Source organism: Pseudarthrobacter sp. S9 (assembly GCF_050156545.1).
Classification (GTDB): domain Bacteria; phylum Actinomycetota; class Actinomycetes; order Actinomycetales; family Micrococcaceae; genus Arthrobacter.
In genome coordinates, this window is record NZ_CP189576.1 from 343111 (window position 1) to 400781 (window position 57671).

The window sequence follows — 57671 nt, forward strand, 5'->3', positions numbered from 1 at the left end:
CCGTCGGCGCCGTGCCGTCCAAGGACTTCCTTCGCGGCGACAACGAGACCGTGAACATCTCCGTCATGGAGACCGCCGGCGTGGCCACCTTCACGATTGGTGCAAATGTGGCCGCCGAGTCCGTCAAGTGACCCTCGCTGAACAGCTGCGCCTCGAGCAGGCGGCCTACGTGGCCGCCGTCGCCGGCAAGCTCACGGATTTCCTGACCAGCCGCCAGGCCGTCATGTCCTCCATATCCCAGGACATTGACCCCCTCATGGGATCGATCTCGAACCTGGTCACGGGCGGCAAACGCCTCCGTGCGCTCATGTGCTACTGGGGCTGGCGGGGAGCCGGCGGGGAAGCCGGCGCCGGCGAGGTGGTCACCGCAGGCTCGGCCCTGGAGCTCTTCCAGGCGGCCGCCCTCATCCACGACGACATCATTGACCGCTCGGACACCCGCAGGGGCGGCCCCAGCGTCCACCGGCGGTTCAGCGAACTGCACGAGACCCAGGGCTGGGCGCTGGACAGCGAACGATTCGGCCACGCGGCCGCCATCCTGACCGGCGATCTCTGCCTGTCCTTCAGCGAGGAATCCTTCACGGAAATCGGCCACCGGGCCGCCTCCGGAAGCCAGGCCCGGCTGATCTTCAACCTAATGCGCGCCGAAGTCATGGCCGGCCAGTACCTGGACATCCTGGAAGAGGTCGCCGGGCCGCGGCGGGACCGCGCCGGGGCGGTCAGCCGGGCCCAGTCCATCATCCGTTTCAAATCGGCCAAGTACTCCACCGAGCATCCGCTGGCGCTGGGCGGCGCGCTGGCGGGCGCTGGCGACGAGCTGTTGCGCGGCTATTCGGCCTTCGCCCTGCCCCTCGGCGAGGCGTTCCAGCTGCGCGACGACGTCCTCGGCGTCTTCGGAGATCCCGTCACCACAGGAAAGCCTGCCGGGGACGATCTGCGCGAAGGCAAGCGGACCGTCCTGGTGGCGTTCGCCCTGGACCAGGCCTCGCCGGCCGAATCCGCATTCATCGACGCCAAGCTTGGCAGCCCCGAGCTCAGCGAGGCGGACGTGGAGGAGATCCGGCGGATCATCGTGGACTGCGGCGCGCTGCAGGCCACGGAAGTACTCATTGAGGAGTTCGGACGGGCCGCCTTCGCCGCCCTGGACCTCCTGCCGCTGGAGGAGCTGCCCAAAACAGCGCTCCGGAAGCTGGCCGAGGTCACGGTCAGCCGCGCCGCCTAAGCTGATAGATCAGCTGGTTCGTCGCGGGCCGTGCACAGCGACATGCGCCGTGCACGGCCCGCGACGGCACCGGCTCGGAAGTATTACCAGGCCAGGGACTGTGCCCGGCGGCGGATCTCCGTCTTGCGTCCCTCGCGGAGGGCATCGATCGGGCGCCCGCGCAGGGATTCATCCGGCGTGAACAGCCAATTGATCAGTTCCTCGTCCGAATAGCCGGCGTCCGAGAGGACAACGATGGTCCCCTTCAGGCTCTCCACGGCGTGACCGTCCTGAATGAAAGCCGCCGGCACGGACCGAATTCGCCGGTCGCCGATTCTCACAGCAGCCAGCGCGCGTTCATCCAGGAGCGCGTGAACCTTTGTAATTGAAACGTTCAGAAGCTGTGCGACATCGGGCAGGGGCAGCCATTCGCCCACAAGGCTTTCTACATTACTCACGGATAAAGATTGCCACGGCCCATGCCCCGTCGCCTAGTCGGCTCCTGCCACGGGACGGCCAGGCTCCCGCCGGCGGCACCTCGGTGGCTATCCGCCCGACACTCCGGCCGACACGCGAGCCGACACTCCGTGAGTGGTTGTTTGCGGAATCTCTAACAGTTCTTGTGCTAATTCCCAATTCATGAGAGATTCACATAGATCACATTTGCAACAGCAATAACTTTTGTCACACTGGTAACACCAGTATCACCGGCCTGACCCGCAGCGTTGCCGCTGAGAAGAGGATTCCCATGACGACGTCACGTTCGCCAAAGCCCCACCCGAGGCCCAGCCTGCCGCTGATTGCTGCGACGACGGCGGCTCTTCCCGCCGTCGTTCTTTCCTCCCTCGCGATCGCCCAGCCGGCGGCGGCCGAATCCCGCCCCCGTGCCATCCCTGCGATGCTGGCTGCAGCCATGCGCGCGCAGGCGCAGGCCGGAACGGCGTTGAAATCCGCCGTGATCCCCGCCAGCTCCGTCTCGGCAGCCATTCCCAGCGCGTTCAGGCCCGCGCTGGCCCCGGCCCCGGCGGAATACACGATCGCCCGCGGCGACACCATCAGCGCCATTGCCGGCAGGTTTGGCCTGGACACCTACGCCGTGCTGAAGCTCAACAACCTGCAGGCCAACACCATCATTTTCCCCGGCCAGACGATCAAGCTCACCGGCTCCGCGCCTGCCCCGGCATCACAGCCGGCCGCACCGGTTGTTGAAAGCGCCACCGGCGGCAGTGTCTACACCGTGAAGTCGGGCGACACCCTCAGCGCCATCGCAGCCCGCCACGGCGTCAAGCTGTCCGAGGTCTTCGGCTGGAACGGGCTCAACATGGGATCGATCATCTACCCGGGCCAGAAGGTCAGGATCGGCGGCGGCTCGACCGCCCCCGCCCCCGCGCCCGCCGCTCCGGCGCCGGCGGCACCCGCTCCGGCGGCTCCGGCGGCCACTCCCGCGGCCCCGGCCGGCTCCGGTTCCTACACGATCAAGTCCGGTGACACCCTCTCCGGGATCGCGGCACGGAACGGCGTCAGGCTCTCCGACGTCCTGTCCGCCAACCGGCTCACCATGAGCAGCATCATCTACCCCGGCCAGAAGCTCGTCATCCCCGGCGTGTCCATCGCACCGGCGTCGAGCCAGCCCACCGCCACGGTGACGCCGCTCGTGCCCAGCACCTTCCTTGGGTTCAGCTACCCGGCTGCCGTGGTCACCTCGGCCAACCAGAACAAGGCGTTGCTCAATGCCTCGCCCGTTCCCAGCCGCGAGCAGATGAAGTCGATCGTTGCGGACACGGCACGCCGCATGGGCGTCGACCCTTCCCTGGCATTGGCCTTCGCCGTGCAGGAATCCGGCTTCAACCAGCGCGCCGTTTCGCCGGCCAACGCGATCGGCACCATGCAGGTCATCCCGTCCTCGGGCGAGTGGGCCTCGGAGCTCGTGGGGCGCAAGCTCAACCTGCTGGATCCCTATGACAACGCCACGGCCGGCGTCGCCATCATCCGCCAGCTGGTCCGCACCAGCAAGGACCTGGACAACGCCATTGCCGGTTACTACCAGGGTCAGTACTCGGTCAGCAAGTACGGCATGTACGACGACACCAAGGACTATGTGGCCTCCATCAAGGCCCTCCAGAAGAACTTCAGCTAAGTCCCGAACCGCAGCGGCGGACGTGCCCAGGCACGGCCGCCGAACCTGCCCAGCTTCACGCTACGGGCCCGGATCGCATGTCGATCCGGGCCCGTTTCCGTGCAGCGACTAGGATTGTAAGGTGCAGGAATACGCGTCGGATGCTCTCGTTGGGAACCTGGTGGATAACCGCTACCTGGTTCAATCCAGGCTCGCCCGCGGCGGAATGTCCACGGTTTACCTGGCCACGGACCAGCGCCTGGAGCGCGACGTGGCGCTGAAGGTGCTGCACCCCCACATGGCCGATGACCCGCAGTTCCTGGACCGGCTGGGACGCGAAGCCAAGGCCGCCGCCCGGCTGTCCCACCCCCACGTGGTGGGGGTCCTGGACCAGGGCGAGGACGGCCGGATCGCCTACCTGGTGATGGAGTACATCAAGGGCCACACGCTGCGGGACGTCATCAACGACAAGGGTGGCCTCTCTCCGCGCCTGGCCCTGGCGCTGATCGATCCCGTCGTCGAGGGGCTGGGCGCCGCGCACGCCGCCGGCCTCATCCACCGGGACATCAAGCCGGAAAACGTGCTCATTGCCGACGACGGCCGGATCAAGCTCGGCGATTTCGGGCTCGCACGCGCCATCTCGACGTCGACCAGCACCGGGGCCCTGATCGGGACGGTCGCCTATCTCTCCCCCGAACTGGTTCTGGGCAAGCAGGCCGACGCCCGCAGCGACATCTACTCGGTCGGGATCATGCTCTACGAGATGATCACGGGCCGGCAGCCGTTCGACGGCGAGGTCCCCATCCAGGTCGCCTACCAGCACGTCAACTCGACCGTGGACGCCCCGTCGGTACTGGTACCGGGGCTCGCCGCCGAGGTGGACGAGCTGGTGCAGTGGTGCACTGCCAACGACCCCGACAAGCGTCCCGTGGACGGGAACGCACTGCTGTCCGAGCTCCGGCACATCCGGACCAACCTCAGCGACGCCGAACTCGATATCCAGCCCCCGGCGGCCATCCTCAGCGCCCTGCCGGCCGTGGCCGCACCGCCGGGCCGGCCCCCGGGCAACCCGGGCCAGGCATCCGACCCGCGAGGGAGCGCGTACGCACAGGCCCCCACCGAAATGCTCGGCGGCCTCCAGCAGCCGACCGAGGTGATCTCCCACGGCAGCGGCAACCCGACCACTGTCATGGCCAATCCGCCGCGGCGTCCTGCCTACGGCCCTCTGTCCGCCCCGGAAGAGGTGCCGTTCCGCGGCGCTCCCGAGGAGGACGGGGCGGGAGCCCTCCCGACTGTGGCCAGCAACCGGGCCCAGCGCAAGCAGGACCGTGACGAGGAGAAGGCGCGCCAGCGTGCGGCAGCCACGCCCATCAAGACTCTGCGCGAGGGCAACGGCCGACGCCGCGGGCTGCTGTGGATCCTCCTGCTCGTGGTCGCGGCGCTCCTGGCCGCCGGTGCCGGCTGGTTCTTCGGCATGGGCCCCGGCTCCCCCGGGACCATCCCGGAACTGGCCAACAAGACTGTTGCAGAGGCCCAGCAGCTGCTCCGGACCGCCGGCTTCCAGTCCACCACCAAGGACGTGTTCGACGACAACGTCTCGCCGGGTCTTGTGGTCGGCTCCGAACCCGAAGCCGGCCACGTCATCCGGAAGTTCCAGCCGGTGGCCCTCGCCGTCTCCAAAGGCCCCGAGCTGTTCCCGCTGCCGGAACTCACCGGTAAGCCCCTGGACCAGGCCAAGACCGCCCTCAACGGCGCAGGAATGGCACTGGGGCCTATCACCGAGACCTACGACGAGTCGGCTGCCGCAGGGACCGTCCTGGCCCAGGCTCCACGCGGCGGCAACCCGGTGAAGCACGGCACACCCGTGAGCCTCACGGTGTCCAAGGGCCCGCAGCCCATTCCGGTGCCGGACCTTCGGGGCCAGGAGCAGGGTGCCGCGGTCAAAGCGCTCGAAGCCGCCGGGCTGAAGGCCGTCATCTCGCCCGAGACAGTCAATGACCGCAAGGTCCCCAAGGGCTCCGTGGTGGCGCAGGATCCTTCGTCCGGCAACCTCACCAAGGGCGGCTCGGTGACGCTGACGATCTCCAAGGGTCCGAAACTCGTGGACGTTCCCAGCTTCATCGGCAAGCAGGCCAAGGAAGCGCAAGAGGCCCTTGAAGGGCTCGGCTTCAGGGTCCAGGTCGAAAATATCCTCGGCGGCTTCTTCGGCACGGTCCGGGACCAGGATCCGGTGAACACCACGGCCCCGGAGGGTTCCGTTGTCACCCTGAAGGTGGTCTGACCAGCGCCGGTATAGCAGTTAACGAGCTCCACCCGGCTGAAACCAGCCGGGTGGAGCTTTCTGCTGCTTTGGAGCTGTTCCCTAGCGCTTGGCGAGGGCGCCGGCCACCAGGAACGCCATCTCGAGCGACTGCATATGGTTCAGGCGCGGATCACACACGGATTCGTAGCGGTCCAGGAAGGCTTCCTGGTCGATCGGGTCGGCTCCGCCAAGGCATTCGGCCACGTCGTCGCCGGTCATTTCCACGTGCAGGCCGCCGGGGACGGTTCCGAGCGCATGGTGCACCTCGAAGAATCCGCGCACCTCGTCGATCACGTCGTCGAAGTTGCGCGTCTTGTAGCCGTTGGGCGACGTGACCGTGTTGCCGTGCATGGGGTCGGTGACCCAGAGGACCTGGGCCCCGGAGGCGGTGACCCTCTCGACGATGGAGGGCAGCTTCTCGCGGATGTTGGTGGCGCCCATCCTGGTGATGAAGGTCAGGCGGCCGGGCTCCCGGTCCGGATCCAGCTTGTCGATCAGGCGCAGGGCGTCGTCGCCGCTCGTTGACGGGCCCAGCTTCACACCGATGGGGTTGCGGACGCGGGAGAGGAAGTCGACATGCGCGCGGTCCAGTTCGCGGGTGCGCTCCCCGATCCACAGGAAGTGCGCGGAGGTGTCGTAGGGCAGGCCGGTGCGCGAATCGATGCGGGTCAGGGCGCGTTCGTAATCGAGCAGCAGAGCCTCATGGCTGGCGTAGAACTCCACGCGCTTGAGCGCCTCGAAGTCAGCGCCGCAGGAGGCCATGAACTTGATGGCGCGGTCGATGTCCCGGGCCAACGACTCGTAGCGTGCGTGGGCCGGGTTTTCCGTGAAGCCCTTGTTCCATTGGTGCACGAGGCGCAGGTCGGCGAATCCGCCCTGGGTGAAGGCCCGGATCAGGTTCAGGGTCGAGGCCGAGGTGTGGTAGGCCTTCAGCATCCGGCTGGCGTCGTGGGCCCGGGATTCCGGCGTGAAGTCGTAGCCGTTCACGATATCGCCGCGGTAGGCCGGAAGCGTGATGCCGTCGCGCGTTTCGTCGTTGGAGGAGCGGGGCTTGGCGAACTGGCCTGCCATGCGGCCCATCTTGATAACGGGCATGGCCGCGCCGTAAGTGAGGACCACGGCCATCTGAAGAATTGTCCGGACACGGGCGCTGATCCTGTCCGCCGTGGCGGCCTCGAACGTCTCCGCGCAGTCGCCGCCCTGGAGCAGGAACGCCTTACCCTGGGCGGCCGCTGCCAGCCGTTCGCGCAGGATGTCCACTTCACCCGCGAACACGAGGGGCGGAAGGACGGAGAGTTCCTTGACGGAGGCTTCGAAGACGGCATTGTCCGACCATGTGGGCTGCTGCGAGGCCTGGAGGTCCCGCCAGTTGTCCAGTCCTGGATAGTTGGCGGCACCGCTCTGGGCAGTACTGGTCAGCGGGGAAACAGGTTTCTCAGATAGCTCGGTCACCCTCTAAGGATAGTTGCCCGGCAGTGATCGTCGGCACAACCACGTCATTGACAGTTCAGGTGCCGTCACACGGAATGCCGTCACTCGCTTCCGGGGGTCACCGGGCCGTCATCGGCCGCTGCCGGCGGCGGACCCTGCTCCTGCGCTGAATCCTGGGCTTTGCCCGCCAGGCGGAGTTTGACGACGGCGGCGTATTCGTCGACGTATTCCTGGCCGGACAGCCGCATCAGTTCGTACATGATCTCGTCGGTCACGGAACGCTGGATGTGGCGGTCGTCTTCCATGCCGTAGTAGCGGCTGAAGTCGAGCGGTTCCCCGAAGATCATCCCGATGCGCCGGATGTTGGGCATCCGCTTGCCGATCGGCTGGACCTTGTCCGTTCCGATCATCGCCACCGGGATCACCGGGACGCGGGCCTGCAGGGCGAGCTTGGCCACGCCCACTTTCCCCCGGTAGAGCCGGGCGTCCGGGCTGCGGGTCCCCTCGGGGTAGATCCCCAGGAGCGAGCCGTTCTTCAGCACGTTCATGCCGGCATCCAAGGACCGGGCGGAGGCTGCTCCACCGGACCTGTCCATCGGCAGCTGGTTGGTGAGCCGGAAGAAGGCGGCCGTCAGTTTGCCCTTGAGCCCGGTGCCGGTGAAGTATTCCAATTTCGCCAGGAACACCACGGGACGGGGCACCGTGAGAGGCATGAAGATGGAGTCCGAGAAGGACAAATGGTTGGAGGCCAGGATGGCCGCTCCCTCGGAGGGGACGTTGTCCAGGCCCTTGACCCAGGGCCGGAACAGGAGCTTCAGCACCGGCCCAAGAACAAACGTCTTCATGACCCAATAAAACACGCGATGAACCTCTCCGGAAGACGTCTGGACGGCCCGCTGTCGGGGGCGGCCAGCACTTCAATGACACCTTACTCTAGTGAGTTTCGGGCCTAAGGTGACACGATGGGTTCATGACTGGAAGCAGCACTCCCCTGGCGCCTGCCGCTTTCAGCTACCCCGGCCACGGCGCCAACGCAGGCATCGGTGTGGCCATCTGCCATGGCTTCACGGGCAGCCCCCTGAGCGTCCTCCCCTGGGCCAGGCACCTCGCCGCCCGGGGCTTCGCGGTTTCGGTTCCGCTGCTGCCGGGACACGGCACCGACTGGCGCGACCTCGCCCGCCACGGATGGCAGGACTGGTACGCGTGCTTCGAAAGGGCCTATCTGGAGCTCGCCGCCGAGACCCGTGACTGCTACGTCGCCGGACTTTCCATGGGTGGGACCATCGCCCTTCGCGCCGCGGCCCGGCATGACGTCACCGGCGTGTCGGTGGTCAACCCCGGGCTCAGCTTCTACGACCGCCGGGTCAGGATCATCGGGCTGCTGAAGCTTTTCCAGCGGACCACCGTGCCGGTCCAGGAGGAGAACCCCACGGCGTCGCCCACGGACGACGGCGACTACTCCCTGACGCCGCTGGCAGCCGTCCACCAGCTGCGCCGGCTGTTCACTGCGGCACTCCGGGAACTGCCCGCCGTCCAGGCCCCGGCCCTGGTTTTCAAATCGGACACCGACGTGGTGGTCCCGCCGTCGTCCCTTGAACTGCTCAGGAAACGCCTGGGATCCCGCGAACTCGAGGTGGTCCGTCTTCCGGGCAGCGGGCACGTCGCCACGCTCGACGTCGACGCGCCGCTAATCTTTGAACAATCAGTCCGCTTCTTCCTGCAGCACGCATCCTCCCGATCATCGTCCACAGCACCCTCGGAGACCCCATGAGCATCGCCCCGGACCACTCACCGTTCAGCAGCCCGTTCACCGGAACCGGCCCCCGGACCGGCGTCGTGGTATCCCATGGCTTTACCGGGAGCCCCCACGGCGTCCGGGACTGGGCCCGGTCGCTGGCCGACGCCGGGTACGCTGTGCGGATGCCGCTGCTGCCCGGCCACGGCACCAGCTGGCAGGAACTGGGAGCGGCTCGCTGGCAGGACTGGCACGCGGCCCTGGACGCCGCCTACCTTGAGCTCGCGGAGGAGTGCGAGTACGTCTTCGTGGCTGGCCTGTCCATGGGCGGGGCGCTGGCGCTCCGGATTGCCGCCACCCGCCCGGTGTCGGGGACCGTGGTGGTCAACCCGGGCCTCGTCATCGACGACCGCCGCGCACCGCTGGCCGGCATCCTCAAGTACGTCCTCAAGAGCACCCCCGCGATTGCCAATGACATCCTCAAGCCGGGCATGGATGAGGGCGCCTACCCGCGGACACCCGTCGCGGCGGCCCACGAGGTGAACAAGATGTTCAAGGACACGGTGCGGCTGCTGCCCCGGATCACGGCGCCCGTCCGGGTGTACCGTTCCGCCGTGGACCATGTGGTGTCCGATTCGAGCATGGCGGCCCTGCGCCGCGGGCTGACCCACGCCCCGCTGGAGGTGATCCGGCTGGAAAACAGTTACCACGTGGCTACCATGGACAACGACGCGCCTGAGATTTTCCATGGCACGGCCGAATTCATCCGGTCCGTGGTTGCCACGGGCACACCTGGCGTCGCCCACGCGATCCGGAAGGACACGGCAGATGAATAGACCGGACCCCAACTCCCCGGACCCCGGAGCCAACCAGGACGACGCCGTCTGGCTGGACCTCGTCGCCCGGCTGGAAGGGGTCTCAGGGCCGGACGAGGACACCCAACCGGAGGTGAAGAACCCGGAGGTGAAGAACCAGGAGGTGAAGAACCAGGAGGTGAAGAACCCGGAGGGGAAGAAGCCGGACGGGCCCGGCGACGGGGCCGCACCCGCGAGGACTTTCAAGGATTTCGATCCGCTGGGCCTCTCCGTCACCGCGCCGATCGAGCTCTCCGCCAAGGAACGGCTCGCCTCCGCCGCGGGGACGCCGGCCACCGCCGGCGGCGAAGATGGTCCGGACACCACGCCGGGCCCCCGCGACTACGAGCCCGACGACGACGGCGGCTTTGTGCCGGAGGAGCCTCCCAGCCTGGCCGGAGCCGATCCGATGACGGTGCTTGCCTGGATCGGAGCCGTCGGCGGCCCGATTGCGCTCGTGTTGTCCGCCATGTTCTGGCGCTCCGCTCCGCTGGTGGCCATCCTGGGCATGGTCGCCGCGTTCGCGGCCTCGGTGGTCTTCCTGATCATGAAGCTGCCGGGTGAGAAGGACGAGCACGACGACGGGGCACGCGTCTAGCACAGCGCACCCCGGCGCTGAAACTCCGGGGACCTAGCTGCGCAACCGGCTGCTGACCCGGGACAGGTCCGCCGCGCCGATCAGACCGGCGCTGGGCCCGAGGGCGGCGAGTGCGATCTCCGCCGCCGGGCGGAACCCGCGCCCGGTCAGGTTCCTGGCGAAGGCCTTGCGTGCGGGTGCGACGAGCAGTTCGCCGGCGTCGCAGAGTCCGCCGCCTATGACGAATTTGCCCGGATCGAGGGCGGCGGCAAGGTTGGCGAGTCCAAGTCCGAGCCACTCCCCGACGTCCTCGATGAGTTCGCGGGCGGTGGGATCGCCGGCCTCAGCCAATTCAGTGACGATCACCCCCGTGATGCGGTCCACCTGGCCGTCCACGGCCTTCAGCAGTTCCTGGGCGACCGGGGAGTTGGCTGCGGCCAGCTCCCGGGCCTCGCGGCCGAGCGCGTTCCCGGACGCGTACTGCTCCCAGCAGCCCCGGTTGCCGCACTCGCAGCGGTGGCCGCCCGGCATGATGATCTGGTGGCCGAATTCACCGGCCACTCCGAAGCGGCCGCGTTCCAGCCGTCCGTCCATCACCATGGCGCCCCCGATCCCGGTGCCCAGGGTGATGCAGACCAGGCGGTCCTGGCCCTGCCCGGCGCCAAAGCGCCATTCGGCCCAGCCCGCGGCGTCGGCGTCGTTGGTCAGCAGCACGGGCCGGCGCAGCAGCCGCTGCAGGTTGTCCCGGAGCGGTTCATTGCGCCAGGCCAGGTGCGGGCTGAACAGGACGGTCCCGCCGTCGAGGTCCATCCAGCCGGCGGCCCCGATTCCGACAGACCAGATCCGGTGCCCCCGGCCCAGCTCCTCGACCAGCTCGACAATGACCTGTTCCACCGCGCGGGGGTCATTTCCCGGCGTGGACCGCTTCGCCTGGCTGAGGATGCGGCCCTCCGCGTCGACGACGCCGGCGGCCACCTTCGTGCCTCCGATGTCGACGCCGATGGCCAGGCCCTTGCGGCCCAGCCGCAGATGCGAACGGAAGCCCCGGCCGGCCGTTCCGGTACCCGCACCCGCCACTTTTCGGCCCCGCCAGGCGGCCGTCCTGCGGTGCGGGCCGGGCTGCTGGCCAGGTGGTGGTGTGTGCATGATTCCCCATTCTATTCGCCGGGCGTTTCTGTTCCGCGAGCGGGGCCCGCGGGGCCGCCGAAGGACGCCCGTGCTGGTGCTGCGAGGGTCCTTGGGTGGCGGAACGCGGGGCATGACCGTAAAGTTACTCACCAGTAGGTGTTATTCAACACACCTGTTGGGGACCGCATACTAGTGTTGGCCGTACCCCCTGCGGGTCTATGGAGATCAAAGGAGCTATCGTGCGAGAAATGCGTGTCCCGCCCCAGGTGTTCGTCGCCCCGGAATCGAATGTCACCGAGCTGGTGCTCCGCCAGGCGGCCAAGGCCTCCAACCCGGCACTGTTCTCGCGACTCGATGCGGCGGGGCAGTGGCAGGACGTCCGGGCCACCGATTTCCTGGCGGATGTTTCCCTGCTCGCCAAGGGCCTCATGGCGAGCGGCGTGGCGGCGGGCGACCGGGTGGGCATCATGTCCCGCACCCGGTACGAATGGGCTCTCATCGACTTCGCCATCTGGTTCGCCGGCGCCGTCTCGGTTCCCATCTACGAAACGTCCTCCCCCTCGCAGGTCGCCTGGAACCTCGGGGACTCCGGCGCCGTGGCAGCGTTCGGCGAGTCCGCCCACCACGAGGACACCATCCGGCAGGCGGCGAGCTCCGAGGGTCTGGCGGCCCTGCAGCATGTCTGGCAGCTCGAGGGCAAGGGCCTCGACGAGGTCCGCGCCGCCGGCGCCGGCATCAGCGACGAGGAACTGGAGGCACGGCGGAGCGAGGCCTCCCTCACGGACACCGCCACGATCATCTACACCTCCGGCACCACCGGCCGGCCCAAGGGCTGCGAGCTGACCCACGGCAACTTCGTGGAACTCTCCGAAAACGCGCTGGCGACCTCGCTGGGCAGCATCGTCCACGAAGAGGCCCGGACCATCATGTTCCTGCCCCTCGCCCACGTCTTCGCGCGGTTCATCTCCGTGCTGGCGGTTGCCGCCGGCGTCACGGTCGCGCACACGCCGGATATCAAGAACCTGCTGCCGGATCTGCAGAGCTACAGGCCCACGTTCATCCTCGCGGTGCCGCGGGTGTTCGAGAAGGTCTACAACTCGGCGCTGACCAAGGCCGAGGACGGCGGCAAGGGTGCCATCTTCCACCGTGCCGCGGACACCGCCATCGCCTATTCCCGCGCCCGGCAGGCCGGCAAGGTGGGGCTGGGCCTCAGGCTCAAGCACTCATTGTTCGACAAACTCGTCTACAGCAAGCTCCGGGCCGCCATGGGCGGCCAGGTCTCGCACGCCGTCTCCGGCGGCGGCCCGCTCGGCGAGAGGCTTGGACACTTTTTCCAGGGCATCGGAATGCAGATCCTGGAAGGCTACGGACTGACCGAAACCACGGCGCCCATCACCGTGAACACGCCGCAGCTGATCAAGATCGGCACCGTCGGCGCTCCGCTGCCCGGCAACGCCGTCAGGATTGCCGACGACGGCGAGATCCTCGCCAAGGGCGTGTGCGTCATGCACGGCTACTACAATCGCGATGACCTGTCCGCCGACGCCTTCGACGACGGCTGGCTGCGCACCGGGGACATCGGCCAGCTGGATGAGGAGGGTTTCCTGACCATCACCGGCCGCAAGAAGGAAATCATTGTGACGGCCGGCGGCAAGAACGTGGTGCCCGCCCTGCTGGAGGACCAGATCCGTGCCGACGCCCTCGTCTCCCAGGTGTTGGTGGTGGGCGACAACCGCCCGTTCATCGGCGCCCTCGTCACGCTCGACGAGGAGGCGCTCCCCGGCTGGCTGAGCCGCCACGGACTGCCGGCCTCGACGTCGCTGGCTCAGGCGGCCGAGAACCCGGCGGTCAAGGCCGCGGTCCAGGAGCTTATCAACCACGCCAACCAGTCGGTCTCGCAGGCCGAAGCCATCAAATCCTTCCGCATTGTGCCGGCCGACTTCACCGAGGCGTCCGGCCATCTCACCCCCTCGATGAAGGTCAAGCGCGGCCAGGTCCTGAAGGACTTCGAGAACGTGATCGAGGAGATGTACGGCGCGAAGCGGCCCACCCACGCCTAATCTGGGAGCGCGCTGAATTTGGGGGATGCGCCAGGGTCGGATCGGGGTTATCTGGAGGCACTCAGTGCCACGTGCTGCGTTTGGCCATCAACGATGGTTGCCAATACGTTGCCCTCCGCCAGCACATCGGGAGCGGCGGTCAGCGGGTCCAGATCGAACACGGTGAAGTCAGCGCGCTTGCCGACGGTGATGGATCCGGAGGTTGCCCACTCCCCTGCGGTCCTGGCGGCATGGGACGTGTATCCCTCCAGCGCCTGCAGGGCCGTCAGCGCCTGGCCCGGAAGGATTGGCTGTTCACCGCGGTGGCCTGCCCGCCTGCGCAATTGCGCGTCGGCCATGATGGGCAGTGGCTCAAAGGGGGCGATCGGCCAGTCCGAGCCCAGCCCCAACGTCACCCCGGCCGCCCTGAGGTCGGCGCAGCGCCAGCCATGATTCGCCCGTTCGGTTCCCAGCCGGGTGGACCAGTTGTCGGTGTGGTCGGCGCGCGAGTAGTGGGTGCAGTGGGTCGGCTGCATGCTGGCGATCACCCCGGACCGTGAGAAACGCTCGATCAGGGCGTCGGGGACGGTTTCAATGTGCTCGATCCTGTGGGCCGCTCCCGGCGTCCCCGGCGGCAGTGCCTCCAATGCGTCCAAGACGGCGGCCACTCCGGCGTCACCTATCGCGTGGGTGGCCGTGGGAATGCCGCGGCCTGCGAAGAATTTCACGGCGTCGGCGTACTCGGCCGGGCGCGGCCAAAAGGGGGCCGTTGACTGTCCGTAGGCGTCCGGCTCGTCCAGCCACGCCGTCCCGTTGTCTACGGTTCCGTCAACAAAGAGCTTGATCCCCGAGACAGCCCAGCGTTGGCCGCACGTGTGGATCAAGTCCGCCAGACGGCCCCATTCCTCTTCCCCGGTGCCGGGCATGCACCATGGTGAGATGCGCAGCCGCAGCGGCAATCCGCCGTCGTCCTCCACCGCGCGGTAGAGCTCCAGCGACCCTTCACTGAGGTCCATGACGTGCGCCGCTGTCAGTCCGGCCCGTGAGAACCGCGAAAGCAAGGAGGCAAGCCGTTCCTTCCGCTCGGCAAACGACTCGGCGGGCATGACCTTTGTGACGAGCCCGACGGCGGCTTCCTCGAGCAACAGCCCCGTGGGGAGGCCGCGCTCATCGCAGACTACTTCCGCGGCCTGATCAAAGGTCCGGGCCCCGCTGACGCCCGCGAGCTCAAGGGCGCGGGAACTGGCCAGGGCTGAATGCCCGTCGAACAAGCGGAGCAGGCAGGGCCTGCCCGCGACAACATCATCGAACGATTCCCGGTGGGCGGCTGCGGATCCGAACACGTTCGGGTCCAGGCCCCATCCCCTCACCCAGTCATCCGGTCCGACAACTTCCGCTTCGCACCGGAGCCGCGCCCGCACTTCGGCGAGGTCCCGGGCACCGGAGAGGTCGCAGCCCCTGGTCATGTCGAGGCCAAAGACGGGGTGGACATTGCAGTCGACCAGGCCCGGGGTCAGCACCGCGGCACCGAAGTCGATGACCTCCGCCGCTGCGGGCCACGCCGCCGCATCCGCGGCTGCCGACGGCGGCGATGACGCCGTTCTGAACCGCCACGGCCTGGACTGCCGCCGACGTCCCGTCCATCGTGTGCACGGCGTCGGCAAGAACTATCAGATCAGGATTCATGGTTTTCAAAGCTTCCAATCCGGGCGAAGCTGCGGGCCGGCGAAGGCGCACCCAGCGGGCGGCAACCAGCCCGAGGACAAACACCGCGGGGGTGACGAGGATGAGGATGGTGTTGGTCAGGGCATCGGCAAATGTGAGCAGCTCGATGTTCAGCCCGATCAGCAGGACGACGCCGAACAGCAGTACGGCCGATACCAGGCTCAAAGGAACCATCAGCCGGTTGGTGACCGCGTCCGGGTTCCGGCGCAGATAGATGAAGGCGGCAACGGAGACGAGTCCCTGCAGGCCCACGATGCCGAAGATCCCGGGCGTGTTCACCCAGATCAGGAGCTGCTGGTACGGGTCGGCGTTGAGCATGGCGCAGATCGCGATGACAGCTGCGGCCAGGGCAGTCTGCAGCTGGCCTGCCCGGTGCGGGGACTTGTACTTGGGGTGGGTTTTGCCCATGAACGCAGGCAGCACGCCGTCGCGGGCGAGCATGTAGACGTAGCGGTTGATCGCATTGTGGAATGCGAGCTGGGAGGCGTAGACGCTCGTGACGATGAGGACGTACATGACAGTCTCGGCCCACGGCCCGACGAAGTGGTTGATGGTCGGGAAGAACATGCCGTTGGCCATCTGCCCGGCAGCCTCCACCGCCTGGTCCTCTCCGTAGGCCTGAACCATGGTCCAGACGATGAAGGCGTAGAACACCGACATGAACCCGACGGCGATGAACGTCGCCCGCGGTACGGACTTGTCCGGATTGCGGGCCTCGCCCCTGTACAGGACCGTAGACTCGAACCCCATGAACGCTGCGAAGCAGATGCCCAGGATCGCCAGTACCCCCGGGCTGAACGCCTGGTCCGGGCTGAACGAACCGGCGCTGATCCCGTGGGCTCCGCCGCTGGACAGAATGCCCACGCCCATCACCGCCAGGATGGCGGTTTCCGCAACCAGGAGCACGCCTGGGACCTTTGCCCCGACGTCGATGCCACGGTAGCCGAGGAACCATACAGCGGCCACGGCCGTGAAGCCGATGACCGGCCACGGCACGTCGAGGCCAAAGAGCACTTGAAGCATGTCCCGTGTCTGCACGGCAAAGAGTCCGTACACCCCGATCTGCAGGCAGTTGTAGGAAACTATCGCCAGGATGGCCGAAGCCAGGCCCGCCGTCTTGCCCATGGCGAGGGAGATGTAGGTGTAGAAGCCGCCCGACGCTTTGACGTGACGGGTCATCGCCATGAACCCGACGGCAAAGACGGTCAGGACAATGCCGGCCACGAGATAGCCGGCAGGCGCTCCGATGCCCCCGACATTGAGGGCCACGGGAGCCACCCCCGCCATCACGGTCAGCGGTGCCGCTGCGGAAATGACGAGGAATGCTATACCCCCGGTCCCGAGCGCGTTCCGCTTGAGCACGCCCTCTCCGGCCGACGTCGGCGGTCTGGTTTGTGTGTCCGGCATGAACCCGTCCCTTCGTAGGAGCCTCTCCAAACGAAAGGCTTTCGTTTATTATGGGGTCATGTGGCCGAGAGCACAATACCCGGCCGGAAACGGCATTGGCGGGGCTTCCCACTAGGCTGAATCTCACTACCGAAGACTGCAGTCAGGAGAACCCATGGGGCGCCCGCTCCTGCCATTGATATCCGTGGAGGCAATCACCACAGCCGCACTTGACCTTGTTGACGAAAGCGGCGATTTCAGCCTTCCCAAACTGGCACGGAGAATCGGCGTCAGCCAGTCCTCGATCTACAACCACGTCAGCGGCCGGGAGGAAATCCTGGAGCTGCTGCGCCACCGGATCATCGCCGAGGAACCCCACGCGCCCGTTGACCACGGGCAGTGGGAAGAAGCGCTGCGGGTCCTGATCAGGGCTTACCGGGATGCCTTTGCCAGGCATCCGAGGCTCGCTCCATTGCTGGTACTGCAGTCCATCAAGGATCCGGACGTCATCGGCATGTATGAAGACCTCGCACGCGCGCTCGAAGCCGCCGGATTCGGCGGGCGCGACGTCGTTTCTGCAATCTCCACGATCGACAGTTTTGCCTTGGGCGCGGCGCTCGATCTGGCCGCTCCGGACGTCGTCTGGGATCCTCCCGCCGACGGTTATCCAGCACTGAAACGCGCCCTCAGCGATGCCGGGCCGGCACAGGAGCGTGGCAGGCACGCCTTCGACTTTGGCCTGGACGTCATCATTGGCGGCCTGCGGGACAGGCTGCGGACGAAGCAGGGACATCTGGCATAGGCGACCACGCAAAACGCTCGGCTGGGATACCCCCAGCCGAGCGCCTTGGTGATTTACTACTGACCACCTAATCCGCAGGTGGTGCAACGACCGCTAGAACCCCAGGCTTCCGCCGGAAGGATCCTTCTTTCGTTGTCGGCAGGGCCGCTACTCAACCACGAGCAGCAGGTCACCGCCCTGGACCTGTTCCACCGCGCCGACGGCGAGGCGCGACACGGTGCCGGCCACCGGCGTCGTGATGGAGGCTTCCATCTTCATGGCCTCGATGGTGGCGACGGTGTCGCCGGCCTTGACCGTGTCCCCGGCCTTGACCGTCAGGGTGACGGCGCCGGCGAACGGTGCCGCCACCTGGCCGGGCTGGGAGGTGTCGGCGCGCTCGGCGGCCTTGACGTTGCTGACCACGGAGCGGTCGCGGACCACCACGGGACGGGACTGTCCGTTGAGCGTGCACATCACGGTGCGCATGCCTTTCTCGTCCGGCTCGGAGACCGCTTCGAGGGAGGCAATAAGGCGGACGCCCTTCTCCAGCTCGATCTCGTGCTCCGCGCCGCGCTGCAGCCCGAAGAGGTAGTCACGGGTATCCAGCACCGAGAGGTTTCCGTAGGACTCCACGCTCTTCAGGTAGTCCTTCGTGGGGCCGGCGAAGAGCAGGCGGTTGAGGGTCTGCTGACGGGTCTTGGAATCTGCCTTGAGGGCGGCGCTGTCCTCGGCGCTGAGCTCGACGTCACGGACCTTGATGGTGCGGCCCTGCAGTGCCTTGGTCCGGAACGGCTCGGGCCAGCCGCCGGGAGGATCGCCCAGCTCACCGGAGAGGAAGCCGATCACGGAATCCGGGACGTCGTACTTCTGCGGGTTCTCGTTGAAGTCCGCGGGGTCGGCGTTGAGTCCCACGAGATGCAGGGCGAGGTCGCCCACCACCTTGGAGGACGGCGTCACCTTCACGAGCCGGCCGAGGATGCGGTCGGCCGCGGTGTACATGTCCTCGATCGCCTCGAAACGCTCGCCGAGGCCCAGCGCGATCGCCTGCTGCCGCAGGTTGGAGAGCTGGCCGCCCGGGATCTCGTGCTGGTAGACACGGCCGGTGGGGCCCGGCAGCCCGGATTCGAACGGCGCGTACATGCGGCGGACGGCTTCCCAGTACGGCTCCAAGGCGCAGACGTTTGCCAGGCTCAGCCCGGTGTCGCGGGGTGTGTGTGCCAGTGCGGCCACGAGCGCCGAGGCCGACGGCTGGCTCGTCGTTCCGGCCAGGGAGGCCGAGGCCACATCCACGGCGTCCACGCCGGCATCCACGGCCGCCAGGAGGGTGGCCAGCTGGCCGCCTGCGGTGTCGTGCGTGTGCAGGTGGACTGGAAGGTCGAACCGCTCCCGCAGAGCCGACACAAGGCGCGCGGCAGCCGCGGGGCGCAGCAGCCCTGCCATGTCCTTGATCGCGAGGATGTGCGCACCGGCGTCGACGATCTTCTGCGCCAGCTCCAGGTAGTAGTCCAGGGTGTAGAGCGTCTCGTCCGGATCCAGCATGTCCGCGGTGTAGCAGAGGGCGACTTCGGCGACGGCGGTGCCGGTCTCGCGGACGGCGCGAATGGCCGGGGCCATCTGGTTGACGTCGTTGAGCGCGTCGAAGATGCGGAAGATGTCGATGCCCGTGGCCGCGGCCTCGTTGACGAACGCCACCGTGACCTCTTCCGGGTAGGGCGTGTAGCCGACCGTGTTGCGGCCGCGGAGCAGCATCTGCAGGCAGACGTTCGGCAGTGCCTTCCGCAGGGACGCGAGCCGGTCCCAGGGGTCCTCGCCGAGGAAGCGCAGTGCGACGTCGTAGGTGGCCCCGCCCCAGGCTTCGACGGACAGCAGTTCGGGCAGCAGCTGGGAGACGGCCGGGCCGGCCGCGACGAGGTCGCGGGTGCGCACTCGGGTGGCGAGCAGCGACTGGTGGGCGTCGCGGAAGGTGGTGTCCGTCACCGCGACGGCATCCTGCGCGCGCAGGGCTTTCGCGAAGGCTTCCGGGCCCAGGTCCCGCAGCCGCTGGCGGGAGCCCGGCCGGGCTGCGGCGTCTGCCAGGGCGGGAAGCTTGGCGGCCGGGTCCGTGTGGACAGTGAGCTCGCCGTTGGGCTTGTTCACGGTGACATCGGCAAGCCAGGTCAGCAGCTTGGTGCCGCGGTCCGCGGAGACCCGGGCCTTCAGCAGCTCGGGGCGCTCGTCGATGAACGAGGTGGCCACATTTCCTGCCACGAAGTCCGGGTCGTCCAGGACGGCCTGCAGGAAGGAAATGTTGGTGGACACGCCGCGGATGCGGAACTCGGCGAGGGCGCGCCGGGCCCGGGCCACGGCGGCCGGGTAGTCGCGGCCGCGGCAGGTCAGCTTGACCAGCATCGAGTCGAAGTGCGGGCTGATCTCCGCGCCGGAGTACACGGTGCCGCCGTCGAGCCGGACACCCGCGCCGCCGGCCGAACGGTAGCCGGTGATCTTGCCGACGTCGGGCCGGAAGCCGTTGGACGGGTCCTCGGTGGTGATGCGGCACTGCAGGGCTGCGCCCTTGAGCTGGACGGTCTCCTGCGAGAGGCCCAGGTCCGCGAGGGTCTCGCCGGCGGCAATGCGCAGCTGCGCCTGGACGAGGTCGACGTCGGTCACTTCTTCGGTGACGGTGTGCTCGACCTGGATGCGCGGGTTCATCTCGATGAACACGTGCTGGCCGGCGCGCTCCCCTACGGTGTCGACGAGGAATTCGACGGTGCCGGCGTTGACGTAGTTCAGCGCCTTGGCGAACTTCACGGCGTCGCGGTACAGGGCCTGGCGGATGCCCTCGTCGAGGTTCGGGGCCGGAGCGATCTCGACGACCTTCTGGTGGCGGCGCTGGATGGAGCAGTCCCGCTCGAAGAGGTGCATTACGTTGCCCTCGGCATCGGCCAGGATCTGGACTTCGATGTGGCGGGGGCGCAGGACGGCCTGCTCGAGGAACATGGTGGGATCGCCGAACGCCGCGTCCGCTTCACGCATGGCGGCCTGCAGGGCCTCCGGCAGGGCATCGCGGGTGTCCACCCGGCGCATGCCGCGGCCGCCACCGCCGGCAACGGCCTTGGCGAAGATGGGGAAGCCGATCTCGTCAGCGGCGGCGATCAGCTCGTCAAGGTCCTTCGACGGCTGACTGGACTTCAGCGTCGGGACCCCGGCCTTGCGGGCTGCCTCGAGGGCGGCCACCTTGTTCCCGGCAAGTTCCAGGACTTCCGCCGGCGGGCCGACGAAGGTGATGCCCGCCTCCTGGGCGGCCCGTGCCAGGCGCGGGTTCTCGGAGAGGAAGCCGTAGCCGGGGTAGATGGCGTCCGCCCCGGACTCCTTGGCCACCCGCACGACCTCGTCAACGTCAAGGTATGCCCGGACCGGATGGCCCTCCTCGCCGATCAGATATGCCTCGTCGGCCTTCTGGCGGTGGATCGAGTTGCGGTCCTCGTTGGGAAACACGGCTACAGTCTTGGCACCCAGTTCGTAGCTCGCGCGGAAGGCACGGATCGCGATTTCGCCGCGGTTGGCCACCAGAATCTTCGAAAACATACTTCTCCTGCATCATTGCGGGTGTATCGGTAATTGGTCACAGTGTCTAAGACCGGTGTAGGCAAACACAAATCATTGTGGCGACCATCACAGCATTATCCGTCACGGATGCGGCGATAGGCAGGGGGAAACGGCAGGAGCAACGGACCGGGGCACGGACCCATTCGTGCGTTGCTTCCCGCCGTCTTCCCGAGGTTCTGCCGCCCCGGCACCGGATGAGACGGGTTTCGTCGGAGCATCAACATATGATGAGTCGGTGGGTGGCGCACGCACGCCCCGGCTCCGGAGAACGCAGGAGCCGGCACGACCCCGTCTCGGCAACCGGCGTTAGGTATTGGGTTTTCAAGTGCAAGTAGTCAGCATCAGCAGCCTCAAAGGCGGTGTCGGTAAGACATCAGTGACCACCGGATTGGCGTCTGCGGCACTGGCCGCCGGCATCCCCACCCTCGTCGTCGACCTTGACCCGCACGCGGATGCGAGCACGGCGCTGGGGGTCAGCCCGGACGAGCAGCTCGATATCGGCCGGATGCTCAAGGCACCGCGGCGGGCACACCTTTCCGACAACGTTGTTCCCAGCGGCTGGGTGGAACGCGTCAGGACCAACGGCGCCTCCCCGTCCGGCTCCGCGCCGTCCATCCTGGACGTGGCCGTGGGCTCCGCCTACACCGGCATCTACGACCGCCCGGATCTCGGCCGCCGCGACCTCCGCAGGCTCTCCGCGGTGCTGGCGGGCGCGGAGCACTACGACCTGGTCCTGGTGGATTGCCCGCCCTCGCTCAACGGGCTCACGCGGATGGCGTGGTCCGCGAGTGACAAGGTGACCCTGGTGGCCGAACCCGGACTCTTCTCGGTCGCAGGCACCGAGCGCACCATGCGCGCCATCCAGCTGTTCCGCCAGGAATTCGCCCCCAAGCTGTCGCCTGCCGGAATCGTGGCCAACCGGGTGCGCAGCGGCTCCGCGGAGCACACGTTCCGCTTGGCGGAGATGCAGTCCATGTTCGGCGAACTGCTGCTGACCCCGCACATCCCGGAGCAGGCCAACTGGCAGCAGATCCAGGGCGCCGCTCACTCCATCCACCACTGGCCCGGAGACTCCGCCAAGAACACCGCGGCCCTGTTCGATGCCCTCTTGGCGAACCTGCTGAAGTCCAACGGCTCGGCCCCCGCCGGCACCGTCCGCGACCGCAGCCAGCGCTAGCCGGCCCGAAACAAAGGCCCCCTTCCCCGTGGGAAGGCGGCCTTTGTTGTAGGTTCTTGTGCGTCCTGCGCTAGCCGATCCTGCGCTAGCCGATCTTGCGGGCAGCCCGGCGCTTGCTCAGTTCGTCGCCGGGAAAGGACTGGTCCGAGGCGTGTTCGCTGGGAAGCGCCGCAAGGCTCCCTTCGACTTCGCGCCAGACACGGCCGACGGCGATGCCGAAGACGCCCTGGCCGCCCTGGACCAGATCGATGACTTCGTCCGCCGAGGTGCACTCGTAGACGCTCGCGCCGTCGCTCATGAGCGTGATCTGCGCGAGGTCCTCGACGCCGCGCTCCCTGAGGTGCTCGACGGCGGTCCGGATCTGCTGCAGCGAGACGCCGGTGTCCAGAAGCCGTTTGACCACCTTGAGCACCAGGATGTCGCGGAAGCCGTACAGCCGCTGGGAGCCGGAACCGGCGGCGCCGCGGACTGCGGGCTCCACGAGCCCGGTCCGGGCCCAGTAGTCGAGCTGGCGGTAGGTGATGCCGGCTGCCTTGCAGGCGGTGGGACCGCGGTAGCCCGCGTCTTCGTCCAGGACAGGAAGATCCTCGGTGAACAGCAGGCCCTGGGCACCGCTGGCGGGCACAGCAACACCAGCCGTCGAGGCCTGCTTGAGCTCGCTTGCTTCGCCTTTCGGACTCACGTGGATCCTCCTTGTCATGAGTTCCCCTGAGTAAGTAGCAGCGGCAGCCGGCTAACTGAGCAACAGCGAATAAAATTCATTCGTGTAATTTAGCCGGGGCTGCACTTTCCAGTGTGACTTGCGCAGCTGCCGTATGCAATGGGAACTTGTACCTCCGACGTTAGGCCTGACGGGGCCCAAGGTCAAAGACGTTCGCGCTATTCGGGGGGCGTGTCGAAACTTTCATCCTAGACTTTAACGTTGCCGCGGCCTCAGCCGGCGAAGTCGTCAGGTTCGACGTCGTCGAGGAACTCACGGAACCGGCGCAGCTCGCCTTCTTCGTCCACGGCGGGCCCGGGGTGGGTGTCTTCGCCCTCGTCGTGTTCGGTGATCCGGACGCCGGCTTCATCCATAACGGCGTCGGCGCACCAGATCCGGCACTTGGCGCGAAGTGCAAGCGCCAGGGCATCCGAGGCCCGGGAGCTGACGGTGGTGCCGTTTTCGAATTGCAGCTGGCCGTAGAAGATGTTGTCCTCCACGGCCACGATGTTGACGCTGACAATGGTGTGGCCCAGGGATTCGACGACGTCGACCAGCAGGTCATGGGTCATCGGCCGGGGCGGGACGACTCCTTGCTGGGCCAGGGCGATGGCGCTGGCCTCCGGGGTGCCGATCCAGATCGGCACGTGGCGCTCCCCGTGGATTTCCTTGAGCAGGACGAGCGGCTGGTTGGACGGCAACTCAATCCGCACGCCGACGATCTCCACCTCGATCATCAGATGTCCATCCTCGCGATGCGGTCGTGGACCAGCGCCTGGTGCAGCGACAGGCAGAGGTCACTGATTTCCCGTGCCGCCTCGGCAGCCCGGGCATGCGAGGCGGCGTCCTTGCGGGAGGTCAGGGTGGCCACCGCGCGCTCCACGAGCCCGAATTCGCGTTCGGCGGCCGCCTGGAAGGGCCGCAGGTGCCGCGGCTCCAGGCCATGGCTCTCCAGCTGCACGCAGGCCCGCGCCACCTGCAGGGCGTGTTCGTCGAACTTGCCGTTGACATGGCCGATCAGGCCGAAGCTCAGGAGCGACTCCAGGAGCGGGACGCTGGCGCCGGACTCGGCCCGGAGCTGTTCCTCGCTCAGCCGCCGCACGCGGTTCTGCAGCTCGGTCGCGAGCTCATCGGAGACGATCCTCGGGGACACCGTGACACCGGCCGGCAGGTTCTCCGGGCGTTCGCCGCGGTCGATCGCGTCAAGGTAGTCCTTGATGACCTTCAGCGGCAGGTACTGGTCGCGTTGGAGGGCAAGCACGAAGCGCAGCCGTTCGACGTCGCTCTCCGAGTACTGCCGGTAACCGGCGGGCGTCCGCTTTGGGTTGATGAGTCCCTTTTCCTCAAGGAACCGGATTTTCGACGCCGTCATGCCCGGGAAGTCATCGCTCAGCTGAGCCAGGACTTCCCCGATGTTCAGAACCTGGGGTCCGCGCCGTTCCGCTTGTGCCATAGCCACAGGCAGCTACCCCGGAATCAGACGTTGCCTGCTGCGCGGGCAGGGCTCAGGTAGAAGGTGAGGCGGAACTTGCCGATCTGGACTTCGTTGCCGGACTTCAGCTCCACGGCGTCCACGCGGTCGTGGTTGACGTACGTTCCGTTCAGGCTGCCGGTGTCCACGACCTCAAAGCTGCGGGCGGTGCGGCGGAATTCAACGTGGCGGCGGGAGACCGTGACGTCGTCCAGGAAGATGTCGGCGTCCGGGTGGCGGCCCGCCGTCGTGACGTCAGAGTCCAGCAGGAAGCGGGCGCCGGCGTTGGGTCCGCTGTGTGCAACCAGCAGGGCCGAGCCAAAGGGAAGGGCCTTAACAGCAGCCCGTTCCTCGGAAGAGAGCTGCGGGGTGAAGGTGGGTTCGTCGCGCACCGGAGTGAGGTTGATCGACGTGGTCTCCGAAGCTTTCACTCCACCCGTGCCGTAACCGGTGTCGTTCCGTTCGTGCCCAAACATTGAGTCCTCCTCATTCGTTGCAGGTGTCCCCCCTGCAAACAACGCATGCCGTCCGGAAAAGCCTGGCAGATCCGATTCAGCCCTTCGGCGGGGCTTTGCTTGTTTTGTTGTGCCAACACCCCGGCCCGAATGACCTCTTCCTTTAGCCTACCTGCTGTTCGTACTCGGATGCACTGAGCAGGGACTCGATCGCGTCGGCTTCGGCGAGCCTGATTTCGATCAGCCAGCCCTCGCCGTACGGATCCGAATTGATGAGGGCCGAATCGGTGTCCAGGGCCTCGTTCCGGGCGACCACCTCGCCCGTCACCGGGGCGTAGATGTCGCTGACGCTCTTCGTGGATTCGACCTCGCCGACGACGTCGTTGGCCTTGATGGTGCTGCCCACCTCCGGCATCTGGGCGTACACGACATCCCCGAGGGCGTCCTGGGCAAAATCGGTGATGCCCACCCGCACGACCCTGTCGGCATTCGGGGCCGAAACCCATTCGTGTTCTGCGGTGTAGGACAGCTCTTCGGGAATGATGCTCATGACGGGCCTTTCATCGGGTCAATCACCAATGGCGACGGCGGTCAACTGAACTGTCCGCCGGTGAAAGTATATGCAAATCTACAGTGCCTGTAAGGGGCTCCCTGCCGTGATGGGTGCTGCCGCCTTATGGCACAGTGGTTCCATGCCTGAACTTCCCGAGGTCGCCGGGCTGAGCGCGTTCCTGGACACGCAGCTCCAAGGGGCCGTGCTCACGAAGGTCCAGATCGTCTCCTTCGCCGTGCTGAAGACCGCCGACCCTCCCTACACAGCCCTGGAGGGGCAGGAAATTATCGGAGTGAAACGCCACGGAAAGTTCATCAGTCTGGATGCCAGTGGCGTGTACCTGGTCTTCCATTTGGCCAAGGCAGGCTGGCTGCAGTACACCGAATCCCCCACTGCCGCCCGGCTCCGCCTGGGCAAGGGCCACATCGCGGCCCGTTTCGCCTTCCTGCGGGGCCCGGAGCATCTCGGCGTGGACCTGACAGAGGCGGGAACCAGGAAGAGCCTTGCCGTTTACGTCGTGCGCGACGCGCAGGACGTCCCGGGCATAGCGAGCCTCGGCCCCGATCCGCTGGATTCCTCGTTCGACGGTGGGACGTTCGCCGGGATCCTCGGCTCCAGTTCCCAACAGATCAAGGGACTCCTGCGCAGCCAGGGCGTCATTGCCGGGATCGGAAACGCCTACAGCGATGAGATCCTCCACGCTGCCAGGATCTCCCCCTTCGCCATTGCCAAATCCCTGGACAGCGACTCCGTGCAGGTCCTGTATGACTGCATCCACAGTGTCCTCGGGGCCGCGGTGTCGGACGCCGTTGGCAAGGCGCCTGACCAGCTCAAGGATGTCAAGCGGAGCACGATGCGGATCCACGGCCGCACCGGGCAGCCGTGCCCTGTCTGCGGCGACACCGTGCGGGAGGTGTCCTTCGCAGACACGGCGCTCCAATACTGCCCGACGTGCCAGACCAAGGGGAAAATCCTGGCGGACCGACGGACGTCCCGGTTCCTGAAGTAGCCTGAAGTAGCACGGTCGGCACCCGCTGGCTCCCGCCTGAATCCAGGGCGCCCGGCGTCCGGACACACTGCAAGCCCCAGCTTCGGCCTGAGGCAAAAGAAAAACCGCCCCACCACCGGGATACTTCCCGGTGATGGAGCGGTTCCTGTTGGTCGGGCTGACAGGATTTGAACCTGCGACCCCTTGACCCCCAGTCAAGTGCGCTACCAAGCTGCGCTACAGCCCGTCAGTTCCGCCGTTCTCCGCTGAGAGTTCATCCCGGTTTTTCTCCAGGATTTCCTTCTGAGCAGTCCGGCCGAACCACCTCCAAAAGCTTACACGATCCCCGAGGGTGCCTGTGCCATTTTCAGGTGCCCGAGGCGGGTGTGTCGGAATTAACGTTTCTTGCCGCGCTTTTCGCGCACGCGCATGTTGACTTCGATCGGCGTGCCCTCGAAACCGAAGGTCTCACGGAGCCGGCGCGTGATGAAGCGGCGGTAGCCCGGATCCAGGAATCCGGTGGTGAAGAGCACAAACTTCGGGGGCCGGCTGGAGGCCTGCGTTCCGAACAGGATGCGGGGCTGCTTGCCGCCGCGGACCGGGTGCGGGTGCGCCGCCACAAGTTCGCCCAGGAACGCGTTGAGGCGCCCGGTGGGGATCCGCTTGTCCCAGCTCTCCAGGGCCGTGTCCAGGGCCGGAACGAGCTTGTCTTTGTGCCAGCCGGTCTTCGCCGAGATATTGACGCGGGGAGCCCACGCTACGTGGGCCAGGTCCTGGTCGATCTCGCGCTCAAGATAGCGGCGGCGTTCGTCGTCGAGCAGGTCCCACTTGTTAAAGGCCAGCACCAGCGCGCGGCCGGATTCTATGGCGAGCTGCAGGATGCGGACATCCTGCTCGCTGAGCACTTCATCGACGGCGAGGAGCACGACGGCGACTTCGGCCTTTTCGAGCGCGCTCTGCGTGCGCAGCGAGGCGTAGAAGTCGGCGCCCTGTGCCATGTGCTGGCGGCGGCGGATGCCGGCGGTGTCCACGAAGCGCCAGGTGCGGCCGCCGAGTTCGATGAACTCATCGACCGGGTCACGGGTGGTGCCGGCGGTGTTGTCCACCACCACGCGCTCGGAACCGGCCACCTTGTTCAGCAGCGAGGACTTGCCGACATTCGGGCGGCCGATGAGGGCGACGCGGCGGGGTCCGCCGGAGCGCTCGAGACCTTCGATCGTGGAGAACTCCGGGAGGGTGTCCATGACGTGGTCCAGGAGGTCGGCCACGCCGCGGCCGTGGAGCGCCGACACCGGGTACGGCTCGCCGAAGCCCAGGCCCCAGAGGGCGGCGGAATCGGCTTCCTGCGCGAAGTCGTCCACCTTGTTGGCCACCATGATGACCGGCTTCTTGGACTTGCGCAGCATCTTCATGACGCCCTCGTCAGTGGCGGTGGCGCCCACTGCGGAGTCGACGACGAACAAGACGGCGTCGGCGAGTTCCACGGCCATCTCGGCCTGCTCGGCCACGCGGGCGTGGATGCCGCGGGCATCGTGCTCCCAGCCGCCGGTGTCGACGACCGTGAAGTTCCGGCCGTTCCAGTGCGCCGCGTACATGACACGGTCACGGGTGACGCCGGGGGTGTCTTCGACGACGGCCTCGCGGCGGCCGAGGATGCGGTTGACCAGCGTGGACTTGCCAACGTTGGGCCGGCCGATGATGGCCAGGACCGGATCCAGCTTGACGGGACCATCAAAGTCCTCGTCGTCGAAGTGCCCGCTCAGCAGGGCGGCGTCGTCCTCGTCCAGTTCGTAGTCGTCCAGGCCGGCACGGAGGGAAGCCGCGCGGACCTCCGCTTCCTCGTCATCCAGGGCGGCGAGATGTTCAGCCACCTGGTCCGTGCCGGTGGGCGTGTATTCGTCTTCGCCGGCGCCAAATTTGCCGGAGGTTTGAGTCGTATCGCTCATTGCACTTTCCTTAGGTGGTGATCTGCCGGCGTCCCGGCTACTGCTTCATGACGTTCTTGCGGGGAATCCGCGTCGGGCAAGGGCTGCCCGGTACTTTTGATTGAGTCCTGGACATGGCGGGCCAGCGCGGCGCGGATCTCGATTCCCGCCCTGTCCATTGAAGCACGCCCGGTCTCGCCGGGCCTGCGGCTGACGTTGAGGGCCCCGCCGAAGCTGACATGCAGCCGGCGGCGCAGCCGGGGCACGGCGTCCAGGTGCTCGCCGCTGACCCTGGTGCCCAGGATGGCCACGGGGACCACGGTCGCGCCGGAGTTGAGCGCCAGCCAGGCGACGCCGTTGTTGATCGCGGCGGCGTGACCGCTCCCCCGCGTGCCTTCGGGGAGAATCCCGACGCACCGGCCGGCGTCGAGCAGGCTCCTGGCCGCGGTAAGGGCCACACGGTCGCCGCGGCGGTCCACCGGCAGTTGGCCGGAGGCCTTCAGTACCCTGCCCAGGAAACCGGCGAACATCTCCTGCTTGACCAGGATGTGCATGGGCCGGGGTGACGCCCCGAACATGACCGGTCCGTCCAGGAAACTGATGTGGTTTCCGGCGAAGATCACCGGGCCGGTCGCCGGGACGTTGGAACGCCCGGAGACTGAGGTCCGGTAGAGGACATGGTCCAGGATCCAGCCCACGGGCCGGCTCCAGGCCGTGGTCCACCGTCCTGGCAGGGGCACGGGCAGGGGCACAGGCATAAGGGTACGCAGCTCAGTCACGGTTGATGACCTTCTGGTTGATGACCTTGTGGTCGATGATGCTGTTCACGATGCCGAGCGCGGCGTCGACCGTCTGGTCGAAGTCCAGCTCCGAGGAGTCCAGCGTGACCACGCCGTCGGCGGCCGTGGTGAAGTTCACCACGGTGGAGTCCTTGGCATCGCGGTGGGTGACCTGGGCCGCGAGCTGCTCGGCGTTCTGGCTGCCGCCGAGCTGGATGCCCCGGCGGCGCAGCCGCGCCTCTTCGCTGGCGGTGAGCAGCATCCGCACTTCGGCCTGGGGAGCGACGACGGTGGTGATGTCCCGGCCCTCGACCACCATGCGGCGGTGGTGCTTCCCGATCAGTTCGCGCTGGCGGCGGATCAGCTCGGTGCGGGCGCCAAGGGTGGTTGCCACGGCGCTGACTGCGGCGGAAATCGCCGGCTCGCGGATGGCGAACGTCACGTCGACACCTCCGACGCGGACATACTCTTCCTGCGCGCTCGTGCTGATCTCCAGCGGGAGGCTCTCGGCCGCCGCCTCGACGGCGGCACCGTCGTCAAGGTCCGTTCCGCGGTCCAGGCAGTACCAGGTCAGGGCGCGGTACATGGCACCGGTGTCGAGGTAGGCCAGTTTGAGCCGGCGGGCCACCTCTTTGCTGACGCTGGATTTGCCTGATCCGGACGGCCCGTCAATGGCGACGACAAGGCTTTTTCCGGGGCGGACAACGTCCACTGTCTCGATGAGTTCCTGGGTCATTACTGGAGTACCCGCCATCCGCGGTCGTTGAGGGCTTCTATTAACAGGTCGTGCTTGTTGGGCAGGACGGAAATTTCCACCATGCCCACATTCTGTCCCGAGGAATGGTCCAGGCGCAGGTCCTCCAGGTTGACGCCGATCTCGCCGATCTCCGTCAGGAGCCTCGCGATCTGGCCCGGTGTGTCGTCCACAAGGACCGTCAGCCAGGAGTAGGCCTGCGGCGGTCCGCCGTGCTTGCCCGGAATCCGGGACTGGCCGGCGTTGCCTTCGCTGATCAGCTGGGCGAGGTCCAGCCGGGCACCGGGCGCCGTCGGGTGCTCAAGGGTGCCGATCAGCCGGTTGAGGTCCTCGCGGACCCCGTGCAGGATCCCGACCACCTTGTCCGCGTTCGCGCCAAGGATCTGGACCCAGAGCGTGGGATCGCTCGCCGCGATCCGGGTGACGTCCCGCAGCCCGTTCCCGGCGAGCGACAGCGCGTGCAGGGGTGTTCCCTGCAGGCGGCTGGCCACGAGCGAGGATATGACCTGGGGCACGTGGGAGACCAGTGCCACGGCTTCGTCGTGTTCATCGGCCCCGAATTCGGAGACGACGGCGCCGAGGTCGCTGGCCAGCGAACGCGCCACCTGCACAGACTCCGGCAGCGTCTCTTCCGAGGGACACAGGACCCACGGCATGGACGTGAACAGCTCGCCGCGGGCTGCGACGGGGCCGGACTTCTCGCGCCCTGCCATTGGGTGGGTCCCCACATAGCGGCCAAGGTCCGCGCCGCGGGTGCGAAGGTCGGCCAGGATGCCAGCCTTCACACTCGCGATGTCCACGACCACGGCCTGCGGGTAGTCCGCCAGGGCCCGTTCCACCACATCCGCGGTGACGTCCGGCGGCGCGGCCACCACGACGAGTTCTGGCTGTTCCCCGTCAAGGCGCGCCAAAGGCAGGCCAGCGCCGATGTCGACGGCGACGGCCTGGTTGGTGGGCGAGGGGTCGGAGAGGAACACCGCCACTCCGCGGCCCCGCAGCCCCAGCCCGATGCTGGTGCCGAGGAGTCCGGCCCCCACGACCACCACCGGACCGAACAGGTGGCCGCGGCCGTGGGTGCGAAAGGCGGACATGCTTACAGCCCCACGGATGCCAGCAGGTGGCCGACTTCCTGCTTGCCGAGGTTGCGGATGCTGCCCTGGCGCTGGTCCCCCAGCCCGATCGGGCCGACCTTGACGCGAACCAGGCGCAGCACCGGGAAGCCGACGGCGTCGAAGAGACGCCGGACGATCCGGTTCTTGCCCGAGTGCAGCACGACCTCAATCAGCACGTGGCCCGGAGTCGAGTCCACGAGCTTGAAGGAGTCGACCGAGGCGATACCGTCCTCGAGTTCAACGCCCGCCTTCAGCTCGGCGCCGATGCCCTGCGGGAACGGCCCGCGGACCTGCACGAGGTAGGTCTTGGGAACTTCGTAGGAGGGGTGCGTCAGGCGGTTGGCGAGCTCGCCGTCGTTGGTCAGCAGCAGCAGGCCTTCCGTGGCGACGTCAAGCCGGCCCACGTGGAAGAGGCGTTCGCCATGGTTGTTGCGCACGAAGTCGCTGATGCAGGGACGGCCGTCCGGGTCTTCCATGGTGGAGACAACGCCCTTGGGCTTGTTGAACACCATGTAGACCATGTTCTCGTCCAGCTGGATGCGGAGCCCGTCGACGTGAATCACCGCGGTTTTCGGGTCGACGCGCACGCCGAGCTCGGTGACGACCAGGCCGTCGACCTCGACGCGGCCTTCGGCGATCATTTCCTCGCAAACGCGCCGTGAGGCGACGCCGGCCGAGGCCATGACTTTCTGAAGCCGGACGCCGTCGGCGTCGTGCAGCTCAGACTGCGGCACCTCGCGACGGGGTCCGCGGTTGCGGGCCGGCCTGCGGATCGGGCCGAGGTTCTGGCCGAAGCGTTCGCTGCCGAAGGCGCGGGGGCCGGCAGCCTTCGGCGCGCCGGTGCGCGGCTTGGGCTTGAGCGCGCCGGGCGTGCCGGGCACCTTGCCTGCGCCGGGCTTGCGGGCACCGGGCTTCCGGGCACCTGCCTTGCCGGCGCCCGCGCCGGACTTCCAGCCGCTGGCGGCAGGACGGCCTGCAGGGCCGCCGCCGGCTACAGGCTGATCCGGATCGATGAAGGCCTCTTCGCGGGGCTTCGGGTGCTTGAAGGGGCGCCCGCCGCCGCCTTTGGTGAAGTCGCTGGAGAAGGCGCGCTGGCCGCCGCCTTGGCTTGCGCCACCGGTACGGCCGCCTCTGTCCTGTGCTGCGCGACCCGCGCCGCCCTGCGCCGAAGCGCGTCCGGTACTGCCTCCGGCAGTGCGTCCGGCACTGTTGCGTCCGGCGCTGTTTTGTCCGGCGCTGTTGCGTCCCGAACTGTTACGTGGTGAACCCTGGCGTCCCGCCTGTGTCATGACCCGTCCTTACGTTGGTGGCCCGCGGCCGCTGTCTCCCGACAACCCCCGCCAGCTAAAGGCAAAATGGTTCTGCCCTGGTGGATAATCGTGCGCAGGCAGTTGCTGCCTACATTCTTCCTGCGTCGTAGAACTCTTCGATGCCTTCCAGCCCCGGAAGATGGGGTGAAAGCTGAGGCAACTCAGCCAGCGAGCCGATTCCCATGCGTTCAAGGAAATACGACGTCGTGCGGTACAGGATGGCCCCGGATTCGGGATCGTTCCCCGCATCCTCGATCAGCCCCCGCTGTGTCAGCGTCCGCACGACAGAGTCAACATTCACTCCTCGAATTGCAGACACCCGCGCCCTTGAAACAGGCTGGCGGTAAGCGATGACGGCGAGCGTTTCGAGCGCCGCCTGCGTCAGCCTGGCTGTCTGTCCTTCCAGCACGAACCCGCCGACGATATCGGCGAATTCAGCGCGGGAATAAATCCGCCAGCCTCCGGCGATATTCCGCAATTCAAAGCCCCGGGGGGCGGTACTGCTGCCGTTCATGCTGGCAACGTCCGCATCCGGGGCATTAACAGTATAGCCGTTATACTCCCGCTGCAGTTCCGCCAGCAGGGAATCGACGACGTCGACCGTCAGGTTCAGGCCTGCTGCCAGCCCGGTGGCCGTGACCGGCTCGTCGATCACCATCAGGACGGCCTCGAGGGCGGCACGGCTACCGCCCGGCAGGCTGGTGAGATCCGGGCCGGTATCCTGGCCGGTGTCTGCGCCGGCGTCGGGGCGCGCTTCGGACCATGCTTCGCTCACGGCTGTTCCTCGTATTCTTCGCTCAGGTGTTCGCTGCTCCACTGGCCGTCGTCGGCGGTCCAGTGGACGGTCAGGTCCCCCAGCGGCAGCAACTGGTCAAAGCCCACAGCCCGGTCCCGGAACATCTCCAGGAGCGCCAGGAACCGCGCGACCACCACGAGGGTAAATTCGGCGTCGGCGATCAGCGCACGGAAGGTGAGCGGCTTGCCCAGGCGGAGCCGGAGCCCTAGGAGCTCGGCCTGTTCCTTGACGCTGACGGGGGTGCCGTGGAGGTGGGCCAGGCCCACCACTGTGGGGGCGGCTTCCTTGGGTTTGAGGGCTGTTTCGGCCAGGGCCGCGAACTGCTGTGGAGTGTGGCGCCAGAGAAGTTCCGGCAGGAGGGCGGCGAAATGCCCTTCCAGCGCGACCTGCCGGGGGTAGCGGCGGGCTTCCAGTTCCAGGGTGGAGCCGATCATTCCGGCAACATGCTTGAAGGCCTTGTACTGCAGCAGCCGGGCGAACAGGAGGTCCCGGGCTTCCAGCAGGGCTATGTCCTCGTCGTCCTCGACTTCGCCGGCGGGCAGCAGCCGGGCGGCCTTGAGGTCCAGCAGCGTGGCGGCGATGACCAGGAATTCGCTGGCTTCATCGAGGGCCCACTCCTCCCCCAGCTGCTGCAGGCCCTTGATGTACTTGATGAATTCATCTGTGACCGTGGACAGCGCCACCTCGGTGATGTCCAGCTGGTGCTTGGCGATCAGGCCGAGCAGGAGGTCGAACGGGCCGGTGAAGTTGGCCAGCCGCACCTCAAACCCGGGCTTCTTCCCCGGATTCTTCCCGGGCTTCTTCACGGGTGATGCCTCCACGGTCCTGGGCTGCCTGCCTGCCTGCCTAGGGCGCGCCGCCGCGCGAAATCAGCTCTTTGGCCAGGCGGCGGTAGGCGTCGGCGCCGATGTGGTTGCCGGCGTAGGTGGTGATGGGCTCGGCCGCCACCGTGGCGTCGGCAAACTTGATGGACCGCTTGATAACGGTCTCGAAGACCTTGTCGCCGAAGGCCTCCACGAGGCGGGCGATGACCTCGCGGCCGTGCAGGGTGCGGGCGTCGTACATCGTGGCCAGCACGCCGTCGACCTGGAGCCTGGGGTTCAGGCGGTCCTGGACCTTGTCGATGGTCTCCACCAGCAGCGCCACGGCCCGCAGGGCAAAGAATTCACAGATCAGCGGGATGATGACGCCGTGGGCGGCGGTCAGGGCGTTGACCGTGAGGAGGCCGAGTGAGGGCTGGCAGTCGATCAGGACGACGTCGTAGTCGTCCTCGACCTTCTTCAGGGCCCGGTCCAGGACCTGTTCGCGGGCGACCTCGTTGACCAGCTGCACTTCCGCGGCGGAGAGGTCGATGTTGGCCGGCAGCAGGTCCACGTTTTCGACGCCGGTCTTCTGGATGGCGTCGCGGATGTCCACCTTGCGGTCCATCAGGACGTTGTAGACCGTCAGGTCCAGCTCGTGGGGGTTGGTGCCGAGGCCTGCGGAGAGGGCGCCCTGCGGGTCGAAGTCGACCAGGAGTACGCGGCGGCCGTATTCGGCCAGTGCGGCGGCCAGGTTGATGGTGGAGGTGGTTTTACCCACTCCGCCCTTCTGGTTGACCATGGCGATGACCCGCGCAGGTCCGTGGGACGACAGCGGTGCGGGCTCCGGAAAGTCACGTTGGGGGCGGCCTGTGGGGCCCATAACGGCGTCTTCCAGATCGAGTTCGGTGCCTTCCAGAGTTGCTGAACCCTGTTCGCTGCTCACGTATCTATCCACACTTTCGATGACGGTGATTGTCGTGCTTGATATTGCTGCCGCTGGACTCCCAGCGCCGATCTTATTCATCCCAAGGCTACAGCGCCCGACACGGTATTCCGCGGACCGTGACAACCGCCGTTGCCTGAGCCTTGACCTTCCGGTTGAGCTCGAAGGTTGGTGTGAGGGCTGCAACGATTACGTCTGGGCTTCAGCCCGCGATGATCTGCCGGACTGCCCGGATGATCTGTTCGGGTTCGTCGCTGTGCACGTGGTGGCCGGCGTGTTCGGCGATGACGAGGGTGCCACGGGTCGACAGACCGGCGAGGTCGGCCTGGCGGTCGGCCCACAGCTTGAGCGCGGCGGCGGTCCCGGCCCCGGTCCGGCCGGAGGCTGCCGGATCGGGCTGGTATGCCGCGCGGGTGATCACGGTGCGCGGGAGATCGCCGAGGCCGGGGGCGTGTTCCCGTACGACAGGCCCGGCGGTCAGCAGGGCGTGCACCTCCCCGATGAGCGAGCAGCGGTGCCGCGTCCGCAGTTGCAGTGCCAGCCCGAGCTCGATCGGGGCGCCGGGGTACCTCTGCTGTGCCTCGGCGCGGGGTTTCCGGGCGATTCCGAGGTCCGCCCCGAGGCGGACGAGGCCAAGCGGCGCAGCCTGAGGGTGTCGACCAGGACCAGCCCGGCCATCCGGTCCGGGTGTCGTGCGGCGTAGACGCGGGCCACCATGCCGCCGAGCAAGTGCCCGGCAACAATGTAGGGCGGGGGCACGCGCCGGCCCGCAGGACCCGGTCCAGGTCCTCAGCCATTCCGGTCACGGTCTCCAGCCGGGGTCGGGCCGGGCTCCACCCGAGACCGGGCCGGTCGTAGAGGTAGACCGTGGTGTCCCGGGCCAGGGCCCGCTGCACGCACATGGCGTGGCGGAGCGTCGCCGACGTCGCGGCGCATCGCCGTCGTACCGAACTGCAGGCCGTGCCGCTGGCCGCCGAGCTGGCCGAACTGGACCGGGCGGCGCGGGCCGCCGTCGCCGCCGGCTTCGATGAGCAAGCCCGCCACATCCTCGCGCGCCGGATCGACGCCGCCCGGCGACTGGACACGCTCAGGGCCCAGCATGACGCGCTGGCGGCACAGGAGCAGGCCCTGAACGACAGCCTCTACCGGCTCGAGGCGCAGCTGGAGGACGCCCGGGATCAATACCGGACGCTGGGCGCCGAACAAGGGGCAGCCCGGGCGGAGCTGAATCTGCGCGAATCGCTGCACGGCTCCGCCGCGGACGGGGCTGCCGACCACGCCGCCCGGCAGGCTGCACTTCAGGCCCGGCGGATGCGGGCGAAGGCGGCCGGGCGGAGCTGGCAGCAGCGGATCCCGGGCAGGACGAGGTGCGGGAGGCATCCGATGCCCTGGTGGCAGGGGCCGGGACCGAGCGGGAACTGACCCGGCTGAAATCCCGGCTGGAGCGGGACGGCTGAGCAATTCGCTCGCGGGCCGGCAGGGGTTACTCGGGCCTGCCGACCACCACCTGCGCCGGGCTGTGCGTGACATAGCCGATGGCCCAGGAGAAGAGGGCGCGGACCTTCTGCTGGAATCCGGGAAGCAGTGCCAGGTGCACGCCCAGCCAGGAGACGAAGGCCAACGGGCCCTGCAGCTGGACGCGTCTGCGGCCGATTTCGGCGACCGCGGCGCCGCGGCCTACCATCGCCATGTAGCCCTTGTCCCAGTATCCGAACGGCTGGCGGGTGCCGCCGGTGAGGTCGGCGTAGATGTTGCGGGCGGCCCATTTGCCGGACTGCTGGGCGACCGAGCCGAGCTGAGGCAGTTTGGCGCCGGTCGAATCGGTCATGTTGGCCGCATCGCCGAGGACGTAGACGCCCTCGGCATCCGGTGCGGTCAGGTCCGGCCGCACGTCGATGCGCCCGCCCCGCCCCTGGGTCAGGCCGGACTCGGCGATGACCTTTCCGGCTTTCAGGCCGCCGGCCCACACCACGATCCGGCCGGGAATGACGGTCCCGTCCGCCAGCGTCACGCCGTCGGCGCGGACACCGGTCACGCCGACGCCCAGATGAAGCTGCACCCCGAGCTTCCCGAGCCGGTTCCTGGTGTATTCCTGCGACTTGGGCGAGAACGCGTTGAGCACGTTCGGGACCATATCCACCAGGTGGACGCGGCACCTGGCCGCGAGCACCGGGGAAAAATACTTGGGCACCACGTACTTGACGTTCTCGGCGAGGGCACCGGCCGTCTCGACTCCGGTCGGGCCGGCGCCGATGACGACGACGTCCACGCTGCCGGCCGGCTCGCGGTCCGCCTCGTCCAGCAAGTGGGTCAGTCCAGTGCCCAGGCGGGTGGCGTCGGTGACGGAGTAGAGCGGGTAGGCGTACTCGTCCGCGCCGGGCGTGTTGAAGAAGTTCGGGACGGCGCCGGCGGCAATGACCAGGATCCGGGCCCGGTAGGTGCTGCCGTCGGCCGTGGTGACGGTGCGGGTCGCGGAGTCGATCGCCGTCACCTCCGCGGTGAGGACACGCACGCCCCTGATGCGGCGGAACACGGATCGCAGCGGCCGTGCAATGGCCGATACCCCGATCTGCGCCGTCGCCACCTGGTACAGGAGGGGCTGGAACTGGTGGTAGTTGTTCGCGTCGATGAGCAGTACGCGAATGCCCTTGAGGCCGAGTTCCTTGGCGGCGGTCATGCCGGCGAACCCACCGCCGACCACGATGACCTGGTACGTATCGTCCATTCGAGCAACATACCGTGTCGGGTGGCGGCGCAACAGGGTGCGCGATGACTCTCTAATGGTTGGTGGCTGGCCTGGTGCCTGCTGGCAGGATGGATGCGATCCCCACTGAATGTGGCTCTCGTTGACTCTGGCCCCTCCCGGGTGTCCTTTTGATGACTTGTCCGTTTGGAGGGGACGGCATCGGCCTGTCCGATGGCTTGATAGAAGGTCGTCCAAGGTGCCATCTGCTGCCCACCGTCCGGCACTGCCAGTCCGGGCCCGCCGGGGTGTGGTTAGAGTGGGGCATGAGCGATGCTGATCCGGGCCCGGTGCCGGGACGCGGCCCTGGCTGCCGTGTTCTGGTCTCAGTGGCTCAGGGCCTTCCGGCGGTAGCAGTGCGGCGGGGCTGCTGTATCTGACTCCTGGGCGGTTCTGGCTTGCGAGGCCTAAACACGGAAGAGACCGGCGGTTCGTCGGTCTCTTCCGTGTTTCCTCTGCAAGGGAAATCTGTGGGGCGGCGGCGCCGCGGTCGTTACAGGCCCTGGGTGTTACAGGCCCTGGGGCAGGTCTCCCCAGGAGAGATCCGCGGGGACGGTCGTCTCTCCCGCGGTGAGCAGGCGCAGTTCCAGGATGTCCTCGGCGTGGCTGCCGCCCTCGGGGGCCGTGTCGGCGTCGGTCATGATGAATTTCTCGGCCGTGCCTGGGTCTCCTGCGCTGGCTGGGGGCGTCGTGTGTCCTTTCGCCCTAGTGGCGGATCCTGCACATTGCCTGCCAGGTGGCAACGCCACTCGGGCCCGGACCCCCGCATGGGGGTCCGGGCCGGAGCGTCGGGGGCCGGTAGGCGGTGTCCCGGTTCAGGTTCACCGGGGCGATCAGTCCGCGGCTGACGAGTTCGGTCAGCAGGAACGCGAGCCGGAAGTCCGGGACGTCGTTCATGGCGAACTTGAAGTACCGGGCGGCGAAGCTGGACTTGCCTTTGAGCCATTCCAGCCAGCCGATCAGGCACAGCATCGGGGCTCTCTGGCCCTCCGGGGTGGTCTTCATCAGTTCGAAGGCGAGTTCCTGTCCGCGGTCCACGCGTGCCCAGTCCGGGCGTCCGGTGATCTGTCCGAGCAGGGCGTCGGTGAACAGTGACTCACCCGAAAACTCTTCGGGCATCCCGCTTCCGCCCCGGGTGTTGCCCGGCCGGCGGGCGCTGCGGCCACCGTCAGCTATACCTGCGGCAAATGCGGCGGGTTCGGCGGGCACACAGTCCGGCCGGCATGGACACGTCCTGGCTGGCACTGGTACGTCTGAGGCTCAACCAAGGACAGGACGGAACGGACCATGGGTCCAATGGAGGAGTGGTGGGATCAGCTCGATTCCGCCACCAGGCAGTGGCTGGTGAAGAACCCCGGGTGCGTTACTCTGCCCCGGATCGTGGTCCACGCCATCAGTACGGCTATTCACGAGGACCTTGGCGAGGACCAGCACGGGCAGCTGGAACTCTCCGACGAGGACCGGCAGTTTATTCAGTCCAGGGCCGGACAGGAACAAGCCGACGGGCCCGGGATCGGCAGGTAGCAGCCACGGTCGGCAACCCGACGAAAGCGCATGACGTGCTTACTGCCTTGTTCCGCGTCACGCGCCACATCGTCGAGGACATTCACGGATCGGCACGCGCTACTTTCCACGAGAACGTGGCCGGCGCCGCTCCGCCGGGACCGGGCGCTCCTTATGCACGGCACTCAGTCCGTCGGTAAGGATGCTGCTGATCGGTGTGGCGGAGGACTTCCACGGCCCAGCGCACATTGCGTCGTGGATGGTGACAGCCCGGCAACGGAGCCCGCATCCAGCCGGCTCATCCGGCGGAACTCCGGCCGGGACCGCGGCGGGACGTGCCGCGTTAAGGATCCGTCAAGATCGACGTCGACGGGGCCAGGAGCTTCATGGCCGGTGATATGTTCGGCGTTGATCGTGGTGCGCTGCGCCGCGCGGAAAGGCAGAGTTGACTACGTTAAGCAGGCCGCCGGCGGACCCGTCGGCACCCAGGCCCGGGGCCAAGGCAGCACTGAAGAGCTGGCTGCTCTTCGGGCTGCAGGACAGCAAAGGCACCCACCAGGGCCCCGGCGCGGTGAGCGACTCCCATCTGAAGAAGCACTCCTGGTGGCAGGTGATGTGCCTGACCGGCGTGGACTACTTCTCCACCCTCGGCTACCAGCCGGCCATCGCGGCCCTGGCCGCCGGGGTGATCTCCCCGCTGGCGACCCTCGTCCTCGTGGTGGTCACGCTGCTCGGCGCACTGCCCGTGTACCGCAGGGTGGCAGGCGAGAGCCACCGCGGCGAGGGGTCCATCGCCATGCTGGAGCGCCTGATGCCGCGCTGGGGCGGGAAACTCTTCGTCCTGGTGCTGCTGGGCTTCGCCGCGACGGACTTCATGATCACCATGACGCTGTCCGCCGCGGACGCCACCGCGCACGCCATCCAGAACCCGATGACGCCCGGCTGGCTGCAGGGACAGAACGTCCTCGTCACCTTGTTCCTGCTGGCCCTTTTGGCCGCGGTGTTCCTGCGCGGCTTCAAGGAGGCCATCGGCGTTGCCGTCACCCTCGTCGCCCTGTACCTAGGCCTGAACGTCGTGGTGGTTGCCGTGACCCTGTTCGAGGTCTTCACCCAGCCCCTTGCCGTCGGTGAATGGTGGAAGGCACTGTCCACCTCGCACGGTGACCCGTTCATGGTGATCGGCATCGCGCTGCTCGTCTTTCCCAAACTGGCGCTGGGCCTGTCCGGCTTCGAGACCGGGGTCGCCGTGATGCCCCAGATCCAGGGCCACGCCACCGACACCGAGGACAACCCCGCCGGCCGCATCAAGGGCGCCCGGAGGCTGCTGACCACCGCCGCCGTGATCATGAGTGCTTTCCTGATCACCACCAGCTTCATCACCGTCGTGCTGATCCCGGAGCAGGAATTCCAGCCCGGCGGCCAGGCCAACGGCCGCGCCCTGGCCTTCCTGGCCCACGAATACCTCGGCGTCGGCTTCGGCACCGTCTACGACATCAGCACCATCGCCATCCTCTGGTTCGCCGGCGCCTCCGCCATGGCCGGGCTGCTCAACCTGGTCCCCCGCTACCTGCCCCGCTACGGCATGGCCCCCGGATGGGCCAAGGCCGTCCGGCCCCTGGTGCTGGTGTTCACCCTCATCGGATTCCTGATCACCTTCCTCTTCAACGCCGACGTCGACGCCCAGGGCGGCGCGTACGCGACCGGAGTGCTGGTCCTGATGACCTCCGCCGCCGTGGCGGTCACGCTCTCCGCCCGGCGATCGAAGCAGCGCAAACGCACCGTCGGCTTCGGGATCATCGCCGTGGTGTTCATCTACACCACGATCGCGAACATCTTCGAACGCCCCGAAGGGATCCGGATCGCCGCCGTCTTCATCGCGGGCATCATCGTAATCTCCCTGCTGTCCCGGGTCCGGCGCTCCTTCGAACTGCACGCCACCCACGTCCACCTGGACCGGCAGGCACTGGAGTTCATGTCCGAGGTGCTCGACGGGCCCCTCGGAATCATTTCCCACGAACCGCTCCGGCTCACGGCCGACGCGTACCGGGAGAAGCTCACCTCGGCAATCGAAGTCAGCCACCTGCCGGTGGACTACCAGGCCCTGTTCCTGGAAGTGATCGTGGATGACTCCTCCGACTTCGAAACCGAGCTCGAAGTGCGCGGCGTGATCCGGCACGGCTACAGGATCCTGGAGGTCCACGGCCCGGTCGTCCCCAACACCATCGCCTCGGTGCTCCTGCACATCCGCGACGTGACCGGCCTGATGCCGCACATCTACTTCCGCTGGACCGAAGGCAGCCCGGTCGTGAATCTGCTGCGCTTCCTGTTCCTGGGCGAAGGCGAGATCGCCCCCGTCACCCGCGAAGTGCTGCGCGAAGCCGAACCCGACGTCACCAGACGCCCCTGGGTCCACGTCGGCTGACCGCGGCCGGCGACCGGTTCAAGGGAACCGGATTCCCCCACCGCCCGCCGCGCCTGCCACCGGCCAAGGAGCCGGTCGGTGCACGGAGTTACCCGCGATGTGCCGGGAGGTCCGCAGCAACCGCAACGGCATCCTCATAGGTCAACGGCGCATGCTCCCGGAAAGCGGCGTCCGCATCCCGGCGAAGGACGTCCCCGGCCAGCACCCGCACCCGGATCAGCTCGCCGTGCGCGTCGCTGCAGGCCAGGACGTCCCCGCGCGCCTGGGCACCCGGAACGCCGGCCCCGGACGAGGGCTGGAAAACAATCCACCAGGCGTCGTCGTTGCCGTCCGCGAAGAGGTAGCCGTCCCGCGAGCTGTACGCCGTCCCGTCCACGCCGCGGTCACCGTACCCGGTGACCGTGCCGGCCAGGGCCGCAAACTTCACATCCCGGCTGTCATCCCGTCCGGCCGTAGTCCCGGCCGGCCGGGGTCCCTGTGCTGGACCGGTATGCGTCATCATCGGTGTTCCCTCTTCTACTTGGTCGCACGGATGAAGGAAACCACAAGCCAGATCAGCACCACAGACAAGCCAGCGAGAAACACGGCCGTAGCCAAGACCTCACCGTTCATCGACAGCCACCGACCCTTCCATCCCTGGGGGAAGCCGGCACGCCGCGGCCGCTTCATGCCTCCATCAAACATCCATGCCCCGCCTACCGGGCTCCGTCCCCCCTTTTCTTGACGGTTTCTTAGCGGGAAGGCCTGGCGGCAGCTAATGCCGGGCCAGCCTTCCCGCGGGCCATTCACAACAGGCAGTGTTACGACGATCAATAGAATCCACCCCCTCATGCTCGGTCCTTGCTTTTGCCGTGCAGCGGGTGGGTGCGCGTAATTACTGATTCAGGCTTTCAAGATTGAGCACCGCCGCCTGGCCGTCGGTAAAGAATCCGTCGCCGGTTGCGTTGTGTCCCAGCTGGGCGTCCACGACACGGACGAAGTGGGGTTGGGCCACCTGTAACGATTGCAGGATGTAGGCCCTTTCCGCATCAACATCGGGAACTATGTGGTGGGTTGGCAAACCGGACTTCGTTCCTATCCCGATGCCCCGGTCGAAGCGGGCGGTGGCGACCCAAACGGGCAGACCCCCGACGATGTAATTGGTTCTCCAGATCCGTGTGGTGCCGCTGGACCAGCGTGTTGGCGTCGGTGGGTTTTTCGAACGCCACGTTCTCGGGCCGGGCGTCAAGGTATGACGGCGTGACCGGAGCCGTGAGGTACTGCTCGTTGCGTACTGCCACCAGGATGGATCGCAGGGTGTTGCTCAGGGTCGAGGGGTCAGCTTTGTACCATCCGGCTCGCTTGAACAGGCCCTCAATCTGCTCCTGACTGCCAAGGTAGATGAAGTTGATGGGCTCCATCCTGGCCCCGGTCAGCGTTTCGCTATAGACAGGCAACGGCTTAATGGCAGCCTCATTCAGCGCGGGCAGTACATCAGAAGCTTCCTGATGTTCGACGACTGTGAGGGTCGTGAGCTGGGCGCCGAATATCCCGGCGAACAGCAAGGCAGCGGCAGCGGGTTTTCATGTAACTGCGCCCGTACAAAGGAAGATGGCAGGCTTCTTGAAACCTGTTCAGACGAGTTGAATACGTGACCGTGGCCTGGAGTAGCCCGGTGCCCTAGCCTCGATTTTCATCGTCGGCCTGGTTCCCGGCAGTGGGGCGAAGGGCGGCCTGGTCGGTTGAATGAAAGGGATTTGGGCGCGGGGCCCTGTCCCTGCTGGTTGACCGGGTTCGGCGCCGGTTCCACGTCCGGCTGGTCTTGCTGGTTTCTGTCGCAGTTTCGGGGGGCGCTGCATGCGGTCAGGCCGGCGCCGGTTGCCGGCCGGGGCCGCTAATCCGTATAACCGTTTCCAGCAGCACGGTGATGAGGTCTTTTTCGGGTGCTTGGGCCGGCAGCAGGAGTTGATGCTTCCGGCCGCTGGAGATCAGTTTCCCGGCGGTGGCGAAGACCCGGTAGCGCCAGCGCTTGACGTCCCAGAACCGGGCCGCGTGTCCGGTGGGAAGACAGCTGAGCTGGAGCCAGCCGATCAGGTTCGAGGCCGGCGCCGCGATGTTGGCCCAGGCCTGGTTCGCGGCGAAGGAGAAGAACGGGAACCTGCCCAGCCCGGTGTTCTTCAGGGTTTTGATCCGGTTTTCACCCCGGCCACGGGCCCGGTGGCGGGCATCCAGGTGCGGGCCGTGCCAGCGCGGTGAGTTCGTCGCAGAACGCGGTGATCCGGTTTCCGTCCAGATCCAGCAGCGTCGGTTGCGCGCCCGGATGCAGCGGTTCCGCGCGGAGATACAGGTTTGTGCCCGGCGGGTAGTCTGCCAGCGCAATGATGTCGGTGGCGTTGATGACCCATGCGTCGGTGCGTTCGCAGCCGTCCTGGTCCAGGGCCGGCTGCCAGTACTTTTTGTCGCTGATCCAGTCGACCATGTGGGCTTTGGCGACCGGGACCGGATAGCTGACAGAGAACTGGGCTCCGGCGGCGTGGAGGTGCCAGAGGAATCTGCGTGACGCGCCGGCGCTGTCGGCGCGGATCAGGATCTTTTCCCCGATCAGCTCTACCGCGCCGGTGAAGAAACGGTCCGGGAGTTGGTCCACGGCGGTGTCGAAGACGCGGATGTGGTCCTGGGCGTTGTTGGCCCCGGCGTTGCCCGGACGCAGGAGCACGGTGAGGATTTCCCCGGTTCCGTTCCCTCCGCCGTGGTCGCATGCGGCGATGAAGGGGGCGAACCCGTAGCCGCCCTTATAGGTGCCGGCCACGTTTTCCTTGTCCGAGTGCGAGGTCACCAGGGTCGCGTCCAGGTCGATGATGAGCGGCTCCGCGGCCGTGGCCTTCAGCGCAGGGTTCCCTTCTCCGGGCGCTTCCCATGCCCTGGACCGCAGGGCGCGGGTGTGGGTTTCGAATCCGTGGGCGAAGCCTTCCGGGTTCCGCGCGGTCCGGTCGAAAAACCGGGACATGGTCGCGTTCGAGGCCACCGGCCCGAAGATACCCGTTGAGCTGCGGAACATGTCCAGGTCCGAGACATGCTCGCCGCCGGCGGCCAGCATGAGAGCCAGGGAACCGACCAGATGCCCCGGACGGTGAGACGCTCCGGCCGGGGCGAACTGGCCCAGCCTGTCCTCCCTCAGGAACCGGAAGCCGAGCGCGTTGATGAAGCCGGTAAGGACCGTCGTGCCGGCGTGGGAGACCAGCGACTGGCCGGTGAAAGCAACCGCGGCAGCGGGGAAAATCCGGGTAGACTGCTGCATCGAAAGGGTGCTCCTTCGCGGCGGAATAACGGTCTCGACAACCACTATTTTCCCAGTTCAGGCGAGTTCTAGCGGTCGTTGCAACACCCCCTGAAAACCGGGAGTTGCAACACCTGTGGAAATCCCATTAATAAATAGTTCTTCCTTAAGGGAGAAATCACCGGTAGGGAAAGAGTCTGGACCGTCCGCTTCGCCGACCCTGAAGCGGACTTATCGGAGCTACTCGTCGTCCGATCGGGCAGAATTCTTCTTGGCCTTGGAGCGTCTGGGAAGCGTTCCGCTGGCCGCACGGGAATTAGGATTCACCCTCAGTACCTGCCGAGCCTGGGCTGGACCTTCCGGCAGGAGATCGGGCCAAATATACGCCCAAGCTGAGAAGGACAGGTTCTTTGTCTTGCTGGACCGGTTGGGGAGCGTGAGTGTCGCGGCCAAGGCGGTGGGCATCAACGTCCAAATCTGCTTCCATTGGGCGTACAAGGCTGGCGCCGTCACCCGCAAGCCCCGCGCAAATCCGGCGGCCAAGCAGTCTGCCACCCAGGAGCAGAAGGAATCTCAATGCTGTTGTCAAGCAGCCTGGACGCAAATGGCGGCGGCCGGCTCCCGGTATTCGGTGTGGTCGCGGAGCATGGCCCAGATGACGTTGATGCGGCGTCGGGCAAGTGCGATAAGCGCCTGTTTGTGGGACTTTCCCTCGCCGCGTTTCCGGTCGTAGTAGGTTCTGGAAGCGGGGCTGTTTTTCAAGCTGGAGAGGGCGGCGAGGTAGCAGGTTCGGAGGAGTCTGCGGTTGAATCGGCGCGGCCGGTGCAGGTTTCCGCTGATCCGGCCGGAATCGCGTGGGACCGGAGCCAACCCGGCGACGCTGGCGAGCCGGTCGACGGAGTCGAATCCGTCCAGGTTACCGCCGATGTTCGCGAGAAAAGTAGCCGCGAGTACGGGCCCGAACCCAGGCATACTCAGCAGAACATCGGCGCTGTCGTGCTGCCTGAACAGGTCCGTGATCTGGGCATCGACGTCTGCGATCTCTGCATCGGTTGAGCTGATCTGATCGGCCAACCGGACGACCAGGGCCGATCCCATGGATTGGGCAGGCAGGACGGTGTGCTGGGCGTTTGCAGCCGCAAGTGCCTTCTCCGCCATCTTTGCACTGTTCCGGCAGCCGCGTTTTCTCAGCCAGCCAGTAAGCCGCGTCAGTCCTATCCGGCGGATGCCCTCGGGGGTCTGATAGCCGCTCAGAAGGGTCAGAGGAGCCTTCTTGGAGTAGTCGAAGGCCCGCTCGAGCGCAGGGAAGTATTCCAACAAGGTGGCCCGGAGCCGGTTGATCGCCCGGACACGGTCGCAAATCAGATCGGTGCGGCGGGCAGTGAGCATACGCAGGTCCACACTGATCTGGTCTGCGCTGCGAACGGGTTGCAGGTCGGTGCGCATGCGGGCCTGGTCAGCGATGATCCTGGCGTCTTTCGCGTCGGTCTTTCCATCCCCCGATAGGTCGCTGCGGCGTGATGCACGATCCGTCCAGGGATATAGAGCAGGTGCTGAGCGTGTGCTGCCAGCAGCTCGATCAGCAGCGCCGCGCCGCCGGCGTTCAGATCAGTAGCCCAGCAGATCTCACCACCGGCCGCGCTCTCCGCGGTTTCGGCGATGAGCTGGAGCAACGCGGTTTCGTCGTTCTCGACCCGTTTTGACAGCAGCACCGTCCCGGATTGGTCGATCACAACGCAATGATGGGCACTCTTGCCCGAGTCGATTCCTGCCCACACGTCCGGCATGTCTTTCGGTCCCTTCGATCAGCTCCAATTTGGTTGGCCCCTGTCGATAACCACGCCGGCACGTCCTTACCCAACGATCAATGTCGTAAGTCTCAATCAGCGGTCGAGTCATCGGCGGGCAGCGGGCGGCCATTCCCAGTGAGCCGTCCAAGCGGCAGGGAGATCTGGGCCATACCCACCACCCGAGGGTGATCGAAACACTACGACAGCTCCGAAGTCACCCACAACAAAATCGTAAGGAGGGGGATTTGGTGCGCCACGAGGCGCTGTTTTACCGAGCGGAGGTGGAAGACCTTCGCCTTTGTGCTGTCGCAGCAGCATGAAGAAGCTGGGGGCAGTCTGACCCGAGGAAACACCGGGAAGGGCGGAAAGCGGCCCCGACAACGCCGGGACGGACCAGCACTACCGAATGGGTCGGGTCCGGCAAGCAAGGCAGGAAGGTGTACGAGAGAAACCAGTGCTAAAAGCTTCTCAAGTCTCCCGCCAGCTCAAATTCGGTGGATATGGGCTGGCCTGCGGTGCGCACCACCCTCTCATTACGGGGTGGGAACTTGGATGTCGGTTAAGGTCGTTGGCATTCGAGGCCATGGTGAAGGCCTGCGGCGTAGCCGTGGCGATACCGCAGGGGCATAGCTGGGCGCCTAACCTGCCCATCGGTAAACAGTGAACGTGGGAACCATCGTGCGTCTCCCGTGACCGTGGGCCCATCCAGGGTCACGGTCACGGGTGGGCGTGTTGTCCGTCGATCGGCGTGCGATGGGGCGGAGGGGTCGTAGTAGTCCGAGCGGGGGAAAGCCCCGTACATGGCGAAGGGCCCCAGCGGATATGACGCAGTAGCTACTGCAGGGAACGGAGACATTGGTGAATACCGGTGAACCGCGATGGGCTGACCTCGATGAGGCAACCGTGCGGGTACGTGCGATGCAGACGAAACTGCACCACTGGGCGGTCAGCGATCCTGACCGCCTTTTCGAGGATGTGTTCAACCTCGTCTATGACCGGGATTTCCTCACCGTTGCGTGGGGCCGGGTCAAAAGCAACAAGGGCGCCAGAACGGCCGGTGTTGACCGGCGCATTCCGGCCCTGATCGGTGGCGGTGCCGAAACCGTGGAGTTTTTGGGCGAGGTCAGGGAGCTGTTGAAGTCCCGCGCCTTCGCCCCGTTGCCGGTGAGGGAACGATTGATCCCCAAACCTGGCAGCAGCAAACTCCGACGGCTGGGTATTCCCACCGCGAGGGACAGGGTGGTTCAGGCATCCCTGGCCTTGGTGCTCGAACCGATATTTGAGGCGGACTTCAAGCCGGTAAGTTACGGCTTCCGTCCCAATCGTCGGGCTCAGGACGCGGTCGCCGAAATCCACGCAATGGGCACCCGGAGATATCACTGGGTGTTCGAAGCGGACATTGAGGCATGCTTTGACGAACTCAAGCACTCGGCTGTCATTGCCGAGGTGCGCAAGCGAGTCACCGACAAACGCGTGCTGGCCCTGATCGGCAAGTTCCTCAAGGCGGGCATTATGTCCGCCGAGGGGAAGATCAGAGCCTCGGGCACCGGAACACCGCAGGGAGGTATTATTTCGCCGCTTCTGGCGAATATCGCCTTGACGGTCTTGGATAAGCATTTCTGCGACAAATGGGATGCCCACGGCACCCCGTATCGCAGGGAAGCCCACCGGAAACGCGGCGGGGCCACCTATCGCATCGTGCGCTACGCGGACGACTTCGTGATCATGGTGGCAGGCACCAAGGACCATGCGGAGGCACTCTGGGACGAGGTTGCGGAGGTGATCGCCCCGCTGGGATTGAAAGTCTCCGTGCCCAAATCCCGGGTTTGCCATATTGACGAGGGCTTCGACTTTCTTGGTTTCCGCATCCAGCGGAGACTGAAGAAAGGAACCCAGAAGATGAGTGTCTACACCTACCCGTCGAAGAAGTCCTTGCTGACGATTCTCGGAAAGGTACGGGCACTGACACGCCGAGCGGAACACCCCTCACTCGACGTCCTGCTCCGCCAGCTCAACCCGGTGGTGCGCGGCTGGTGCAACTATTTCCGCCATGGGGTTTCCAAGGCGACCTTCGGCTATCTCGATGCGTTCATTTGGCACCGGGTTACCCAATGGATTCGCAAGCGGCACCCCGGCATTACATGGAAGGAACTCTACCGGCGCTTCCTGACAGGGAGGCCCGGAAACCAGCCGCAAGCCGAGGGAATTACGTTGTTCGACACCGCCTCAATAGCAGTAACGAGGTATCGGTGGCGGGCGCACAATATCCCAACGCCATGGGCGTCCAGCATGGCCTGAGTGGCTATCCGTGGAGCGCCGGATGCGATGAGAGTCGCACGTCCGGTGCGGAGGGCGGGTCGGAGAAACGAGCCGGGAGCAATCCCGGTGTCGCGCTCCGGCCCGACCCTACATAACCGGAACCTACAACCAGTCGGCGATTGCGACGCTTGTCGAACGCACCACCCGCTACGTGATGCTCGTGCACCTGCCGGTCGATCACACCGCCGAATCGGTCCGCGACGGGCTGATCCAGACCATGGGAACCCTGCCGGCGCACCTGCGAGGATCCCTGACCTGGGACCAAGGCGTCGAAATGGCCAAACACAAGGCCTTCAGCATCGCCACCGACATGGACGTCTACTTCTGCGACCCGGGCAGCCCCTGGCAGCGCGGATCCAACGAAAACACCAACGGGCTGTTACGCCAGTACTTCCCCAAAGGCACCGACCTGAACGCCTACGGGCCCGAGGACCTGGAACACGTCGCCCAGGAACTCAACGCCCGACCCCGCAAAACACTCGACTGGAAAACCCCGGCCGGGTCACTTCGTGATTTACTGATAGCCAGCTGACCTCGGGTGTTGCATCGACCCCTTGAATTCGCCTCAGAGCACCCTTTCCCTGTTTAAACACACGCCTTCAGAGCCGGTCCGATGAAAATCCCGGGCTAGCGGAAGCAGAATTCGGGACACCCGCCGCCGGAACCAAGGCGCCGGTGTTGCCCCCAGAAGTGCTTCCTACGAATCATTTCGCCATAGTCACTCTTTGGGTATCAGCCGGCCGTCCGCCGACACTGCCGACAGAGGCCGCCAGGCCTCCCAGGAGGAGGGCTGCCGGCGTTGCTAAAGGCCTTACGTACGGGAACCGGAAGTCGTGACTTTGTCGGTTTCCGTGGGGACAGGAATCGGGATCGGCGGCCCGGGCACCGATTCACTTCACTGTCGTCAGGCGGCGAAGATGCTCCAGGACGCTTCGTGTGTCGCGCCCGGTTCCAGCCGCACGAGGTCCTGGCCGCTGTTGAACGCATCAGGCGGGCAGGTCATGGGTTCCACGGCGAGTCCGAGCCGGTTGGGAGAGGGCGGCTGCTTGTCCGCGGTGTGTACCTGCAACCAGGGACAGATCCTGTCCCAGGCCATGCCGACGCCGGTTCCACCCGGGTCCCGGGCGCTCAGCTGCGCCCGGCCGTCATCGTCGAAGGCGATTGCTGTGAAGGCGTGGTCAATTTCCGTGGCACCGATGGCTCGCGGCGTGCGGAAGTCGAATTCGTGGTCGGCCACGGGCCGGGTGGCCAAGGGCAGCAGCCGGTCCGGTGTCACCTCAAGGAAGGACTCCGCCGGGATCTGAAGTGTCCATTCATCCAGGGGCGCCGGTCCGGCCAGCAGGTAGGGGTGCGGGCACACGCCGTAGGGCGCCGTGCCCTCCCCGATGTTCCGTGCCGAAACCGTGGTATGCAGACCTGCCGAGTCCACCCGGTAGTCGGCCCGGAGCTTCAGCCGGAAGGGATATCCGGCGCTCTCGGCAACGTCGCAGGACAGGCTCAGCGCATCGATGCTGCTCTGTTCAATAGACCACAACTGGTCGAAGACGAGCCCATGCAGGGCGGTCCTCCGCCCCGCTTCGTTGAGGGGAAGATGCAGGATGCTGCCATCATGCCGGTAGCTTCCGTCGGCGATCCGGTTTGGCCAGGGCGCCGCGATGATGCCCCGGTAGTCCGGGATGGGCCTCTCCGCGTCGAACGGCACCACCAGGTCCCGGCCTTGGAAGCTCAGCTCCCGGAGGGCGCCGCCCCGCTGCACGACGCTCGCGGCGTAGTCCCCATACCGCAGCCGAAAGAGGTCCCCGTTCACAGCCCGCCGGCCAGTTTGTAGTAGGCGGCGTTCCAGGCCAGTTCCTTCTTGAACTGCTTGATGGTGGTGCCTTCGTCGATGGTGAGCAGCTCTGTTTGGGCGATTTCGGCGAAGTCCTCGAAGACGTCCATGCCGACCTGGGTGGAGAGGACGGTGTGGTGGGCCGCGCCGGCGGTCAGCCACGCGGCAGCGGAGGTCGCGAAGTCGGGCTTCGGCTCCCAGAGGGCGCGGGCGACGGGCAGGTTGGGCAGCGGCTGGTCCAGGTCGACGACGTCGACGGCGTTCGCGACGAGCCGGAACCGGTCGCGCATGTCGGAGAGGGCCACCACGACGCCGGGTCCGGCGTCGGTGTCGAAGACCATCCGGACGGGGTCTTCCTTGCCGCCGATGCCCAGTGCATGGATCTCGACGCGCGGCTTTGTCGCGGTCAGGGACGGGCAGACCTCGAGCATGTGCGCGCCCAGGATCTTCTCCTCCCCCGGGGTCAGGTGGTAGGTGTAGTCCTCCATGAGCGAGGCGCCGCCCGGCAGTCCGGCGCCCATGACCTTGGCGGCGCGGACCAGGATCGCGGTCTTCCAGTCGCCCTCGGCGCCGAAGCCGTAGCCGTCGGCCATCAACCGCTGCACGGCCATGCCCGGGAGCTGACGCAGGGCACCGAGGTCTTCGAAGGACGTGGTGAAGGCGGCCGAGCCGTTGGCTTCCAGGAAGCTGCGCAGCCCCAGCTCGATGCGGGCGCTGTAGCGCAGGGAGTCGTGGCGGTCCCCGCCGGCGCGGAGTTCCGGAACAACGTCATAGAGGCGCTCGTACTCGGCAAGCAGGGCGTCGACGTCGGACTCTTCCGCGCCGTGCACGGCGTCGGCGAGCTCGTTCACGGACCAGGTGTTCACGGAGACGCCGAAGCGCAGCTCGGCTTCGGTCTTGTCGCCTTCGGTGACCGCGACGTTGCGCATGTTGTCGCCGAAACGGGTCAGCTTAAGGGTGCGGACGGCAGCCCAGCCGGCGGAAGCGCGCTGCCATACGCCCACCTGCCGGGAAACCTCCGGATTGGAAACGTGGCCCACCACCGTCTTTCGGGGAATGCCCAGGCGGGACTGGATGTAGCCGAACTCGCGGTCGCCGTGCGCGGCCTGGTTCAGATTCATGAAATCGAAATCGATGTCGGCCCACGGCAGTTCCACATTCGCCTGGGTGTGCAGGTGCAGGAGCGGCTTCCGCAGCAGGTCCAGGCCCTGGATCCACATCTTCGCCGGGGAGAACGTGTGCATCCAGGCGGTCACGCCGATCACGGCGTCGTCGGAGTTCGCCTCGAGCGCGGTGCGGCGGATGGCGTCCGAGTCGGTCAGCACCGGTTTCCAGACGATCTTGACGGGGACGTCGGAGGACTGGTTGAGCTGGTGGGCAATCTCCTGCGACTGCGCGGCCACCTGCTTGAGGACGTCCTCGCCGTAGAGGTGCTGACTGCCCGTCAGGAACCAGACCTCGTACGGTTCGAGGGAGGTGTTGTTGGCGTTGGACATGGGTTTCTCCTGAAAAGATTCGGTGGAAAGCACGGTGGTCTAGCGGCCGTAGACGTTCTGGTAGCGGGCGTAGAGGGCTTCGATCTTGGCGGGATCGATGGGCAGCGGCTCGCCCAGCTGCCGGGAAATATGGACGGTGCGCGCCACTTCCTCGCACATGACCGCCGCCTTCACGGCTGAGCGGGCATCCTTGCCGATGGTAAACGGGCCGTGGTTCTGCATCAGGACCGCGGGCGATTGGGAGGCCTGCAGGGTTTCCACGATGCCGCGGCCGATCGAGTCGTCGCCGATTAGCGCGAACGGGCCAACCGGGATGGTTCCGCCGAATTCATCGCCCATCATGGTCAGCACGCACGGGATGGCCTCACCGCGCGCGGCCCACGCCGTAGCGTAGGTGGAGTGCGTGTGGACCACTCCCCCGACCTCCGGCATGTGGCGGTAGACGTAGGCGTGCGCGGCCGTGTCCGAGGACGGTCGAAGGGCCGGGTTGCCCCACTCGACGAGGTCGTGGTCGCCGCCGGCGGAGAGCCCGCTGACCGGGATCCCATAGAGATCGGTCACGACCATGAGGTCCGGGGTCAGGTCGTCGTAAGAGACGCCGGAGGGCTTGATGACCATGAGGGCGTGGCCTGGAACCCGGGCGGAGACGTTGCCGGCCGTCCAGACCACGAGCTGATAGCGAGTCAGTTCGGCATGCAGCTCGCAGACCTCGCGGCGCACCCGGGCTATGGTGTCCAGAAGTGCGCTCATGCCTTTGCTCCTGCCAGGACAGTGGCGCTGCCGGAGGTATCGTTAGCGGGTGCCAGCGCACCGGCCTGCACCCTTCGCTGGATCTTCTTCAGCCGGTGCATGACCTCGTTCATTCCCCTGCCGAAATAGTCGTGCAGATCCCGGTACTCCCGGAACAGCTCCTCGTAGGCTGCGACGTTGTCCGGGACCGGAGTATAGACGGCGCCGGGTTCGGACCCCATCACCACGGACGCGGCGCGCACATCGGGGTACCTCCCGGCAGCGACTGCTGCATGGATGGCCGAGCCCAGCGCAGGCCCTTGGGCGGAGCCGATGGTGGAGAGCTGCAAGCCGGTGATGTCCGCGTAGATCTGCATAAGGAGTTTGTTTTTCAGCAGCCCGCCGGCCACGATGAATTCCTTCACTGGGACGCCTGAGTTGCGGAAGGCGTCAACGATGGTGCGGGTGCCGAAGGCCGTGGCTTCGAGGAGTGCGCGGTAGATGTCCTCCGGCCGGGTGGCCAGGGTCTGGCCCACCACAACGCCGGACAGCTCATGGTCCACGAGGACCGAGCGGTTGCCGGAGTGCCAGTCGAGTGCGATGAGGCCGTGCTCGCCGATGGCCTGGCCGGAGGCCAGTTCCGTGAGGTACTCGTGGATGCCGAGACCCAGCCGGGCTGCGGCGTCGTGGTATTCGGGCGGGACCCCGTTCTTGGTGAACCAGCCGAAGATGTCTCCCACTCCGCTCTGGCCGGCCTCGTAGCCCCAGAGCCCTCCCACGATTCCGCCGTCGACAACGCCGCACATGCCAGGCACCTCCCGCAGTTCGGTGCCGTTCATGACGTGGCAGGTGGAGGTGCCCATGATGGCAACGAGCTGTCCGGGTTCAACGGCTTTGGCTGCGGGGGCGGTGACGTGGGCGTCCACGTTGCCCACTGCCACGGCGATGCCCTCGGGCAGCCCGGTCCAGGCGGCGGCCTCGGCTGTGAGGTATCCGGCGGCGTCGCCCAGGCGTCCGATGGTGTGGTCCAGCTTGGTGCTGACAAAGTCCTTGAACTGCGGGTTCAGGGCGGCGAGGAATTCTTCGGAGGGATACGTCCCGTCCTGGTAGATGCCCTTGTACCCGGCGGTGCAGGCGTTGCGGACGTAGTTTCCGCAGAGTTGCCAGACGATCCAGTCCGCGGCTTCGACCCAGTGGTCCATGGCCGTGTACGCTTCCGGGTCCTCCTCAAGCAATTGGAGCCCCTTGGCGAACTCCCATTCGGAGGAGATCAGCCCGCCGTACCGCAGCAGCCAGGCCTCGTCCCGTTCACGGGCCAATACATTGATCCGGTCCGCCTGCGCCTGCGCGGCGTGGTGCCTCCAGAGTTTCACGTAGGCGTGCGGCCGGTTGGCGAATTCCTGCAGCTCGTTCAGCGGGGTGCCGTCAGCCTTGACCGGAACCATGGTGCAGGCGGTGAAGTCAGTGGCGATGCCGACGACGGCCGAGGGGTCGATCCCTGCCTCGGCGATCGCCGCGGGCACCGCGTGCCGGAGGACGTCCCGGTAGTCGTTGGGCACCTGAAGTGCCCATTCGCCGGGGAGCCGGGCCGCGCCGTCGCCCGCCATGTCGGCCGGCAGGACCTCAGTGATGACGGCGTGCGGGTAGTCAAACACGGCGCTGCCGAGTTCCTTGCCGTCGCGGACGCGCACAATCACGGCCCGGCCGGAAAGGGTGCCGTAGTCCACCCCAATAACAAAGCTTTCTCTGCCGTCTGCTGTGACGTCCATGAAGTCCTCCAATAACGTGCCGCGGCTTCGCGGACTGCACTAATTGTGAGCGCTAACAAGAAGGCTGTCAAGAACCCCAACCGCAGTGATCCATCCAATACGGGAGCCACCGTCGGGTGGCAGGCAACCGAAGCTAAGTGAGGTGCGAGGTGCTGGCGCGGACTACGAGTTCAGGATCGACGACCGTGGTACTGCTTGCCGCACCGTCCTCGATCTGCGTCCGCATCATGTCCATGCAGCGCCTCCCGAGCTCCTCAAAATCCTGCCGCACCGTGGTGAGCGGCGGTGTGAAGTAGGCCGCTTCCGGCTGGTCGTCGAAGCCAACGAGAGACACGTCCAGGGGCACCCGGACACCGGCTTCGCTGAAGGCGCGCAGCAGCCCGAGTGCCATCTGGTCGTTGCCCACGAACACTGCCGTGGCCGTCCGCTCGGCGGCAAGTTTCTGGCCGATCCGATAGCCGCTGCCGGCGCTCCAGTCGCCTTCCAGCAGAAGGTCGTCAGTCAGCCCCGCCTCCGCCATTTCCTCACGCCAGCCCTCAGCCCTTGCTACGGCATCGATCCAGTCCCCGGGCCCGGAAATGTGGCCGATCCGCCGGTGGCCCTGGCTGATCAGGTGAGCCACGGCCAGCCGCGCCCCCCGCTTCTGATCCACCATGGCGCTGCTGAAACCGCCATGCCTCCCGGCCCCGACCACAACCACGGGCACATCCAGGCTCAGGCTTTCCAGGGTCTGGACTGTTCCGTCATGCGGGACGATCACTATGATCCCGTCGGCGCCCTGGTCGGTGAAGTAGCGGACGGCATCTGCGATGGAGTCCGCACCGGACTCCTTCAGCGCGGCGATACTGACAAAGTATCCCGCTTCGCGGGCAGCCTGCTGAACGCCGAGAAGGGTATTGGCCGGACCGTACTGGGCGAGTTCGGTCCCCAGGACGCCGATGATTTGGGACCGCCGGGTCACCAAACTTCGGGCGGCCGTATTACGCCGGTAGCCCAGTTCGGCAATTGCGGCTTCCACCCGTTCCCGGGTGGCTTTGCTGACATTGGGGTGGTTGTTGACCACCCGGGAGACGGTCTGGTGGGAGACCCCTGCATGCGTGGCAACGTCTTCAAGGCGCGGCGGACGTCTATCGCTAACGTTCCCCATGTGAGGCACCTTTCTTTCCCGAAGCAATGTACTGTCCAACATCCTACGGGCGGAAGGGAGGGCGTCCCATCGGGCCCCGCACAGGGAGGACAGGGACAGGGGGCATGGATGGCCACGTCGAGAAGCCGGTCACGTGGCGGATCGGCGGCCGGCGGGCAACCGCCCAAACATCAGCCCCCATATCGTGTGACTTGACTCACAAGCCGGGCCCGTGCTAGTTTCAGGGAGACAAACTTGTTAGCGCTAACACATGCGGGCATCGTTTAGGCTCGTCGAGAAATGGCTAACCGGACCTAAAAAAATACTGAGCCGTCGAGTAGCGCAGACGCTACCCGGACCAGTATCAGTTCGCGGACTGAGCTGTTCGCGGAAGGAGAATATCGTGGGAATCAAGAAACTGTTGGGCGCGTTCGCCGTCGTCCTCGCACTCACTGTGGGGGCCACCGGTTGCGGTAGCCGCGGCGCCACAACCAGCCCGTCCGCCAGCGCTGACAACGCGGGCGCCCTGGTCGGCATCTCAATGCCCACGCAGACCTCGGAACGGTGGATCGCGGACGGCAAGAACGTCTCCGAGTCCGTGACGAAGCTGGGATACAAGACCGATCTCCAGTTCGCCAATGACGATATCCCAACCCAGGTGTCGCAGATCGAGAACATGCTGACCAAAGGCGCCAAGGCACTCATCATCGCGGCCATCGACGGCACCACCCTGACAGACGTCCTCGCCAAGGCGAAGGAGCAAAACGTCAAGGTCATCGCGTATGACCGCCTCATCAACGGCACCCCCAACGTGGACTTCTACACGACCTTCGACAACTACACCGTGGGTGTCCAGCAAGCCACATCGCTACTGACCGGCCTGGGCCTTCTTGACGCGAGCGGCAAGAAGGTGGACGGCAAAGGCCCGTTCAACGTGGAACTCTTCGCCGGCAGCCCCGATGACAACAACGCCAACTTCTTCTGGACCGGCGCCATGGACACCCTCAAGCCGTTCGTCGACGCGGGAACCCTCAAGGTCCCCAGCGGCCAGACCAAATTTGAACAGGCTGCGATCCTGCGGTGGCAGGCTCCCGTCGCACAGAAGCGGATGGAGGACATTCTCACCGCGGCCTACAGCTCCGGCACCAAGCTGAACGGTGTCCTGTCCCCGTATGACGGTCTGTCCATCGGCATCATCTCTGCACTGACCAGCACCGGCGGCTACGCCAAGGGAAGCCTGCCCATCGTCACCGGCCAGGACGCTGAGAAGGGCTCGGTGAAGTCCATCATCGGCGGCGAGCAGTACTCCACCATCTTCAAGGACACCCGCCAGCTGGGTTCCCAGGCCGTGAAAATGGTCGACGCCCTCCTGAAGGGGCAGGAGCCTGAGGTCAACGACACGAAGACCTACAACAACAAGGTCAAGGTTGTACCGGCGTACCTGCTCAAGTCCGTGATCATCACCAAGGACAACTACAACAAGGAACTCATCGACTCGGGGTACTACACAGGCGCCGACGTCAAGTAGCCAAGTCGCGGGGTTGTGGCCGGGTATTCCGCCTGGCCGCAACCCTTCGCGCAAGCGCCTGCAGCCGCAGGGCAGCCCAGCTTCGACCAGTCAGTGGGAATTGACGATGAAAACACCCATTCTTCAAATGCGAGGAATCACCAAGACCTTCCCCGGCGTGAAGGCCCTCCAGGACGTCACCCTGGATGTGAACCGCGGCGAGGTACACGCCATCTGCGGCGAAAACGGCGCCGGAAAATCCACCCTGATGAAAGTGCTGTCCGGCGTCTACCCGCACAGCTCCTTCGAGGGAGAGATCCTCTTCGAAAACGAACCTTGCAACTTCTCCAGCATCTCCGACAGTGAGAAGCGCGGCATTGTGATCATCCATCAGGAACTGGCGCTGAGCCCGTACTTGTCCATCGCCGAAAACATCTACCTCGGCAACGAGCAGGCCAAGAACGGCTGGCTGGACTGGCGCAAGACCAACCTCGAAGCGAGCAAACTGCTGGCGCGGGTAGGCCTCAGCGAGAACCCCGTCACCCCCGTCCAGCACA

The 57671-nt window shown here is 66.5% G+C and carries 49 protein-coding genes, 1 tRNA gene and 4 pseudogenes (2 of these 54 only partly in view); 18 read left to right on the forward strand and 36 right to left on the reverse strand.

All coding sequences use genetic code 11. The features are described 5' to 3' along the window. Positions 1 to 131, forward strand: partial view of a hypothetical protein gene (locus ACQCSY_RS01640; protein WP_427132626.1) — the 3' end only. 400 nt of this gene lie to the left of the window's left edge; only the last 131 of its 531 coding nucleotides appear in the window; its start codon lies off the left edge, out of view; its stop codon occupies positions 129 to 131. Continuing rightward, on the forward strand, positions 128 to 1222 hold the full coding sequence (locus ACQCSY_RS01645; protein WP_427132628.1) for a polyprenyl synthetase family protein: 1095 nt from the start codon (positions 128 to 130) through the stop codon (positions 1220 to 1222). Before ACQCSY_RS01640 ends, ACQCSY_RS01645 begins: the two co-directional genes overlap by 4 nt. 83 nt (positions 1223 to 1305) lie before the next feature. Here ACQCSY_RS01645 and ACQCSY_RS01650 read toward each other — a convergent pair whose 3' ends face one another. After that, positions 1306 to 1659, reverse strand: a complete 354-nt coding sequence (locus ACQCSY_RS01650; RefSeq protein ID WP_026538795.1) for an Rv2175c family DNA-binding protein — start codon at positions 1657 to 1659, stop codon at positions 1306 to 1308. Positions 1660 to 1949: 290 nt separating this feature from the next. Between ACQCSY_RS01650 and ACQCSY_RS01655 the strand changes: the two genes are divergently transcribed. Further along, complete coding sequence (locus tag ACQCSY_RS01655; RefSeq protein ID WP_427132630.1) at positions 1950 to 3338, forward strand: LysM peptidoglycan-binding domain-containing protein; 1389 nt, start codon at positions 1950 to 1952, stop codon at positions 3336 to 3338. A gap of 121 nt (positions 3339 to 3459) precedes the next feature. Next, the gene (locus ACQCSY_RS01660) at positions 3460 to 5598 is read left to right on the forward strand and encodes a protein kinase domain-containing protein (protein WP_427132632.1); all 2139 of its coding nucleotides are present in this window, start codon (positions 3460 to 3462) and stop codon (positions 5596 to 5598) included. Positions 5599 to 5679: 81 nt separating this feature from the next. Here the strand turns inward: ACQCSY_RS01660 and ACQCSY_RS01665 are convergent, their stop codons facing one another. Then, positions 5680 to 7071: a class II 3-deoxy-7-phosphoheptulonate synthase gene (locus ACQCSY_RS01665; protein WP_427132634.1), complete on the reverse strand. Its 1392-nt coding sequence runs from the start codon at positions 7069 to 7071 to the stop codon at positions 5680 to 5682. An 80-nt stretch (positions 7072 to 7151) separates the two neighbouring features. Then, the gene (locus ACQCSY_RS01670; protein WP_427132636.1) at positions 7152 to 7910 is read right to left on the reverse strand and encodes a lysophospholipid acyltransferase family protein; all 759 of its coding nucleotides are present in this window, start codon (positions 7908 to 7910) and stop codon (positions 7152 to 7154) included. Positions 7911 to 8020: 110 nt separating this feature from the next. On the opposite strand from ACQCSY_RS01670, the gene ACQCSY_RS01675 reads away from it, so the two are divergent. From ACQCSY_RS01675 to ACQCSY_RS01685, 3 genes are read left to right on the forward strand one after another with little or no spacing between them, the layout of a single operon-like run. Further along, a complete protein-coding gene (locus ACQCSY_RS01675) occupies positions 8021 to 8821 on the forward strand; it encodes an alpha/beta hydrolase (RefSeq protein WP_427132638.1) in 801 nt (266 codons plus the stop codon). After that, positions 8818 to 9621, forward strand: a complete 804-nt coding sequence (locus ACQCSY_RS01680) for an alpha/beta hydrolase (RefSeq protein ID WP_427132640.1) — start codon at positions 8818 to 8820, stop codon at positions 9619 to 9621. Before ACQCSY_RS01675 ends, ACQCSY_RS01680 begins: the two co-directional genes overlap by 4 nt. Next, entirely contained in the window at positions 9614 to 10237 is a 624-nt protein-coding gene (locus tag ACQCSY_RS01685; protein WP_427132642.1) for a hypothetical protein, read from the forward strand. Before ACQCSY_RS01680 ends, ACQCSY_RS01685 begins: the two co-directional genes overlap by 8 nt. 33 nt (positions 10238 to 10270) lie before the next feature. Here the strand turns inward: ACQCSY_RS01685 and ACQCSY_RS01690 are convergent, their stop codons facing one another. Then, entirely contained in the window at positions 10271 to 11362 is a 1092-nt protein-coding gene (locus ACQCSY_RS01690; RefSeq protein ID WP_427132643.1) for an ROK family glucokinase, read from the reverse strand. A gap of 221 nt (positions 11363 to 11583) precedes the next feature. Here ACQCSY_RS01690 and ACQCSY_RS01695 point away from each other — a divergent pair, with 221 nt between their 5' ends. Continuing rightward, entirely contained in the window at positions 11584 to 13404 is a 1821-nt protein-coding gene (locus ACQCSY_RS01695; protein ID WP_427132645.1) for an AMP-dependent synthetase/ligase, read from the forward strand. Positions 13405 to 13451: 47 nt separating this feature from the next. On the opposite strand, the gene ACQCSY_RS01700 is transcribed toward ACQCSY_RS01695, so the two are convergent. Further along, positions 13452 to 14903, reverse strand: a complete 1452-nt coding sequence (locus tag ACQCSY_RS01700; protein WP_427132647.1) for an amidohydrolase — start codon at positions 14901 to 14903, stop codon at positions 13452 to 13454. A gap of 358 nt (positions 14904 to 15261) precedes the next feature. Continuing rightward, a pseudogene (locus ACQCSY_RS01705) lies at positions 15262 to 16515 on the reverse strand (APC family permease); the annotation flags it as partial. Between the two features lie 154 nt (positions 16516 to 16669). On the opposite strand from ACQCSY_RS01705, the gene ACQCSY_RS01710 reads away from it, so the two are divergent. Beyond that, entirely contained in the window at positions 16670 to 17296 is a 627-nt protein-coding gene (locus tag ACQCSY_RS01710; RefSeq protein WP_427132649.1) for a TetR/AcrR family transcriptional regulator, read from the forward strand. A gap of 147 nt (positions 17297 to 17443) precedes the next feature. Here the strand turns inward: ACQCSY_RS01710 and ACQCSY_RS01715 are convergent, their stop codons facing one another. Further along, the gene (locus ACQCSY_RS01715; protein WP_427132651.1) at positions 17444 to 20839 is read right to left on the reverse strand and encodes a pyruvate carboxylase; all 3396 of its coding nucleotides are present in this window, start codon (positions 20837 to 20839) and stop codon (positions 17444 to 17446) included. Between the two features lie 346 nt (positions 20840 to 21185). Here ACQCSY_RS01715 and ACQCSY_RS01720 point away from each other — a divergent pair, with 346 nt between their 5' ends. Then, positions 21186 to 22037 carry a ParA family protein gene (locus tag ACQCSY_RS01720; RefSeq protein ID WP_427132653.1) on the forward strand — a complete coding sequence of 284 codons (852 nt, stop codon included), beginning with the start codon at positions 21186 to 21188 and terminating at the stop codon, positions 22035 to 22037. Between the two features lie 85 nt (positions 22038 to 22122). Here the strand turns inward: ACQCSY_RS01720 and ACQCSY_RS01725 are convergent, their stop codons facing one another. The 5 genes from ACQCSY_RS01725 to gcvH all read right to left on the reverse strand — a co-directional run bounded on the left by ACQCSY_RS01725 (position 22123) and on the right by gcvH (position 25213). Next, positions 22123 to 22719, reverse strand: coding sequence for a MerR family transcriptional regulator (locus ACQCSY_RS01725; RefSeq protein ID WP_427132655.1), 597 nt, complete (start codon positions 22717 to 22719; stop codon positions 22123 to 22125). A 251-nt stretch (positions 22720 to 22970) separates the two neighbouring features. Then, a complete protein-coding gene (locus tag ACQCSY_RS01730; RefSeq protein WP_427132657.1) occupies positions 22971 to 23474 on the reverse strand; it encodes a bifunctional nuclease family protein in 504 nt (167 codons plus the stop codon). Next, on the reverse strand, positions 23474 to 24190 hold the full coding sequence (locus ACQCSY_RS01735) for a MerR family transcriptional regulator (RefSeq protein WP_427132659.1): 717 nt from the start codon (positions 24188 to 24190) through the stop codon (positions 23474 to 23476). The genes ACQCSY_RS01730 and ACQCSY_RS01735 overlap by 1 nt, the downstream gene beginning before the upstream one ends. 23 nt (positions 24191 to 24213) lie before the next feature. Continuing rightward, entirely contained in the window at positions 24214 to 24684 is a 471-nt protein-coding gene (locus tag ACQCSY_RS01740; RefSeq protein ID WP_427132661.1) for an FHA domain-containing protein, read from the reverse strand. Positions 24685 to 24826: 142 nt separating this feature from the next. Continuing rightward, positions 24827 to 25213 (reverse strand): glycine cleavage system protein GcvH, encoded by a 387-nt coding sequence (gene gcvH, locus ACQCSY_RS01745; RefSeq protein WP_427132663.1) that lies wholly within the window; start codon positions 25211 to 25213, stop codon positions 24827 to 24829. A 142-nt stretch (positions 25214 to 25355) separates the two neighbouring features. Here gcvH and ACQCSY_RS01750 point away from each other — a divergent pair, with 142 nt between their 5' ends. Next, a complete protein-coding gene (locus ACQCSY_RS01750; RefSeq protein ID WP_427132665.1) occupies positions 25356 to 26225 on the forward strand; it encodes an Fpg/Nei family DNA glycosylase in 870 nt (289 codons plus the stop codon). 149 nt (positions 26226 to 26374) lie between these two features. Here the strand turns inward: ACQCSY_RS01750 and ACQCSY_RS01755 are convergent. From ACQCSY_RS01755 to ACQCSY_RS01805, 11 genes are all read right to left on the reverse strand, one after another. Next, positions 26375 to 26451, reverse strand: a tRNA-Pro gene (locus tag ACQCSY_RS01755). A gap of 148 nt (positions 26452 to 26599) precedes the next feature. Further along, on the reverse strand, positions 26600 to 28150 hold the full coding sequence (gene der, locus ACQCSY_RS01760; protein ID WP_427132667.1) for a ribosome biogenesis GTPase Der: 1551 nt from the start codon (positions 28148 to 28150) through the stop codon (positions 26600 to 26602). Beyond that, positions 28147 to 28887 carry a lysophospholipid acyltransferase family protein gene (locus ACQCSY_RS01765; protein ID WP_427135605.1) on the reverse strand — a complete coding sequence of 247 codons (741 nt, stop codon included), beginning with the start codon at positions 28885 to 28887 and terminating at the stop codon, positions 28147 to 28149. Before ACQCSY_RS01765 ends, der begins: the two co-directional genes overlap by 4 nt. 13 nt (positions 28888 to 28900) lie before the next feature. Continuing rightward, entirely contained in the window at positions 28901 to 29644 is a 744-nt protein-coding gene (cmk, locus tag ACQCSY_RS01770; RefSeq protein ID WP_427132669.1) for a (d)CMP kinase, read from the reverse strand. Further along, a complete protein-coding gene (locus ACQCSY_RS01775) occupies positions 29644 to 30753 on the reverse strand; it encodes a prephenate dehydrogenase (protein WP_427132671.1) in 1110 nt (369 codons plus the stop codon). Before ACQCSY_RS01775 ends, cmk begins: the two co-directional genes overlap by 1 nt. Positions 30754 to 30755: 2 nt before the next feature. Further along, entirely contained in the window at positions 30756 to 32063 is a 1308-nt protein-coding gene (locus ACQCSY_RS01780) for a pseudouridine synthase (RefSeq protein WP_427132673.1), read from the reverse strand. 109 nt (positions 32064 to 32172) lie between these two features. After that, positions 32173 to 32742: an SMC-Scp complex subunit ScpB gene (scpB, locus tag ACQCSY_RS01785; protein ID WP_427135607.1), complete on the reverse strand. Its 570-nt coding sequence runs from the start codon at positions 32740 to 32742 to the stop codon at positions 32173 to 32175. A gap of 113 nt (positions 32743 to 32855) precedes the next feature. Next, positions 32856 to 33686: a segregation and condensation protein A gene (locus tag ACQCSY_RS01790; protein WP_427132675.1), complete on the reverse strand. Its 831-nt coding sequence runs from the start codon at positions 33684 to 33686 to the stop codon at positions 32856 to 32858. 40 nt (positions 33687 to 33726) lie between these two features. Further along, positions 33727 to 34626 carry a ParA family protein gene (locus ACQCSY_RS01795; RefSeq protein ID WP_427132677.1) on the reverse strand — a complete coding sequence of 300 codons (900 nt, stop codon included), beginning with the start codon at positions 34624 to 34626 and terminating at the stop codon, positions 33727 to 33729. 202 nt (positions 34627 to 34828) lie between these two features. After that, entirely contained in the window at positions 34829 to 35119 is a 291-nt protein-coding gene (locus ACQCSY_RS01800; protein WP_427132679.1) for a hypothetical protein, read from the reverse strand. Then, the gene (locus ACQCSY_RS01805) at positions 35104 to 35385 is read right to left on the reverse strand and encodes an alpha/beta fold hydrolase (RefSeq protein ID WP_427132681.1); all 282 of its coding nucleotides are present in this window, start codon (positions 35383 to 35385) and stop codon (positions 35104 to 35106) included. The genes ACQCSY_RS01800 and ACQCSY_RS01805 overlap by 16 nt, the downstream gene beginning before the upstream one ends. Positions 35386 to 35496: 111 nt before the next feature. Between ACQCSY_RS01805 and ACQCSY_RS01810 the strand changes: the two genes are divergently transcribed. After that, entirely contained in the window at positions 35497 to 36048 is a 552-nt protein-coding gene (locus tag ACQCSY_RS01810; RefSeq protein ID WP_427132683.1) for a PspA/IM30 family protein, read from the forward strand. A gap of 61 nt (positions 36049 to 36109) precedes the next feature. Here the strand turns inward: ACQCSY_RS01810 and ACQCSY_RS01815 are convergent, their stop codons facing one another. The 3 genes from ACQCSY_RS01815 to ACQCSY_RS01825 form a co-directional block, all read right to left on the reverse strand. Then, positions 36110 to 37351, reverse strand: coding sequence for an NAD(P)/FAD-dependent oxidoreductase (locus ACQCSY_RS01815; RefSeq protein ID WP_427131247.1), 1242 nt, complete (start codon positions 37349 to 37351; stop codon positions 36110 to 36112). 527 nt (positions 37352 to 37878) lie between these two features. Next, on the reverse strand, positions 37879 to 38010 hold the full coding sequence (locus ACQCSY_RS01820) for a hypothetical protein (protein ID WP_427132685.1): 132 nt from the start codon (positions 38008 to 38010) through the stop codon (positions 37879 to 37881). A gap of 64 nt (positions 38011 to 38074) precedes the next feature. Continuing rightward, a complete protein-coding gene (locus ACQCSY_RS01825; protein ID WP_427132686.1) occupies positions 38075 to 38488 on the reverse strand; it encodes a DUF4192 family protein in 414 nt (137 codons plus the stop codon). A 168-nt stretch (positions 38489 to 38656) separates the two neighbouring features. Here ACQCSY_RS01825 and ACQCSY_RS01830 point away from each other — a divergent pair, with 168 nt between their 5' ends. Then, positions 38657 to 38893, forward strand: coding sequence for a hypothetical protein (locus ACQCSY_RS01830; protein ID WP_427132688.1), 237 nt, complete (start codon positions 38657 to 38659; stop codon positions 38891 to 38893). 424 nt (positions 38894 to 39317) lie between these two features. Continuing rightward, positions 39318 to 41294: an amino acid transporter gene (locus tag ACQCSY_RS01835; RefSeq protein WP_427132690.1), complete on the forward strand. Its 1977-nt coding sequence runs from the start codon at positions 39318 to 39320 to the stop codon at positions 41292 to 41294. An 88-nt stretch (positions 41295 to 41382) separates the two neighbouring features. Here the strand turns inward: ACQCSY_RS01835 and ACQCSY_RS01840 are convergent, their stop codons facing one another. The 5 genes and pseudogenes from ACQCSY_RS01840 to ACQCSY_RS01860 form a co-directional block, all read right to left on the reverse strand. Further along, complete coding sequence (locus ACQCSY_RS01840) at positions 41383 to 41721, reverse strand: hypothetical protein (RefSeq protein ID WP_427132692.1); 339 nt, start codon at positions 41719 to 41721, stop codon at positions 41383 to 41385. A 447-nt stretch (positions 41722 to 42168) separates the two neighbouring features. Next, positions 42169 to 42429 carry an LssY C-terminal domain-containing protein gene (locus ACQCSY_RS01845; RefSeq protein ID WP_427135609.1) on the reverse strand — a complete coding sequence of 87 codons (261 nt, stop codon included), beginning with the start codon at positions 42427 to 42429 and terminating at the stop codon, positions 42169 to 42171. Then, a complete protein-coding gene (locus ACQCSY_RS01850) occupies positions 42323 to 42838 on the reverse strand; it encodes an LssY C-terminal domain-containing protein (RefSeq protein ID WP_427132694.1) in 516 nt (171 codons plus the stop codon). Before ACQCSY_RS01850 ends, ACQCSY_RS01845 begins: the two co-directional genes overlap by 107 nt. A gap of 298 nt (positions 42839 to 43136) precedes the next feature. Next, a pseudogene (locus ACQCSY_RS01855) lies at positions 43137 to 44571 on the reverse strand (IS1380 family transposase). Between the two features lie 564 nt (positions 44572 to 45135). Next, a pseudogene (locus ACQCSY_RS01860) lies at positions 45136 to 46337 on the reverse strand (IS110 family transposase). A gap of 861 nt (positions 46338 to 47198) precedes the next feature. Between ACQCSY_RS01860 and ltrA the strand changes: the two are divergent. Next, complete coding sequence (gene ltrA, locus ACQCSY_RS01865) at positions 47199 to 48638, forward strand: group II intron reverse transcriptase/maturase (RefSeq protein ID WP_427128827.1); 1440 nt, start codon at positions 47199 to 47201, stop codon at positions 48636 to 48638. 127 nt (positions 48639 to 48765) lie between these two features. Continuing rightward, a pseudogene (locus tag ACQCSY_RS01870) lies at positions 48766 to 49191 on the forward strand (IS30 family transposase); the annotation flags it as partial. Between the two features lie 372 nt (positions 49192 to 49563). On the opposite strand, the gene ACQCSY_RS01875 reads toward ACQCSY_RS01870, so the two are convergent. The 5 genes from ACQCSY_RS01875 to ACQCSY_RS01895 all read right to left on the reverse strand — a co-directional run bounded on the left by ACQCSY_RS01875 (position 49564) and on the right by ACQCSY_RS01895 (position 55628). Further along, positions 49564 to 50466 carry an aldose 1-epimerase family protein gene (locus ACQCSY_RS01875; protein WP_427132695.1) on the reverse strand — a complete coding sequence of 301 codons (903 nt, stop codon included), beginning with the start codon at positions 50464 to 50466 and terminating at the stop codon, positions 49564 to 49566. After that, the gene (araA, locus tag ACQCSY_RS01880; protein WP_427132697.1) at positions 50463 to 51983 is read right to left on the reverse strand and encodes an L-arabinose isomerase; all 1521 of its coding nucleotides are present in this window, start codon (positions 51981 to 51983) and stop codon (positions 50463 to 50465) included. The genes ACQCSY_RS01875 and araA overlap by 4 nt, the downstream gene beginning before the upstream one ends. A gap of 39 nt (positions 51984 to 52022) precedes the next feature. Continuing rightward, on the reverse strand, positions 52023 to 52733 hold the full coding sequence (locus ACQCSY_RS01885) for an L-ribulose-5-phosphate 4-epimerase (RefSeq protein WP_427132699.1): 711 nt from the start codon (positions 52731 to 52733) through the stop codon (positions 52023 to 52025). Next, positions 52730 to 54481 (reverse strand): ribulokinase, encoded by a 1752-nt coding sequence (gene araB / locus ACQCSY_RS01890; protein WP_427132701.1) that lies wholly within the window; start codon positions 54479 to 54481, stop codon positions 52730 to 52732. The genes ACQCSY_RS01885 and araB overlap by 4 nt, the downstream gene beginning before the upstream one ends. A gap of 133 nt (positions 54482 to 54614) precedes the next feature. Further along, complete coding sequence (locus ACQCSY_RS01895; protein ID WP_427132703.1) at positions 54615 to 55628, reverse strand: LacI family DNA-binding transcriptional regulator; 1014 nt, start codon at positions 55626 to 55628, stop codon at positions 54615 to 54617. 382 nt (positions 55629 to 56010) lie between these two features. Here ACQCSY_RS01895 and chvE point away from each other — a divergent pair, with 382 nt between their 5' ends. Further along, complete coding sequence (gene chvE / locus ACQCSY_RS01900) at positions 56011 to 57135, forward strand: multiple monosaccharide ABC transporter substrate-binding protein (RefSeq protein WP_427132705.1); 1125 nt, start codon at positions 56011 to 56013, stop codon at positions 57133 to 57135. Between the two features lie 106 nt (positions 57136 to 57241). Further along, positions 57242 to 57671, forward strand: partial view of a multiple monosaccharide ABC transporter ATP-binding protein gene (gene mmsA, locus ACQCSY_RS01905; RefSeq protein ID WP_427132707.1) — the 5' portion only. Its footprint extends 1100 nt past the window's final position; 430 of the gene's 1530 nt are visible here — the first part of the coding sequence; its start codon is at positions 57242 to 57244; the stop codon falls past the right edge of the window.

Coding starts and splice junctions, on each gene's coding strand:
- ACQCSY_RS01655 (WP_427132630.1), top strand. CDS start 1,950: ATGACGACGTCACGTTCGCCAAAGCCCCACCCGAGGCCCAGCCTGCCG.
- ACQCSY_RS01675 (WP_427132638.1), top strand. CDS start 8,021: ATGACTGGAAGCAGCACTCCCCTGGCGCCTGCCGCTTTCAGCTACCCC.
- ACQCSY_RS01680 (WP_427132640.1), top strand. CDS start 8,818: ATGAGCATCGCCCCGGACCACTCACCGTTCAGCAGCCCGTTCACCGGA.
- ACQCSY_RS01685 (WP_427132642.1), top strand. CDS start 9,614: ATGAATAGACCGGACCCCAACTCCCCGGACCCCGGAGCCAACCAGGAC.
- ACQCSY_RS01690 (WP_427132643.1), bottom strand. CDS start 11,362: ATGCACACACCACCACCTGGCCAGCAGCCCGGCCCGCACCGCAGGACG.
- ACQCSY_RS01710 (WP_427132649.1), top strand. CDS start 16,670: ATGGGGCGCCCGCTCCTGCCATTGATATCCGTGGAGGCAATCACCACA.
- ACQCSY_RS01715 (WP_427132651.1), bottom strand. CDS start 20,839: ATGTTTTCGAAGATTCTGGTGGCCAACCGCGGCGAAATCGCGATCCGT.
- ACQCSY_RS01730 (WP_427132657.1), bottom strand. CDS start 23,474: ATGATCGAGGTGGAGATCGTCGGCGTGCGGATTGAGTTGCCGTCCAAC.
- ACQCSY_RS01735 (WP_427132659.1), bottom strand. CDS start 24,190: ATGGCACAAGCGGAACGGCGCGGACCCCAGGTTCTGAACATCGGGGAA.
- ACQCSY_RS01740 (WP_427132661.1), bottom strand. CDS start 24,684: ATGTTTGGGCACGAACGGAACGACACCGGTTACGGCACGGGTGGAGTG.
- gcvH (WP_427132663.1), bottom strand. CDS start 25,213: ATGAGCATCATTCCCGAAGAGCTGTCCTACACCGCAGAACACGAATGG.
- ACQCSY_RS01750 (WP_427132665.1), top strand. CDS start 25,356: ATGCCTGAACTTCCCGAGGTCGCCGGGCTGAGCGCGTTCCTGGACACG.
- der (WP_427132667.1), bottom strand. CDS start 28,150: ATGAGCGATACGACTCAAACCTCCGGCAAATTTGGCGCCGGCGAAGAC.
- ACQCSY_RS01765 (WP_427135605.1), bottom strand. CDS start 28,887: ATGCCTGTGCCCCTGCCCGTGCCCCTGCCAGGACGGTGGACCACGGCC.
- cmk (WP_427132669.1), bottom strand. CDS start 29,644: ATGACCCAGGAACTCATCGAGACAGTGGACGTTGTCCGCCCCGGAAAA.
- ACQCSY_RS01775 (WP_427132671.1), bottom strand. CDS start 30,753: ATGTCCGCCTTTCGCACCCACGGCCGCGGCCACCTGTTCGGTCCGGTG.
- ACQCSY_RS01780 (WP_427132673.1), bottom strand. CDS start 32,063: ATGACACAGGCGGGACGCCAGGGTTCACCACGTAACAGTTCGGGACGC.
- scpB (WP_427135607.1), bottom strand. CDS start 32,742: ATGGTGATCGACGAGCCGGTCACGGCCACCGGGCTGGCAGCAGGCCTG.
- ACQCSY_RS01815 (WP_427131247.1), bottom strand. CDS start 37,351: ATGGACGATACGTACCAGGTCATCGTGGTCGGCGGTGGGTTCGCCGGC.
- ACQCSY_RS01820 (WP_427132685.1), bottom strand. CDS start 38,010: ATGACCGACGCCGACACGGCCCCCGAGGGCGGCAGCCACGCCGAGGAC.
- ACQCSY_RS01825 (WP_427132686.1), bottom strand. CDS start 38,488: ATGCCCGAAGAGTTTTCGGGTGAGTCACTGTTCACCGACGCCCTGCTC.
- ACQCSY_RS01830 (WP_427132688.1), top strand. CDS start 38,657: ATGGGTCCAATGGAGGAGTGGTGGGATCAGCTCGATTCCGCCACCAGG.
- araA (WP_427132697.1), bottom strand. CDS start 51,983: ATGTCCAACGCCAACAACACCTCCCTCGAACCGTACGAGGTCTGGTTC.
- ACQCSY_RS01885 (WP_427132699.1), bottom strand. CDS start 52,733: ATGAGCGCACTTCTGGACACCATAGCCCGGGTGCGCCGCGAGGTCTGC.
- araB (WP_427132701.1), bottom strand. CDS start 54,481: ATGGACGTCACAGCAGACGGCAGAGAAAGCTTTGTTATTGGGGTGGAC.
- ACQCSY_RS01895 (WP_427132703.1), bottom strand. CDS start 55,628: ATGGGGAACGTTAGCGATAGACGTCCGCCGCGCCTTGAAGACGTTGCC.